The 56,707-nt window shown below is 59.3% G+C and carries 52 protein-coding genes and 1 pseudogene (2 of these 53 running past the window's edge); 27 read left to right on the forward strand and 26 right to left on the reverse strand.

Annotated features, from left to right (window positions below):
• Together argS and H4317_RS06410 are read left to right on the forward strand one after the other, a co-directional pair.
• Positions 1-692: the final stretch of an arginine--tRNA ligase gene (gene argS / locus H4317_RS06405; RefSeq protein WP_185889305.1), read on the forward strand. The gene continues 1,102 nt to the left of window position 1, outside the view; 692 of the gene's 1,794 nt are visible here — the last part of the coding sequence; its start codon lies off the left edge, out of view; the stop codon is at positions 690-692.
• 134 nt (positions 693-826) lie between these two features.
• Positions 827-1,408, forward strand: coding sequence for an LOG family protein (locus H4317_RS06410; protein ID WP_185889306.1), 582 nt, complete (start codon positions 827-829; stop codon positions 1,406-1,408).
• A gap of 106 nt (positions 1,409-1,514) precedes the next feature.
• Here H4317_RS06410 and H4317_RS06415 read toward each other — a convergent pair whose 3' ends face one another.
• Positions 1,515-2,603, reverse strand: a complete 1,089-nt coding sequence (locus tag H4317_RS06415; RefSeq protein WP_185889307.1) for a 3-oxoacyl-ACP synthase III family protein — start codon at positions 2,601-2,603, stop codon at positions 1,515-1,517.
• A 220-nt stretch (positions 2,604-2,823) separates the two neighbouring features.
• Here H4317_RS06415 and H4317_RS06420 point away from each other — a divergent pair, with 220 nt between their 5' ends.
• The 4 genes from H4317_RS06420 to H4317_RS06435 all read left to right on the forward strand — a co-directional run bounded on the left by H4317_RS06420 (position 2,824) and on the right by H4317_RS06435 (position 5,455).
• On the forward strand, positions 2,824-3,399 hold the full coding sequence (locus H4317_RS06420) for a glutathione peroxidase (protein WP_185889308.1): 576 nt from the start codon (positions 2,824-2,826) through the stop codon (positions 3,397-3,399).
• 107 nt (positions 3,400-3,506) lie between these two features.
• Complete coding sequence (locus H4317_RS06425; protein WP_260625841.1) at positions 3,507-4,190, forward strand: HAD family hydrolase; 684 nt, start codon at positions 3,507-3,509, stop codon at positions 4,188-4,190.
• Positions 4,191-4,263: 73 nt separating this feature from the next.
• Positions 4,264-5,199, forward strand: a complete 936-nt coding sequence (locus tag H4317_RS06430) for a 1,4-dihydroxy-2-naphthoate polyprenyltransferase (RefSeq protein ID WP_185889309.1) — start codon at positions 4,264-4,266, stop codon at positions 5,197-5,199.
• Between the two features lie 13 nt (positions 5,200-5,212).
• Entirely contained in the window at positions 5,213-5,455 is a 243-nt protein-coding gene (locus tag H4317_RS06435; RefSeq protein WP_185889310.1) for a hypothetical protein, read from the forward strand.
• A 73-nt stretch (positions 5,456-5,528) separates the two neighbouring features.
• On the opposite strand, the gene H4317_RS06440 is transcribed toward H4317_RS06435, so the two are convergent.
• Complete coding sequence (locus tag H4317_RS06440) at positions 5,529-7,214, reverse strand: DEAD/DEAH box helicase (protein ID WP_432805908.1); 1,686 nt, start codon at positions 7,212-7,214, stop codon at positions 5,529-5,531.
• 326 nt (positions 7,215-7,540) lie between these two features.
• Here H4317_RS06440 and H4317_RS06445 point away from each other — a divergent pair, with 326 nt between their 5' ends.
• Positions 7,541-7,792, forward strand: coding sequence for a hypothetical protein (locus H4317_RS06445; protein ID WP_185889311.1), 252 nt, complete (start codon positions 7,541-7,543; stop codon positions 7,790-7,792).
• A 28-nt stretch (positions 7,793-7,820) separates the two neighbouring features.
• Here H4317_RS06445 and H4317_RS06450 read toward each other — a convergent pair whose 3' ends face one another.
• Positions 7,821-8,837, reverse strand: a complete 1,017-nt coding sequence (locus H4317_RS06450) for a Gfo/Idh/MocA family protein (protein ID WP_185889312.1) — start codon at positions 8,835-8,837, stop codon at positions 7,821-7,823.
• 123 nt (positions 8,838-8,960) lie between these two features.
• On the opposite strand from H4317_RS06450, the gene H4317_RS06455 reads away from it, so the two are divergent.
• The 3 genes from H4317_RS06455 (at position 8,961) to H4317_RS06465 (ending at position 11,938) form a co-directional block, all read left to right on the forward strand.
• Positions 8,961-9,701, forward strand: a complete 741-nt coding sequence (locus H4317_RS06455; protein ID WP_185889313.1) for a class I SAM-dependent methyltransferase — start codon at positions 8,961-8,963, stop codon at positions 9,699-9,701.
• 81 nt (positions 9,702-9,782) lie between these two features.
• Positions 9,783-10,913 carry a CaiB/BaiF CoA transferase family protein gene (locus H4317_RS06460; RefSeq protein ID WP_185889314.1) on the forward strand — a complete coding sequence of 377 codons (1,131 nt, stop codon included), beginning with the start codon at positions 9,783-9,785 and terminating at the stop codon, positions 10,911-10,913.
• Between the two features lie 167 nt (positions 10,914-11,080).
• Positions 11,081-11,938 (forward strand): hypothetical protein, encoded by an 858-nt coding sequence (locus tag H4317_RS06465; RefSeq protein ID WP_260625843.1) that lies wholly within the window; start codon positions 11,081-11,083, stop codon positions 11,936-11,938.
• Between the two features lie 127 nt (positions 11,939-12,065).
• Here the strand turns inward: H4317_RS06465 and trpS are convergent, their stop codons facing one another.
• The 6 genes from trpS to H4317_RS06495 form a co-directional block, all read right to left on the reverse strand.
• The gene (gene trpS / locus H4317_RS06470; RefSeq protein WP_185889315.1) at positions 12,066-13,043 is read right to left on the reverse strand and encodes a tryptophan--tRNA ligase; all 978 of its coding nucleotides are present in this window, start codon (positions 13,041-13,043) and stop codon (positions 12,066-12,068) included.
• A gap of 6 nt (positions 13,044-13,049) precedes the next feature.
• Positions 13,050-13,796, reverse strand: coding sequence for a hypothetical protein (locus H4317_RS06475; protein ID WP_185889316.1), 747 nt, complete (start codon positions 13,794-13,796; stop codon positions 13,050-13,052).
• 30 nt (positions 13,797-13,826) lie between these two features.
• On the reverse strand, positions 13,827-14,564 hold the full coding sequence (locus H4317_RS06480; RefSeq protein WP_185889317.1) for a queuosine precursor transporter: 738 nt from the start codon (positions 14,562-14,564) through the stop codon (positions 13,827-13,829).
• A 9-nt stretch (positions 14,565-14,573) separates the two neighbouring features.
• Positions 14,574-15,566 carry a ribonuclease Z gene (locus tag H4317_RS06485; protein WP_349772190.1) on the reverse strand — a complete coding sequence of 331 codons (993 nt, stop codon included), beginning with the start codon at positions 15,564-15,566 and terminating at the stop codon, positions 14,574-14,576.
• A gap of 53 nt (positions 15,567-15,619) precedes the next feature.
• Positions 15,620-15,994: an STAS domain-containing protein gene (locus H4317_RS06490; RefSeq protein WP_044002696.1), complete on the reverse strand. Its 375-nt coding sequence runs from the start codon at positions 15,992-15,994 to the stop codon at positions 15,620-15,622.
• A 101-nt stretch (positions 15,995-16,095) separates the two neighbouring features.
• Positions 16,096-16,929 (reverse strand): DUF4198 domain-containing protein, encoded by an 834-nt coding sequence (locus H4317_RS06495; protein ID WP_185889318.1) that lies wholly within the window; start codon positions 16,927-16,929, stop codon positions 16,096-16,098.
• Positions 16,930-17,061: 132 nt separating this feature from the next.
• On the opposite strand from H4317_RS06495, the gene H4317_RS06500 reads away from it, so the two are divergent.
• Positions 17,062-18,093: a fasciclin domain-containing protein gene (locus H4317_RS06500; protein ID WP_185889319.1), complete on the forward strand. Its 1,032-nt coding sequence runs from the start codon at positions 17,062-17,064 to the stop codon at positions 18,091-18,093.
• 255 nt (positions 18,094-18,348) lie between these two features.
• Here the strand turns inward: H4317_RS06500 and H4317_RS06505 are convergent, their stop codons facing one another.
• A complete protein-coding gene (locus H4317_RS06505) occupies positions 18,349-20,187 on the reverse strand; it encodes a glycosyltransferase (RefSeq protein ID WP_185889320.1) in 1,839 nt (612 codons plus the stop codon).
• Positions 20,188-20,328: 141 nt separating this feature from the next.
• Entirely contained in the window at positions 20,329-22,149 is a 1,821-nt protein-coding gene (locus tag H4317_RS06510) for an alpha-amylase family glycosyl hydrolase (RefSeq protein ID WP_260625844.1), read from the reverse strand.
• 167 nt (positions 22,150-22,316) lie between these two features.
• Between H4317_RS06510 and H4317_RS06515 the strand changes: the two genes are divergently transcribed.
• The 3 genes from H4317_RS06515 (at position 22,317) to H4317_RS06525 (ending at position 24,780) form a co-directional block, all read left to right on the forward strand.
• On the forward strand, positions 22,317-22,997 hold the full coding sequence (locus H4317_RS06515; protein ID WP_185889321.1) for a hypothetical protein: 681 nt from the start codon (positions 22,317-22,319) through the stop codon (positions 22,995-22,997).
• 129 nt (positions 22,998-23,126) lie between these two features.
• Complete coding sequence (locus H4317_RS06520) at positions 23,127-24,242, forward strand: class I SAM-dependent methyltransferase (protein ID WP_185889322.1); 1,116 nt, start codon at positions 23,127-23,129, stop codon at positions 24,240-24,242.
• 136 nt (positions 24,243-24,378) lie between these two features.
• Complete coding sequence (locus tag H4317_RS06525) at positions 24,379-24,780, forward strand: DUF6960 family protein (RefSeq protein WP_185889323.1); 402 nt, start codon at positions 24,379-24,381, stop codon at positions 24,778-24,780.
• A 115-nt stretch (positions 24,781-24,895) separates the two neighbouring features.
• On the opposite strand, the gene H4317_RS06530 is transcribed toward H4317_RS06525, so the two are convergent.
• Positions 24,896-26,242 carry a YfcC family protein gene (locus H4317_RS06530; RefSeq protein WP_185889324.1) on the reverse strand — a complete coding sequence of 449 codons (1,347 nt, stop codon included), beginning with the start codon at positions 26,240-26,242 and terminating at the stop codon, positions 24,896-24,898.
• Between the two features lie 97 nt (positions 26,243-26,339).
• Here H4317_RS06530 and H4317_RS06535 point away from each other — a divergent pair, with 97 nt between their 5' ends.
• Positions 26,340-26,585 carry a hypothetical protein gene (locus H4317_RS06535; protein WP_185889325.1) on the forward strand — a complete coding sequence of 82 codons (246 nt, stop codon included), beginning with the start codon at positions 26,340-26,342 and terminating at the stop codon, positions 26,583-26,585.
• 73 nt (positions 26,586-26,658) lie between these two features.
• Positions 26,659-28,203: a glycosyltransferase family 39 protein gene (locus H4317_RS06540; protein ID WP_185889326.1), complete on the forward strand. Its 1,545-nt coding sequence runs from the start codon at positions 26,659-26,661 to the stop codon at positions 28,201-28,203.
• Positions 28,204-28,216: 13 nt separating this feature from the next.
• Here the strand turns inward: H4317_RS06540 and H4317_RS06545 are convergent, their stop codons facing one another.
• The 3 genes from H4317_RS06545 to H4317_RS06555 form a co-directional block, all read right to left on the reverse strand.
• Complete coding sequence (locus H4317_RS06545; protein WP_185889327.1) at positions 28,217-28,606, reverse strand: hypothetical protein; 390 nt, start codon at positions 28,604-28,606, stop codon at positions 28,217-28,219.
• A gap of 236 nt (positions 28,607-28,842) precedes the next feature.
• The gene (locus tag H4317_RS06550; RefSeq protein WP_185889328.1) at positions 28,843-29,199 is read right to left on the reverse strand and encodes a hypothetical protein; all 357 of its coding nucleotides are present in this window, start codon (positions 29,197-29,199) and stop codon (positions 28,843-28,845) included.
• A 45-nt stretch (positions 29,200-29,244) separates the two neighbouring features.
• The gene (locus tag H4317_RS06555) at positions 29,245-30,546 is read right to left on the reverse strand and encodes a PAS domain-containing protein (protein WP_185889329.1); all 1,302 of its coding nucleotides are present in this window, start codon (positions 30,544-30,546) and stop codon (positions 29,245-29,247) included.
• Between the two features lie 282 nt (positions 30,547-30,828).
• Here H4317_RS06555 and H4317_RS06560 point away from each other — a divergent pair, with 282 nt between their 5' ends.
• Entirely contained in the window at positions 30,829-32,301 is a 1,473-nt protein-coding gene (locus tag H4317_RS06560) for a M48 family metalloprotease (RefSeq protein ID WP_185889330.1), read from the forward strand.
• Positions 32,302-32,331: 30 nt separating this feature from the next.
• Complete coding sequence (locus tag H4317_RS06565; RefSeq protein ID WP_185889331.1) at positions 32,332-33,906, forward strand: DUF6770 family protein; 1,575 nt, start codon at positions 32,332-32,334, stop codon at positions 33,904-33,906.
• Positions 33,907-33,957: 51 nt separating this feature from the next.
• Here H4317_RS06565 and H4317_RS06570 read toward each other — a convergent pair whose 3' ends face one another.
• Positions 33,958-34,416 (reverse strand): GNAT family N-acetyltransferase, encoded by a 459-nt coding sequence (locus H4317_RS06570; RefSeq protein ID WP_185889332.1) that lies wholly within the window; start codon positions 34,414-34,416, stop codon positions 33,958-33,960.
• A gap of 73 nt (positions 34,417-34,489) precedes the next feature.
• Entirely contained in the window at positions 34,490-35,359 is an 870-nt protein-coding gene (locus H4317_RS06575) for an EamA family transporter (RefSeq protein ID WP_185889333.1), read from the reverse strand.
• 295 nt (positions 35,360-35,654) lie between these two features.
• Here H4317_RS06575 and H4317_RS06580 point away from each other — a divergent pair, with 295 nt between their 5' ends.
• The 3 genes from H4317_RS06580 to H4317_RS06590 all read left to right on the forward strand — a co-directional run bounded on the left by H4317_RS06580 (position 35,655) and on the right by H4317_RS06590 (position 38,001).
• On the forward strand, positions 35,655-36,197 hold the full coding sequence (locus H4317_RS06580) for a DUF4136 domain-containing protein (protein ID WP_185889334.1): 543 nt from the start codon (positions 35,655-35,657) through the stop codon (positions 36,195-36,197).
• Positions 36,198-36,306: 109 nt separating this feature from the next.
• Positions 36,307-36,567, forward strand: coding sequence for a hypothetical protein (locus H4317_RS06585; protein WP_185889335.1), 261 nt, complete (start codon positions 36,307-36,309; stop codon positions 36,565-36,567).
• Positions 36,568-36,912: 345 nt separating this feature from the next.
• Positions 36,913-38,001, forward strand: a complete 1,089-nt coding sequence (locus tag H4317_RS06590; RefSeq protein ID WP_260625845.1) for a glycoside hydrolase family 43 protein — start codon at positions 36,913-36,915, stop codon at positions 37,999-38,001.
• A gap of 95 nt (positions 38,002-38,096) precedes the next feature.
• Here the strand turns inward: H4317_RS06590 and H4317_RS06595 are convergent, their stop codons facing one another.
• Positions 38,097-39,293, reverse strand: coding sequence for a Gfo/Idh/MocA family protein (locus tag H4317_RS06595; RefSeq protein ID WP_185889336.1), 1,197 nt, complete (start codon positions 39,291-39,293; stop codon positions 38,097-38,099).
• Positions 39,294-39,387: 94 nt separating this feature from the next.
• A complete protein-coding gene (locus H4317_RS06600) occupies positions 39,388-39,891 on the reverse strand; it encodes a hypothetical protein (protein ID WP_185889337.1) in 504 nt (167 codons plus the stop codon).
• Between the two features lie 220 nt (positions 39,892-40,111).
• Between H4317_RS06600 and H4317_RS06605 the strand changes: the two genes are divergently transcribed.
• Both H4317_RS06605 and H4317_RS06610 read left to right on the forward strand, forming a co-directional pair.
• Entirely contained in the window at positions 40,112-40,465 is a 354-nt protein-coding gene (locus H4317_RS06605; protein ID WP_185889338.1) for a nuclear transport factor 2 family protein, read from the forward strand.
• A gap of 171 nt (positions 40,466-40,636) precedes the next feature.
• Entirely contained in the window at positions 40,637-42,826 is a 2,190-nt protein-coding gene (locus H4317_RS06610) for a TonB-dependent receptor (RefSeq protein ID WP_185889339.1), read from the forward strand.
• Positions 42,827-42,872: 46 nt separating this feature from the next.
• Here H4317_RS06610 and H4317_RS06615 read toward each other — a convergent pair whose 3' ends face one another.
• The 4 genes and pseudogenes from H4317_RS06615 to H4317_RS06630 form a co-directional block, all read right to left on the reverse strand.
• The gene (locus tag H4317_RS06615) at positions 42,873-43,763 is read right to left on the reverse strand and encodes a glycerophosphodiester phosphodiesterase family protein (RefSeq protein WP_185889340.1); all 891 of its coding nucleotides are present in this window, start codon (positions 43,761-43,763) and stop codon (positions 42,873-42,875) included.
• Positions 43,764-43,773: 10 nt separating this feature from the next.
• Positions 43,774-45,279: a calcineurin-like phosphoesterase C-terminal domain-containing protein gene (locus H4317_RS06620; protein WP_185889341.1), complete on the reverse strand. Its 1,506-nt coding sequence runs from the start codon at positions 45,277-45,279 to the stop codon at positions 43,774-43,776.
• Between the two features lie 143 nt (positions 45,280-45,422).
• Positions 45,423-46,916: pseudogene (locus H4317_RS06625) on the reverse strand (SusD/RagB family nutrient-binding outer membrane lipoprotein).
• A gap of 108 nt (positions 46,917-47,024) precedes the next feature.
• Positions 47,025-50,213 carry a SusC/RagA family TonB-linked outer membrane protein gene (locus tag H4317_RS06630; RefSeq protein ID WP_185889342.1) on the reverse strand — a complete coding sequence of 1,063 codons (3,189 nt, stop codon included), beginning with the start codon at positions 50,211-50,213 and terminating at the stop codon, positions 47,025-47,027.
• A gap of 235 nt (positions 50,214-50,448) precedes the next feature.
• On the opposite strand from H4317_RS06630, the gene H4317_RS06635 reads away from it, so the two are divergent.
• From H4317_RS06635 to H4317_RS06650, 4 genes are all read left to right on the forward strand, one after another.
• The gene (locus H4317_RS06635) at positions 50,449-51,153 is read left to right on the forward strand and encodes a hypothetical protein (RefSeq protein WP_185889343.1); all 705 of its coding nucleotides are present in this window, start codon (positions 50,449-50,451) and stop codon (positions 51,151-51,153) included.
• Positions 51,154-51,238: 85 nt separating this feature from the next.
• Positions 51,239-52,312: a sensor histidine kinase gene (locus H4317_RS06640; protein ID WP_185889344.1), complete on the forward strand. Its 1,074-nt coding sequence runs from the start codon at positions 51,239-51,241 to the stop codon at positions 52,310-52,312.
• Between the two features lie 133 nt (positions 52,313-52,445).
• Positions 52,446-53,243 (forward strand): LytR/AlgR family response regulator transcription factor, encoded by a 798-nt coding sequence (locus H4317_RS06645; RefSeq protein ID WP_185889345.1) that lies wholly within the window; start codon positions 52,446-52,448, stop codon positions 53,241-53,243.
• 3 nt (positions 53,244-53,246) lie between these two features.
• Entirely contained in the window at positions 53,247-53,843 is a 597-nt protein-coding gene (locus tag H4317_RS06650; protein ID WP_185889346.1) for a phosphatase PAP2 family protein, read from the forward strand.
• Positions 53,844-53,857: 14 nt separating this feature from the next.
• Here the strand turns inward: H4317_RS06650 and H4317_RS06655 are convergent, their stop codons facing one another.
• The 3 genes from H4317_RS06655 to H4317_RS06665 all read right to left on the reverse strand — a co-directional run.
• The gene (locus tag H4317_RS06655) at positions 53,858-54,643 is read right to left on the reverse strand and encodes a LytR/AlgR family response regulator transcription factor (protein ID WP_185889347.1); all 786 of its coding nucleotides are present in this window, start codon (positions 54,641-54,643) and stop codon (positions 53,858-53,860) included.
• 79 nt (positions 54,644-54,722) lie between these two features.
• A complete protein-coding gene (locus H4317_RS06660; protein ID WP_185889348.1) occupies positions 54,723-55,769 on the reverse strand; it encodes a sensor histidine kinase in 1,047 nt (348 codons plus the stop codon).
• Positions 55,770-55,780: 11 nt separating this feature from the next.
• Positions 55,781-56,707, reverse strand: the 3' portion of a protein-coding gene (locus tag H4317_RS06665) for an alpha/beta fold hydrolase (RefSeq protein ID WP_185889349.1). Its footprint extends 18 nt past the window's final position; 927 of the gene's 945 nt are visible here — the last part of the coding sequence; the start codon falls outside the window, past its right edge — the gene reads right to left on this strand; it ends in the stop codon at positions 55,781-55,783.

Here is a 56,707-nt window from a genome sequence, read left to right on the forward strand (position 1 = left end):
CAGTACTGAAAAAGCTGGGCAAGCCCTACGCCGACGCCATCTACCACCTCAGCTACGGCATGGTAGACCTGCCCTCGGGCAAGATGAAAAGCCGCGAAGGCACCGTAGTAGACGCCGACGAGCTGGTGCGCGAAGTAGTGGAAGCTGCCAAAGCCGCCACCCTCGAAAAAGGCAAAACCGAAGGCCTCTCCGACGACGAGCTCAACCAGCTTTACCACATGCTGGGCCTGGGCGCACTCAAGTACTACCTGCTGAAGGTAGACCCCAAGAAGCGCATGCTCTTCAACCCCGAAGAGTCGGTGAAGTTGGAAGGCGACACGGGGCCGTTCATTCAGTACTCGCACGCCCGGATTGCCGCCATCATGCGCAAAGCCGCCGAAATGGGTATTCCGGCTGACGCAGATACCAGCGCCCTGACGGAGTTGCCAGCTTCGGCCCGGGAGATGGTGCAGGAACTGGGCCGCTACCAGAGCGTGGTACAGGAGGCCGCCCGCACGTTCTCGCCGGCCGTGGTAGCACAGTACGCCTATGACGTGGCCCGGGCCTACAACCGCTTCTACGCGGAAGTGAGAATTTTTCTGGAACCCAACGAAGCTACCCGCGCATTCTACGTGGCCCTTTCGGCCCAGACCGGCCAGACAATCAAAGCCAGCATGGGTTTGCTTGGCATCCAGGTGCCCGAACGGATGTAAGCCAGCCCCGCACCCTGCGCGGGCGGAAATACTTTTGTGTGTAGTGCAGCAGCAGCGCCAGCAGTTGGCGTTGCTGCTGTTTTTTCTTTTGTTACTAATGACGGACAAGGCCTCTAGCCAAGTCCGGTTTGCTTATGAAAAGCGTAGCCGTGTATTGCGGTGCCAGCAGCGGCACCAACGAATTGTTTACCCAGCAGGCAGTAGCCCTGGGACAGGCGCTGGCCGAGCGGGAGTTTACGCTGGTGTATGGCGGCGGCCGTGTGGGCCTGATGGGCACTATTGCCGATGCCGTGATGCAGCAGGGAGGCAAGGTTATCGGGGTAATTCCCGATTTTCTGGCCGATAAGGAGCTGGCCCATACCGGACTTACGGAGCTGCATATCGTGAAAAGCATGCACGAGCGGAAGCTGCTAATGGCCGATCTGGCCGAAGGCTTCGTGGCTATGCCCGGCGGCTACGGCACGCTGGAAGAGCTATTTGAGGTGCTGACCTGGGGCCAGCTGGGGCTGCACAAAAAGCCCATCGGCGTGCTCAACGTGGCCGGCTACTACGACCACCTGCTCCGCGCCCTCGACCACATGGCCGACGAAGGCCTGTTGCGCCAGGAAAACCGCAACCAACTCCTGAGCCACCCCGCGCCGCACGCCCTGCTCGACGAAATGCTGGCTTACCAACCAGTGAGCCTGGAAAAATGGCTGACGCCTCGCACTACATAATAGCTAGCATAGGGACAGAAAAGCCGTCATCCTGAGCGTGCGAAGAACCTTATCACGTTTGGATAGGTCCTTCGCACGCTCAGGATGACAGTGGTTTGAGTCTACTCTACTCAGCCGGAATGCGGTACACTACAGCATTACAGTTCATGCCGGCCCCCACGGAGGCAAACACAAGGTTGTCGCCGGGCACAATGCCGTTGTCAGGAAGCTGGTGCTTCAGAATCAGGTCCAGCAGGGTAGGGAGCGTTGCTACCGACGAGTTGCCGAGCCAGGAAATAGTCATGGGCATCACGCCGGCCGGTATGGTGGCCTGGTCGTAGAGGCCGTACAGGCGCTTAAGAATGGCCTCGTCCATTTTGCCGTTGGCCTGGTGAATGAGCAGCTTACGCATGTTTTCGATGGGTAGCTCTGCTTTCTCCAGCGTGTCTTTTATGGCCTGCGGTACGGTTTTGAGCGCATACTCGTAGAGCTTGCGGCCTTCCATTTTCAGGAATAGCTCGTCGCCTACATACGCCGGGTTGTACGATTTGTCCATGCGCAGCAGGTGAGCTGCCTGCACCGTATCGGAGCGGGAGCCGTGGGCCAGAATACCAATGGGCGTGTCGCTTTCCCGGGCTTCCAGTAGCACGGCGCCGGCGCCATCGGCATAGATCATGCTGTCCCGGTCGTGTGGGTCGCAGACGCGGGAAAGGGTTTCGGCCCCAATCACCAGCACCCGCTTGGCGTCGCCGGAGCGTAGATAATAATCGGCCTGAATGATGCCTTGCAGCCAGCCGGGGCAGCCAAAGGGCAGGTCGTAGGCAATGGTTTTGGGGTTTTCGATGCCCAGCTTGTGCTTGACGCGGGCCGCCAGCGACGGTACAAAATCGGAACGGCGGTTGCTGATGGAAACGTCACCGAAATTGTGCGCCACCAAAATGTAGTCCAGTTGCTCGGGGTCGGCGTCGCACGACTGAAACAAGTTCTGCGCGGCCAGAAACGCCAGATCAGAGGCTACTTGGTCGTCTTCGGCATAGCGCCTTTCCTGGATGTCGGTGATTTGGGCGAAACGCTCTACAATCTCGGCGCCGGGCTTGGTGAGCGGCTGCCCATCGGCATCGAAGAAAGAGGTGTCAATGAAATCTGCGTTGCGAACAACGCGGGAAGGAATATAACTGCCTGTTCCGGTAATGACCGAATAGAGAGTCCTACGCATGAGCAGTGTGGTATGTAGTGAAGGTCGCCAATTGCCGAAAGTAGGTCCTTTTCGGGTATTGTCGTGTCAGGTTGTATAAAATTCCGGCAATTTTTAGAGCAGCCGCAGGAGTAGCCACCCAACATTCTGCTGCTACTATGGTTTGACGCAACACCGGGCTTCGGTGCTACATTGCCCCACCCGAAGTCTGTGCGTTTCGGTTTTGTTTACTTCTCTTCCTATGAAAGCCTTTGTGATTTTGGGCACGCTGCTGGCCAGCGGTCTGTCTTTCTCCCACCTTTCCAGCATTCCCACCATGACCGAAACATCAACCCCCGCGACGGGCACCGTCTACGATTTTACCGTCAACGACATTAATGGCAAGCCGGTGAAGTTGAGCCAGTACAAAGGTAAGAAGCTCCTCATTGTAAACACGGCCTCGGAGTGTGGCTACACACCACAGTACAAAGAACTGGAGGAGCTGTACAGGAAGTACGGCAGCAAAGTGACAGTGCTGGGCTTCCCAGCCAACAACTTTGGAGGGCAGGAGCCGGGTACCAACGAGCAGATTTCCACTTTCTGCGAAAAGAACTACGGCGTGACGTTTCCGCTGTTCAGCAAAGTATCGGTGAAGGGCGAAGACACGGCGCCACTGTATAAATTCCTCGCCGATAAGTCGCGGAACGGTGCGGTAGGAGAGGCACCGAGCTGGAATTTCTGCAAGTACCTGGTAGATGAGCAGGGCCACGTGGTGGCGTTTTATCCCTCCAAAGTGAAGCCCATGAGCGAAGAGCTGGTAGCGGCTGTCCAGAAATAGAGTTAACTGATTTTGCTCCGGCCTGCTACGAATGTGCTGACAGCACTACATCCATAGCAGGCCGTGGCTTTTGCTGCCGTAAGCAGTGGGTTTCTCTACCTTCGCCTGTGAAAACCACACTGCACCGCATGATACGCACCGTTATTTTCGACATGGACGGCGTCATTGTCGATACCGAACCTGTACACCGGTACGCGTACTACCGTCATTTCGACGAACTGGGCATCCGCGTGTCCGACGATGAGTATGCCGAATTCACGGGCCGTTCTACCAAAAACGTCTACCAGCATCTCAAAGACAAGCACGGGCTGGAGCATCCAGTGCCTGATCTGGTGATGGGAAAACGTGAGTTTTTCAACCGCGCCTTCGACGAGAAACCCGACCTGGAACTGCTGGGCGGTGTGCGCCATCTGATTGAGGATCTGCATCAGCACGGCATGCAACTGGTGCTGGCCTCCTCCGCGTCGCGCTCTACCATTGATAGAGTGATGCGGCGCTTTGCGCTGGGCCCTTACTTCTCCCACCTCGTCAGTGGCGAAGATTTCCCGCGTTCCAAGCCCGATCCAGCCATTTTCGAGCACGCTGCCGTACTGTCTGGCGCGCCCCGGCAGCAGTGCGTCGTGATTGAGGACTCTACCAACGGCGTGGCGGCGGCAAAAGCAGCCGGTATCTACTGCATCGGCTACCGCAGTGAGCATTCGTTGCTGCAGGACTTGCACTTGGCTGACCTCGTGGTGGGCCATTTTTCGGAGCTGACGGCCGTGCGTATTGCCGCTATTGAGCCGGCTTAGTCCGTAACTTTACCGCCCGGACGAGCTTGCCTGCGAAGGTCAGAACGCCGCTGACGGCTTATTCTCTGTTTTTATGGCATCTTCTCCTGCCACCCCAACTGCTCCTGTATTTTCTGCCAAAGCTTGGCTTTCTGCGTTTCGGCCGCGTACTCTGCCGCTGGCGCTGGCCAGCATCATGGCCGGCGGATTTCTGGCCGCCAGCCACGGCCAATTTCGGGGTGATGTAGTAGCGCTGGCCGCACTTACCACTATTCTGCTTCAAATTCTGAGCAACCTCGCCAACGACTACGGCGACTCGCAGAACGGCGCCGACAGTGTGCACCGCGAAGGGCCGCAGCGTGCCGTGCAGAGTGGGGCCATCACGCCGCAACAGATGAAAAAAGGTATGGGCGTGTTCGGTCTTCTGTCGCTGCTCAGCGGGCTGACTTTGCTGTGGGTGGCGCTAGGCACGGGCGGCGTCTGGATTTTTGCCACCTTCTTCGTGCTGGGCTTATCGGCCATCTGGGCGGCTGTGAACTATACGGCGGGCTCTAAGCCCTATGGCTATGCTGGCCTCGGCGACGTGTCGGTGTTCCTCTTCTTCGGGATAGTAGGCGTGTGCGGCACGTATTTTCTGCAAACCCGCGCCCTACCGCTGACAGTGCTGCTACCTGCTGCCGCGTTGGGCTTCTTCGCTACGGCCGTGCTCAACGTCAACAACATCCGCGACATCCGCTCCGATGAACTGGCCGGCAAAATCACGATTCCAGTGCGGCTGGGGCCGGTGCGGGCGCGCCGCTACCACTGGCTGTTGCTGCTGCTGGGCTTCGGGTGCGCGGTGGTGTATGTGGCCCTCACGTATCATTCGCCGTGGCAGTGGCTGTTTCTGCTAGCCGCGCCGCTGCTGCTGCGCAACGCCCGCGCCGTATGGCAGCGCCAAGACTCGATGCAACTAGACCCGCTGCTAAAGCAAATGGCCCTGACGACGTTGGTGTTTACGCTGCTGTTTGGGCTGGGACAGGTACTATGAATTCACTAATCCTATGTCCGAATTAGCTGCCGCAGGTAATGTTCTTGCGCCGGCTTACCATGTGCTGCAGGAAAAGGGCTATCAGGTTTCCTTTGACAAAGAACACGACTGGTGGGTCGCCCGGAAAGCTGGTATACAGTTGATAGGGTATTCTACTCTAGAATTGTGCGGACTCGCTTATATGCACGAAGCGAAAGGCCAGGAGTGGAGAGTGACAGATGAGCAGATAGAGGCGTACATGCAACTAGCACCGTGAGCCTCGCACTACAGACAATAAGCAGAAAGTCCCTGTTACTGGTATAACAGGGACTTTCTGCTTATTGTCTTACTTACTCGGCGCTGGGTGCCGCTGGAACCGGGCTTTCGGTGGCTGCTGCATCTCCTTCGGGCCGTGGGCCACGGCCGGAGCGGTTGCGGCCGCCCCGCTTGCGCCGGCGCTGACCTTCGGTTTTTTCGCCTTCGGCCCGCGGCTCAGTTCCTTCCGGCTGCTCTCCTACGGGGCGTGGAGCACGTGGCTCCCGTGGCGGGCGGGCTTCGCCTTCCGGGCGCGGGGCGCGAGGCTCCCGGCGGGGGCGGCTTTCGCTGCCTTCGGGGCGGTCTTCGCGGGGTGGGCGCTGGTAGGGCTGCGCGGGGGCCTGGCCGGAATCCAAAGCAGCTAGAGCGGCCTGGGCTTTGGCAATACGCGCCTGCTGGTCGGCGTCGGGCTTGCCGTCGCCGCGGCTGGGGCGGTTTCCCTCGCGGCCACCGCTGCGGCCGCCACCTTCGGAGCGCGGGCCCCGGTCATGGCTGCCACTATTGCCGCCGGAACGGCCGCCGCGCTCTGGCCGGCCGCCAATCTTGCCGCGCAGCCCGCTAAAGCGTTTCGGGTCAAACTCGGGTGCTTCGCCTAAGCCCATAGCTTCCGTGATGCTCTGCTTTTCTACTTCGCGCTCAATCAGCTTTTCAATCTTCAGTACCCGGTCCTGGTCTTGGTCGGAAATGAAGGTGATGGCCGTGCCTTTGGTGGCCGCCCGGGCCGTGCGCCCAATGCGGTGCACGTAGTCCTCGGCGGCGCGCGGGATGTCGTAGTTCACCACGTGGCTCAGCGAGTCGATGTCGATGCCGCGGCTGAGTACGTCGGTGGCTACCAGAATCGGAAACTGCTTGTTCTTGAAGGCCCGCATGATTTCCTCGCGTTCCTCCTGCGTCCGGTCGGAGCTGATGCCCCGGGCCTCGATGCCGAGCTTGTTGATGGCGCGCACGATACCGCCCACGGCCGCTTTCTGACTCGTAAAGAGCACCATGCTCTGCACGTCCTGGGTTTTGATGATGTGCTCGAGCAGGTAGATCTTCTGGCGGTCGAAAGCCATGTAGAACTGCTGGTCGATGCCGGCGGCGGGCTTGGATACGGCCAGCCGGATTTCCTCCGGGTTCTTGAGCAGCTGCTGCGAAAAGTCGCGGATTTTACTGGGCATGGTGGCCGAGAACAGCAGCGTCTGACGCTCTTTCGGCAGCTGGCGCACGATGTTGAGGATGTCATCGGAGAAGCCCATGTCCATCATCTTATCGGCCTCGTCAAGCACCAGATACTTCAGGTCCTCAAACTTCACGTAGCCCATCTGCATGTGCGCAATCAGGCGGCCGGGCGTGGCAATGATGATGTCGGCGCCGGAGGTGAGGGCACGTTTCTGCTGCTCCCAGCCTTCGCTCTTGCCGCCGCCATAGATGGCAATGGAACTGGCTTCCACGAAGTAGCCGAAGCCTGTCACCTGCTCGTCAATCTGGGTGGCTAGCTCGCGGGTGGGTACCAGCACCAGCGTGGAGGTGGTGCCGTGCTTGGCATGGGAAATCTTGTCGAGCAGCGGCAGCAGGTAGGCGGCGGTTTTGCCGGTGCCGGTCTGGGCGCAGGCAATCAGGTCTTTGCCTTCGAGAATTTTGGGAATGGCCTGCTCCTGAATGGGCGTGGCATTCTGGTAGTTCATGGCGTCCACGCCGGCCAGCAGGTCGTCGTGGAGGTTGAATTCGTGAAACGTCAAGGTTCAGCGAGTTAAATGGTGAATGGCTGACCTTGGTTTCCTGGTCAGCTTGCGGCAGTATATAGTCTTACAACAAAGATAGAAGGATTTCGCGCGGCTATGCCTCGGCAGATCAGGGCAGTTGCGCGGGCAACTTGTGCGCTGTGCGAGTGTAAGATAGGCAGCTCGTGGACCGAGGCCGGTTTGGCAAATGAACGTTGCTGCCAGCCAGGCTACCGGAGAAGAAGTAAACGAAGCTGCCAAAAAACACAGCAGGTAAAAGCGGACTGCTACGTCACATACTTCACCAGCTACGTACGTACTGTTATACCATCCGCCCCATCGTCATGTCTACTGATTTCGCCGCCAACAGCTCCCAACTCGTACGCTACCACCTGCAATTGCCCGAGTCGATAGAAGAGCAAGGCCTGATTTCTATTCGCAGCCTGCTTACCGAGCACCACTTCCTGGTAGACCAACTTGGGCCCGGCGAAGCAGTAGTGGCCTCTACGCAAGGCGCTGACCCGGACTGGGGCCCGATCAAAGCGGCTATGAAGGCACTCGGACACCCGATTCTGGCTGTTACCACGGCAGAATAGCTTCTTCCGCTTGCGCCAACCAACCTTACTACTGCTCCAGCGCCTGTAGTTGCCAGCGTAGTTCCTCAGCCCGGACAGGATACGGCCTGTCGTGGCGTAGTGCCTGATACACTGCCTCGAATAAAGCTGGGTAGTTGCCTTGTGGTGTGGAGAGGTAGGTCACGGTTTTTTCGCCGTTTTCTGCCACTACTGTTATTGCCCCTGCCGAGCCGGCCGGATCATGCCCGTAGGCGGCATCGGTGGGCAGCAGTCCCTGGTCGAGCTGGGTTTCCTGCACGTCCGTGCGCTGCAGTTGAAAGCTGCCGTGGGTGCCGTGCAGCACATAGGCGGGCACGGGGGCAGCTGTGAGTAGGCTGCCAGTTACAAACACGTTCAGGCCGCCGGGGTAGGAAAGGTGCAGATGAAAATAGTCGTCGACGCGGGAACCGGGGCGGTGGCTGGCCAGCGTTTTGTGTACTTGCGCCGGTTCCCCGAACAGGCTCAGGGCTTGGTCCAGCACGTGCGGGCCCAGGTCGAAGCTGAGGCCGCTGCCGGGCGTGGCGGGGTCTTCCTTGAACGCCTTGGCGTTGAGTGCCGCCTTGTACCGGTCGAAGCGGAAATGCACCTCCGTAAGCTGCCCCAGCTGTCCGCTTTCTACCACCTGCCGTACCAGTTGAAAGTCGGAGTCCCAACGCCGGTTCTGGTAGCCGAACACATGCAGCTGCCGCTCGTGAGCCAGTTGCAGAAGCTCATCCAGCTCCGCAACGGTGGTGGCCACAGGCTTTTCGATGAGCACGTGCTTCCCGGCCTGCAATGCCTGCCTGGCCAGCTCGAAGTGCGTGCCGTTAGGCGTATTCACTACCACCAACTCAATTTCCGGGTCGGCCAGTAGCTCCGCCACGCTACCCAAGCTCAGGATATCAGGATACAACTCGGTAGCCTGCTTGCGGCTGCGTTCAACCACTGCCCGCAGCTGAAAGTGAGGGCTCGTGGCCAAGAAGGGCGCATGAAAAATACGTCCCGACATGCCGTAGGCGAGCAGGCCGGTCTGGATTGGATGAGACATGGGCATATATTGGTAAGGGGCTAGATTGTTAGGGGCAGCCGGCCGTATATGCAGGCAAAGGTACGGGTAGTTATGCCGTGCCGGCAGCTGCCCAGTACCAACGCCCAACAATGACACCCCACTATGCTTGACCGATTCTCCGCCCAGGCCGACCTCTATGCCCGCTACCGCATCGACTACCCACCGGAACTGTATGCCTGGCTACTGCCCCATGTGCCGGGCCGGGAGCGGGCCTGGGACTGCGCCACCGGCAACGGGCAGGTGGCCGCTGAACTGGCCAGACACTTCGCCCAGGTAGAAGCCACGGACATCAGTGCGGCGCAACTGGCGCAGGCCCCGCCGCTGCCCAACGTCACGTACCAGAAGTCGGCAGCGGAGCATACGCCGTTCGCGCCAGCCTCCTTCGACCTGATTACTGTGGGGCAGGCCGTGCATTGGTTTGATATAGATGGTTTTAACCGGGAAGTGCGCCGCGTAGTGCGGCCCGGCGGCGTGGTAGCCGAGTGGGGCTACGGCCTCGTGCAGCTGCACAATGATCCGCAGGATGCACTTATCCGCACATTCTACGCCGATACTATGCGCCCTTACTGGGACGAGAACCGCTGGCACATCGACGACGAATATGCCCGGCTACCGTTTCCGTTTGCGGATGCAGCGCAGGCCCGTTTTCCGGTAGCCCGGCAATGGTCGGCGGCGTGGTTCCTCAACTACCTGCGCACCTGGTCTAGCGTGGTGAAGTACCAAAAGCAGCACGGCCACGACCCAGTTCTAAGCATCGCCGAAGAGCTAACCAGCCTGTGGGGACCGGGCGAGCGGCAGGTGGTGTTCCCGGTATTTGCCCGGCTGGGAACAGTCGCTGGGTGAAATGCATCTGCCACCGGGTTAGGAGTAGCGTGTAAGGATGCAGGAGCAGCAGTTCGGCGGGTTTGCCTTTCTTGCAGGCCTATGTCTGCTACTTCCTCTTCCGATTTGCCGTTTCACGGCCTCCGTGTGCTGGAACTGGCTTCCGTGCTGGCCGGCCCGCAGGTGGGGCAGTTTTTTGCCGAGTTGGGGGCCGAAGTCCTCAAAATTGAAGGCCCAACCGGCGATGTGACCCGCACCTGGCGCACGGCCGCCGAAGCTCCTGATACCACCGTCACGGCGTATTTTTCCTGTGCTAATTGGGGCAAGCAAAGCCGGGTGCTAGACCTGACAACGCCCTCTGGCCGCGCCGAACTGCACCGCCTGGCCCTCGAAACCGACATCGTGCTAGCCAGCTACAAGCCCGGCGACGCCGAGAAGCTGGGCGCAGACTACGGAACGTTATCGGCCCACAATCCGCGGCTGCTCTACGGGCACATCACGGGCTATGGCCCACACACGGCCCGCGCCGGCTATGATGCCGTGCTACAGGCCGAAACCGGGTTCATGCACCTTAATGCCGCTGGCCCGGCTGCCGAGCCCCAAAAGATGCCGGTGGCTCTTATGGACTTGCTCACCGCGCATCAACTTAAGGAGGGCTTACTAACCGCGCTGTACCGGCGTGAGCGAACCAGCCAAGGTGCGCTAGTGGAAGTAAGTTTGCTGGATAGTGCGCTGGCCTCTTTGGCCAACCAAGCCGCTACCTTCCTCGTCACGGGCCACGACCCGCAGCCGCTGGGCTCCGGCCACCCCAGCATTGTGCCCTATGGTACGGTGTATAAAGCTGCTGATGGCGTGCGCCTGTTGCTGGCTGTGGGTGCCGACCGGCAGTTTCAGCAGCTGTGCGACGTGCTGGAGCGCCCCACTTGGGCCGTCGATGCCCGCTTTCGGACCAACCCCGCCCGCGTGACACACCGCACCACGCTGGAGCAGCTCTTGCGCGAACGAATTGCCGAAATAAGCAGTACCGACCTGCTGGCTGAACTGGAGCGGCGGGCCGTGCCAGCAGGTGCCGTGCGCACCGTTGGGGATGCTCTGCGGCAAGAGTCGGCGCAAGCTATGTTGCTGCCAGCGCAGCCGGAATTTCCGCATCCAGGGTTGCGTACCGTGGCCTTTCGTAGCCCGGGGTGGCCAGTGGCAGCGGCGGTGACTGCGCCTCCTCTGCTGCCCCGGTAGGGCCTTCTGGCTTTGGTCTTCGACAGCGGTAAAGTTTTGGCCAATCCCAGACTACCGAAACTCGACGGCCGTTACCTTGCGTAGATACCAGCACTATACTGGCCGCTTCCGGGCGGCTATTCACCCGGCGCGCAGCCCGCCTGCCCGCTCCCGTACCTGTTCTTCCAATGGCCGACACCCAGCCTACCTCTGCCGCTTCCGCCGCCACCTCCCCGGCGCATACTGCCCACTCGTCCCCCACACCATCGGCTGCCGCGGCCAGTTCGGGGAGCGGGGCACCCAACACGAAGAACACGGCAACCAACGCTCCCGGTACGCCCGGCGCCAACCCCACCGACCGCCTCGATCTGATTTTTGAAGGCCTCAAGCAGAAGTCCTCGGCCAAACAGGCCATTTACCGGAATACCTTGGCTACGTTTGATACGCTCCGTACTGTATCGCAGGAGTTGGTGGTGGAGCTGAGCCGGCGCATTACCCCCGTCGATTCGACCGTAATTATCGAGTACCGGCCCGTAAATGAAATGGAGTTTCATATCCGTTTCTCCGGCGACCTTCTCGTGTTTGTGATGCACTCCAACATCGTCACCTTTCCCGACGACTACGGGCCCATGGACACGAAGTATGTGGAAGAGGACTTCCGTCGCCGCTTTTTCGGCCACATCATGGCCTACAACTTTATGGCCGACAGCATTAAGTATCAGCGTCTCAATGACCCCGGCTACTTGGTAGGTCGTTTGCTCATCAACATCGACAACCACTACTTTCTGGAAGGTGTGCAGCAGTTGGAACTACCCGACAACGATATGTCGGACAATGCCGTGACGCCCGATGGGCTCAAGCTGTTCGTGGAAAGTGCCATGGTAGCCGCCGTCAACAACGACCTGATAGCACCGCCGCTCAATGACATCCAGAAAATATCGGTGAAGCAGAAGCTGGAAAACCAGCAGGTCAGCCGCGGCAGTAAAGTCGGCTTCAGCTTCTCCAACGAGCAGCGCCACCCCAGCATCGACGGGCTGATTTATTGAGTTGCCCGCACATAAAACGGCTGTCATCCTAAGCGCAGCGAAAGACCTTATCTTATTGAACAGAATCGTTCAGGCGTGATAAGGTCCTTCGCTGCGCTTAGGATGACAGACGTTTGTGCTTTGCCGCTTAGCGTCGCAGGTAGCCTACTTTTTCGCGCACCTTGTTCAGCACTTCGGTGCCGTAGGCCTGGGCTTTGCGGGCACCTTCGGCCAGCTTGCGGTCTACTTCGGGCAGGTTTTGGCTATAGAAGTTGAACTGTTCCCGCTCCGTGGCGAAACGCTCCCGGATCAGCTCGAAGAGGGCCGTTTTGGCGTGGCCGTAGCCGTAGTTGCCGTTCAGGTAATTCTGGCGCATTTCGGCGGTTTGCGCGGGCGTAGCCAGCAGCGAGAACAGCTTGAAGGTGGTATCGGTATCGGGGTTTTTGGGTGCCTCCAGCGGCGTGCTGTCCGACACGATGCTGCGGATGGTTTTGAGCAGGGCTTTGTCATCCTGGAAAATGTCGATGATGTTGCCGTAGCTCTTGCTCATCTTCTGCCCGTCGAGGCCGGGAATGGTCATGAGCTGCTCGTCTACGCGGGCCTGGGGCAGCACAAAGGTGTCGCCGTAGCGGTTGTTGAACGCCGAGGCAATGTCGCGCGTGATTTCCAGGTGCTGAATCTGGTCTTTGCCCACGGGCACTATGTCCGCGTCGTAGAGCAGAATGTCGGCCGCCATCAGCACCGGATACGTGAACAGGCCGGCATTCACGTCGGAAAGCCTATCCGACTTGTCCTTGAACGAGTGGGCGTTGGCCAGCATCGGGTAGGGCGCAAAGCAGCTCAGGTACCAAGTCAGCTCCGTCACCTGCGGCACGTCCGACTGGCGATAGAACAGGTTTTTGTCGGTATCGAAGCCGCAGGCCAGCCACGCGGCCGCTACAGCGTACGTGTTCTGGCGCAGCGTTTCGGCGTCGCGCACGGTGGTGAGGGAGTGCAGGTCGGCAATGAAATACAACGATTCGTTGGCCGTGTTCTTCGACAGCTCGACGGCCGGGAGGATGGCGCCAAGCAGGTTGCCCAAATGAGGGCGGCCCGTGCTTTGGATGCCGGTCAGGATGCGGGACATGAAGGACTAATTCTTGGGTTTGAGTTTGATGCCTGTGTTGTAGGCTTGTACCACTTCTGGCAATCGGACTTGCGTTATCCTGCCAGTTTCGATGCGCCGCTGCAGCTCTGGGTCGTCGGTAAAAAAAGCAGTAGTAGCGCCTACAGATGGCATTATCAGTTTTTCCTGCTCTGAGGTAAACAGCCCGGGCTGCGGACCGGGCGTGTAAGGAACAAGCGGCTGTCCGTTTCCTGCCCGGAGCAGCAGGATATAGGTCGGCTGGTACTGCTTCCCACCGCCACCTAGGAATACCATCGGGCCTCCTACCGCCAGGCTTGTTGCCGCCAGTGCAACCGGCAGAATATAGTCGCCGGGGTTGCTGCTCACATAGCCTTCGTAGGTATAGCGAAACGTCTGCACGCGGCCGAGGGTGTCAAGCACTTCCACAAAGTCCTTGTCAACAGGAATACCGCCTTTATTGTCGGGAGCCACAAAATTGCCCCCAACGATATAGGAGCGGCGGCCTACTGTGCAGCGCTTTATTTGCGCTGGTTCAAACTCTTGGTCAGGCTGTTTTCCATCACTATCATGGTAGACGAGAATGGCCGGCGACTGTGCGGTAGCTAGCCGCAACTGAAACCCTCCCTGTAGCTGACGCCCGTCTGCCAGTACACAACTGCCTTTGGTGTAAGTGCCCATTTGCGCCCACGCCGAACCGCTCCAGCACAAACTTGCCACGACGAAGGAAATACTAACTGTAGGAAACAGGCGCATAAGATAAAACAGAGTAAAACGGATGACTATTTATACGCTCACATCGGCCGTCGCTTCCCGCTGCAGTTCTTGGGTTACTTCTTCACCCAGGTACCGGTCGATGAGGAAGTGGGCGAGGTAGAGCACGGGTGTAAGCAGAATGGCGGCCGCGAATTTATACCAGTAGTTGGTGTTAGCCACGCTCAGCACCTGGTCCAACGTCCAGTTACCGAACAGGTAGAAGGCCACGAACAGCACCACAAACGAATCGACGAGCTGCGAAATAAGTGTGGAGCCCGTAGCGCGCAGCCACACGTAGCGGCCCCCAGTAGCGCGCCGCAGCGCCTGAAACACGGTTGCATCGAGTACCTGCCCAATACCAAACGCCGTGATGGAACCCACAATAATGCCCAGTCCTTGCCGGAAAATACTTTGGTAGGCAAAGTCAATGTTGAAAGGCCGCCCTTCGGCATCGGTCTTGTTGACATCAAGCCAGAAAGCGGCCGGTGGCAGCTTGGTGGTGGCGTATATCACCACAAAGGCAAACAGAATGAGCGCCACCGTGAGGTAGCTGATGCGCAGTACGCCCTGCTTGCCAAAATACTCGTTGATGATGTCTGTGGTGACGAACACCACCGGCCAGATGAGCACGCCCGCCGTCAGGTTGCCGGGCAGCCCCATCAGCGCATCTACGGAGAATATCTTGACGCCAATAATTTCAGCTAGCAGCGCATTCACGATGAAAATGCCGCTAAGCAAGAGGTAAAGCTGCTGTTTCTTATGAGACATAGCGTCTGTTTAAACCGATACCGATAGGCCTTCCACGGCCAACTCTGTCCACTCGAACACCTCTTTGGCTTCGGCCAACAGTGGCTGCAGGTCGGGGTAGCGGCTGGAGAAGTGCCCAATGAGCAGACGCTGCACCTGCGCCCGGCGAGCCAGCAGGCCAGCCTGGCGGGCGGTGGAATGGTGGGTGGTAGCGGCCCGTTCGCGCATGTCGTTCAGGAACGTGGCCTCATGATAGAGCAGATCCACGCCGCGCACGAGGTCGGCTAGGCTTTCGGTGTAGAGCGTGTCGGAGCAGAACGCGTAGCTGCGGCTATGGCGCGGCGCCGTGGTAACGGCCGCGTTGGCGAGCAACAGCTGGCCGTCGTCAGTGAGCAGGTCTTCGCCCAGCGTAAGGGCATTGAGCTGCGCGGGCGTGAGGCCAGCTGGCAGCTTCTCTTTCACCAGATGGCGGCGCTTGGGCTTCTCGCGGAACAGATAGCCGCAGCACGGAATGCGGTGGCGCATAGGCAGCGTGTGCACCGTTAGGTACTTGTCCTCGAAAATCTGGGCGTGCTGCGTGGTATCAACAGCCGTGAACTCCAACTCGAAACTCAGCTGCGTGTAGGAGTGGCGAAACTGCGTGGTCAGTACCTCATCGAGGCCGGGCGGGCCGAACAGCTGCAGCGGCTCGGTGCGGCCGTTGAGGTGCATGGTGCCCAGCAGCCCAAAGAGCCCGAAAAAATGGTCGCCGTGGAGGTGGGAGATGAACACCGTGCGGATGCGCTGGTGCCGGATCTTGTGCTCCATCAGGCGGCGCTGGGTGCCCTCGCCACAATCAATCAGGTATTGCGCGCCGCTCACCGTCAGGACCTGCGCCGTGTGGTGGCGGTCTAGGAAGGGTGTAGCGGAAGCACTACCCAGAATTTTCAGCTCAAACTCCAAGTTGGTGAGTGGTTGGCAGTGGTGGGTTGGCGGGAAAGGACCGGCTGCATGGGCACCGCATAAATGCAAATTGGTTGTCAATTGTCAGCAATTCGCATCTGACAACTGACAACCAACAACAGGCAACTGACAAGCTACTCTTTGCTTGTCAGGTCGCGCTCAATGGCGTGCAGAAAAATCCGGTCGATGCCTTCTTCCACCGTGGGCAGAATATGCAATACCGACTCCAGCTTGCTGATGGTGATAAGCTTCATCACGTGGTCTTGCAGGCCGGTGAGCACCAGCAAACCACCCGTAGAATTGCAGAGACGGTTGGCAATGAGAATAGAGCTCAGCCCCGACGAGTCGGTGTACTTTACGTTGCTGAGATCGAGGATCAGGTTGTTGATTCCTTCAGCGTTCAGCTTCACGAATTCCGATTTCAGGTCGGGAGCTACGGTGGTGTCCAGCTTCTTCTCGTCAATCGTAATTATCGTGTACGTTTCCTTTTTATCAATCGAGTACTTCATACCGTCGGTGGTTCGGGTTGTAAGGGAGTTGCGAAGGTAACAAAAAAAATGTTCGTTGGAAGTGTCCACTGCCAAGGACACGAATCCCAAAAAAAGTTGCTTTAACGGCCTGAAACAGGGCGAAATCCAAAAGTGAGACTACTCCATGTGGTCTGCCAATCGGCCTCAGAAAGCGTGGCAGGCACCATGCGTACGGTGCTGAGCATATACTCGCCCGGCTCCGTTAATCGAAACAGCACCCGCCCGTTTTGGTTACTGTATAGCTTAAAAACTCTTCCGGCCTGGCGGGGGCTGCGTTGCCATACCTGCACCAACTGGCCGGGCCTGGGCTGCCCCTCGGCCAGCACACGCACCGTGAAAGAAGCACCGGCTTTGAGTGTGTAGGGATTCTGCTCGGGCACCAGTTCCAGCGGCATACCAGTGGGCCGGCTCCAGGCCCGGGCAGTATCGGAAGCCAGTGGGTTGCCTACGAATACCAGCGTTTTCGCGCAGCGGCGGTATGCCTCGCGGCCCGGCAACTGTAAACTGTTGCGCTTTTGCCGTTCAAGCAAAATATGGTCGAGGCCTACTGCTTTCAGATAGGAGTTAAACTTGTCGGCATCCAGGGCCAGGAATGCGTTGTTCGTCGTCAGGGTCACGACGTGGGTGCCAGCCTGCTGCAACGTTACAACCGGATGGAGCGTGTCGGTGGCAGTAGTGGCTGCTGTCAGATCAGTGAAGCCGGTGGGGGCGAAATGAGCTAGCTGCGTCACGCGGCTGCTTTTGCCGGTCCAGTGCGTGCCCGCAAAATTTGCTCCCACCAATACCCGCAGCGTAAGTGTGGCGCCGGGGGCTACAAAAAACTGCAAGGGCTGAAGCCAGAACTCGTTGGCCAGCGCGCTTCCTGCCAGCAAACAGGCCGAGGTAAGCAGGCAGACGCGGAAGGAGCTGGGCATGTTGCAAAGATGGAGGCCTTCAGGGAGGAATAAGTAGAGCCTACTTATAAAATTTTGGCTCTCCCCAACATCTGGCGGGGCGGATGGTAGTCATAGTGTTGTTTAAGTTTTCACCACAAAAACCTCAACAAAATGAATGCACCTTCCTTGCCTAATGCGTGGTTCCTGCTGCGCACGTTCCTGCTGGGGCTGTTTGCTGCCTCTAGCTTCAGCCTAGCCTCCTGCGACGATGACGACGATGATGCAACTCCTCCCACTCCTTCCCAGAACATTGTACAGGTAGCTCAGGGCAATGCTTCTTTCAGCACCCTGGTAGCAGCCGTAACAAAAGCCGATTTGGCTACTACTCTCAGCGGCACCGGCCCTTTCACGGTATTTGCGCCCACCAACGACGCCTTTGCCAAGCTGGCGGCGCCATTCAACAACGCGGCCAACATTTCTGCCATCACCGACCCTGCCCAGATCAGCCAGCTGCGGGGAATTTTGCTGTACCACGTTCTCACCACCAACGTGAAGGCGGCTGATATTGCCAACGGCAGCAGTAGTGTGGCTACGGCCCGGCCCGCTACTTCAGTAGGCGGAGCCACCATCAATGACAACACCCTGTACCTGACCAAAAACGGAACGGGCGTCTTTCTTAATGGCAGCACCCGAGTCGTGACGGCTGATGTAGCGGCCAGCAACGGCACAATCCACGCCATTGATAATGTGCTGATGCCACCAAGCCAAACTATTGCGGCCATTGTGGCGGCTAGCGCCAGCCGGACCACTGCCCCAGAATTTACGCTGTTGCTCCAGGCGTTGCAGCGCCCAGCCGCCGCCGCCATCCTGACGGCCGCCGGCACGCAGAGTGCTAATGTTACGGTATTCGCACCTACCGATGCGGCTTTCCGGGCACTGTTGGGGCCTGCTCCGCTAAGTTCCGTATCGGATGCCAACCTGACGGCTATTCTGTCGCGCCACGTAATCGGCACGGGCCGGGTGTTTTCGTCTGACCTAACGGCCGGAACTGTGGCTACGCTCGGGGGCAACATTACGGTAGCTGCTGCCGGCAACGGTTTTACAGTGCGTGGCGGCACTGGCACGGCTGCTAACATTGCCTCGGCCAATATTCTGGCTACTAATGGCGTCATTCACGTCATCGACCAAGTGCTGGTTCCCTGAACAACTACCCATTACATACCCAACCAGTTTCAACCCGGCCGCAAAGTATGCGGCCGGGCTTTTTTTGCCCCCAGCAGCAGTACAGCAGCGCGAAAGACTCTCGGCCTGCAGAACCAAGTGCCGAATAACAGCACGTGCTTATGCTTTGTGTGCCATACCAGCCGGAGTACAGGAAACGGCCACAGCAGGCAGCAAAAACCCTGGTCTTTACTACGAAAGCCAGTGTTTAGGTAAGAATGCGGAGTGGTGTCGTGGTTACTGCCGTTCGAGGGCTAGTGTGTAGGCACGGTCGTAGTAAACGCGCAGGTTTTTCCAGTCGAATATCTCGGCGTTGCTTTCTACGTTGTTGCGCTGCATGATTCGCTCCCGGCGGTTGAGCAGCACAAACTGCCATAGCATCTCAGTCAGTTCCTCAGCCGACTCGTCGAAGCTTTTCTCCTGGCGCTGCACCACATAGATGCCTTTGTCTTCGTGCTGGGGCACGTTCTGCATCACATAATCTCCGAAGCCAGACAGGTCGGAGGTGATGGCCGGTACGCCGCGCGCCACGCATTCCAGCGGCGTGTAGCCCCAAGGCTCGTAATAGCTCGGGAAAATGCCCAAGTGGCAGCCGCGCACAAACTGGCCATACTCCATACCAAACAGTGGCGAGGTCGGCGACACAAAGTCAGGATGGTAGACGATTTTTACCCGGTCGTGCTGGTTGTTGACGAGGTTAGCGCGCCGCACGAAGCCCAGAATATCATCGGTAGCATCGTCTACGAGGTTGTGGGTGATGACAGGAGGCAGGTTGGTGGTTTTCCAGCTTTGCAGCGTGCGGCGGTAGCGCAGCTTCCAATAGTCGTCTACCATGCTGCTCAGGTCGGGCAGGCGGTGGTCGGTGCTGGCGGCAGCGGCGTAGAAGAGCCGTTCACCTACCTGCTGCTCAATAGCTTCGCAGGTTGCGTGCACCTCATCGAGCACGGCACGGCTCTGCAGTACCTGTGGGTTGATGCTGTGGAAAGGCCGCTTCGTGATGAAAAACATGACGATGTTGCCTTCCAATCCGCTTTGCTGCAGGCGGTAGTTGAGGCGGGCCAAGGCTTCCAGCGTCAGGTCGAACCCCTTGTTGTGGTACTCATAGCGGCCACTCGTGAACAAGTACAGCGTTTTGTCCAGATCAAACGAGTAGCTCTGGAAGAAGTGCGCCATCACAAATTCGTGGATCTTGCCCTTGTACTGCTGGTGCAGGTTCTGGAACTCGTGCAGCGCCACGAACCGCTCGATGTTGAGGCCATTGGGCAGCACCGCATCCGGAATCCGCTCAAGCAGATAAATGCATTCGCGTACCGTTAGCTCGCTCACGGTGGTAAATACGTGGGCACCGTGGGCGGCGGCGCGCTCAATCCGCACGGCCGTTTCGATGTTGAAATGCCGGGCTTCGGCCTCCCAGTCTACCAGCATCAGATGCTCGTAGAAGTTGGGGTCGTTCATGGCTAGGTATCGGCCCAGCAGTGTGGCGTGCGTAGTGAAAACGAGGTGCAGCGGCACCTGCTCGCGGCGCAGGGCCGGAATGGCCACGCCCGTCATCCACTCGTGGAAGTGGGCCACTACTCGCTGCGGTGGCACTACTTCCGCCGCTAGAATCTTCAGAAATTCCTTCACCAAGTGCCCGAAGGCCTCTACTTGGTGCAGCAAATCATCAGCTTCTGGGGTCGGGATACCGTGGTGGTGCCACAGGTCGGACTTGATCTGGCCCAGTTGAGGATAGGCTTGGTAGGGGCTGATGAGTACGGCCCGCGGACGGCCCGTTACGAGCCAGACGCCCAGATGCACTTCGTAGCCAAGCTTGCGCATTTCGCGCACAGCCCCAGCAAATGGGTCGGAAAGCGTGGAAAGCTGATAGTCGTCGAAGGGTTCAAACTCGCTCTGCGCCTGTTGCGGAAAGTAGGGGCCTATCAGGCAGTATCGGTCGTCCCAGGCCTGCACCGTGGCTGGCACCTTGGAGCGGATAACGGTGTAGATGCCGCCCACCTGGTTGCAGACCTCCCAGGCTACTTCCACCAGAAGCGCATCAGGAGCAATGGGGGCGGGAGTAGAAGCGGGAACTTGCATTGAAAAGGAAAAAATGGGTGGGAGCGGCAAGATATGGGAAGCCGGGGAGTTTCTGCTGCCGCTACCGAATGAAAAATAAAGAGGTTCGGAACGAACAACTGCCCGCCCCGAACCTCCTCGTAATCCAGCCAGGAACCACTGCTACGACGGCTCCTGCGAAATAATCAATACCGAGTACGGGCCCAGCCCGAACGAGGCGTGGAACGGCTGGTCGTCGTAGATGCCGGGCTCGGCCAGCGTGTCCAGGCTCTCAAAATTGCCAAACTCCTGGTCGTAACCGGCCCAGTCGGAGTTGAACCGCACGCGCCAGTGGCCGCCGCGAGGCAGCCCAATGGTATAATTCTCGTGCGAGCGGTCGGCGAAGTTGCAGAGCACCACGGTGGTGTCGCCAGGGCCGGACTGGTCGCGCCGGATGAAGGCCAGGGTTTTGTCGTCGTCATTGAGGTGATGCACTTCAGTGTGCTGCCCCAGCAGGCCGCGGGTGTGGCCATCCAGGTTGCGCCGCAGCCGGATCAGGTCGCGGTAGAGGTGCACGAGGCCGGCGTGCTGCTCGGCGTGCTCCCACTGCAGCGGCTGGTCATCGGAGAAGTAGCCATCGGCCAGCATCTCCTGGCCCTGAAACATCATCGGAATGCCGGGCGCCGTAAATACCAGCGCCGCGCCCAGCGTGGCGCGCTTCTTCGGAAACCAAGTGTGCGCATCGCCGGGCATAATTTCCTCAACAACGCGGCTTTTGCCGTTGGCCACTTCGTCGTGGCTTTCGGTGTAGATAATGCGCTGAAAGGCGTCACCGTTGTACACCCCGGTGATGGTTTCTGCTATGTGGTGCATGTTGCGGTCAGAATCCTCCGGTGTCACCAGCGCATCACGCACTATATTGACGAAGGCCGCATCCCACTGGCTGGAGAAGCCCTGGCCGCCGTCTTCGGGACGGCGCGTGATGTACTCGTTGCCCTGCAGATCCTCGGCAATCATGATTTTCCAGGGCATGTGCCGCTGCACTTCCTCATTGATCCACTTCATCAAACTCCAGCCGTCGGGCAGGTCGCGCGAGGGGTCGGAGGCGCCGTCTACGTTACGGATGTGCGAGATGGAGTCGCAGCGCAGGCCGTCCACGCGGTAGTCTTCCAGCCACATTAGGGCGTTGTCGCGGATGTAGGCCCGCACGGCGTCACGGCCGTAGTCGGGGCGGTTGTGGCCCCAGGGCGTTTCGGCGCGCCAGTCGTTGTAGAAGTAGATACCGCCCCCATCGTTTTCGTGCCAGCCGTCAAACTGCCACAAGTCCAGGTCGCCGGGGCCAAAGTGGTTGTACACCACATCCAGAATCACGGCAATGCCGTGGCGGTGCGCCTGTTTCACTAGCTCCTTAAACGCTTGCGGCCCACCGTAGTCAGTCTCGAGGGCAAAAGGATGAGAGGGGTTGTAGCCCCAGCTCCGGCCGCCCGGAAACTCGGTGGGCGGCATAATTTCGATGGCGTTGATGCCCAGTTCGCGCAGGTAGTCCAGCTTCTCTATCACGTCGAGAAAGGTGCCGGGCTGCTCAGGATTTTTGACGTTGAAGGTACCCACGTGCAACTCGTAGATGACCAGCGAGTTCCAGGCGGGCATCTCAAACTGGTCGTCTTCCCAGTCGAAGCTGTGGTCGGGCACAATGGAGTTGCCGGCCGAATGCGTGACTTGTCGGGCGTATGGGTCGTTGCGGGTTAGCTCGCCAGCGGGCGTGGTCAGGTGAAACTTGTATTCGGTGCCGGCGGGCAGGTCCGAAAAATCGGCGGCCCAATAACCGTCGGCTTCGTGCTGCAGCGGGTGCGTAGTGGCATTCCAGTCGTTGAAAGGCCCCACCACCGAAACGGCAGTAGCGGCCGGAGCCCAGACGCGGAACGTGGTGCCGTGGTCGTGCGGAAGTGCGCCCATGCCGGCTTGCAGCGTGGGAGTAGGGATAGAAGAAGCAGTTTTGGGCATTAGCGTGTGAAGAGAAGCAGCACAGGAGGTCAACAGTACAGGCCTCTTACTATAGATGTCGGCACAAGGTTATTGGCGTAGAGCCACCTACGGCCTGCCTTCGAAGGCTGCTTGTCAGTACCCAAGAAGAGGTTGTGCAGCCCGGGAAATTTTCGGTGCTTGCTTACATGAACACTCTTTCCAGCACTGGCCATACCACCCTTTACCATAAGCGGCGTGCCCGCATGGAACGCGCTAAAGGGCTAAGCCACTTGTTTCCGGCTATTGTGCTGCTGGGAGGCGCCGTGAGTATACTGACTGGCCGCGAGTCTTTTACGGTTTTGGCTGGTGTGGAGCTGGCAGTAGGAGCGGCTTATCTGCTGTTGCTGGCGCGCGAGTGGCGCCACCTCGGCCAGCACCCGGCTCATCACGAAAGAGTGGCATGGCTGGAGTTGGCGGCGGCCGGTATTCTGGCTTTAGAAGGCTACCATATCTGGCACCGGCATCACGAAAAAGAGCTGCAAACCGGTGAGCACCGCTTCCACGTGCTGCCGTGGGTATATTGGGTAGTTGCGGGTTGGTATGTACTGCTGGCCTTCGGCTTAGCGCACATCTACAAGCGTCGCCACCTGCACCTGCATGCGCACGGCTTTAGTGGCCGGCTGCACCCGTTTCGCAGGAAATTTGCCTACAACTGGGCCGACATAGCCAAGCTGGAAACCGTGGGAGAGGAAGACGTGGTGGTGTACGGAGCGGGTGGTGAGCGGCATGTCATTTCCTTCGCCCACATACAGGATGGCGCGGTACATCGGAACCGGCTGTCCGAGCATGCTGCGGCAGGAATGTCGGATGCCAAAAAGGATGTCTAGTGTAGAATATACGGTGATGCACAAGGGCTTGTGCGTTTTTTGCGGCTCGGGAAAGCGGTAGAAAATGCGTAACTTATTGAGGTGCTGCCGGGCCGAAATAGCTTGCTCCGGTTATGCGCGCAACACGCTATGAGCAGCCAGTCTACAGCAGCAGAGCCCCTGACAGCCGCGCAGGAAAACGAGCGAGACGAGTTTGCCGACCACGTGGTGCAGGCCACCAGTCATGCTCTGGAAGTATTCAGCATCTATCTGGGGCTACGGCTGGGCTACTATACCGCGCTACGAGATGGTCCGCTGACAGTAAGCGCGCTGGCAGAACGTAGCGGGACAGCCCGGCGCTACGCCCGCGAATGGCTGGAACAGCAGGCCAGCGCGGGTATTCTGCACGTTGATAACCCGTTGGCAACGCCCGAGATGCGGCGCTTTGCGTTGCCGGCGGCGCAGGCCGAAGTGCTGGCTGATACCGAGAGCCTGAATTATCTGGCGCCGCTGGCCCAACTGGTAGCGGGAGTCGTGCACCCGTTGCCCACTATCCTGGCCGCATACCGCAGCGGCGGCGGAGTGCCTTTCGCCGCCTATGGGGCTGATTTGCGCGAAGGCCAGGCCAGCATCAACCGGACCATGTTTTTGCGCCAACTGGGCCCCGAGTGGCTGCCGCAGCTACCCGATGTGCATGCCCGACTGTTGGCCCAGCCGCCAGCCCACGTCGCCGATATAGGCAGTGGGGCCGGCTGGTCGAGCATTGGTATGGCCCGCAGCTACCCAAGCATTAGGGTCGATGGGTTTGACTTGGATGAAGAGTCCGTGCAGCTGGCCCGCCTGAATGCGGCCGGAGCCGGCGTAAGCCACCGCGCCCGATTCTCCACCCGCGACGCCGGCGAAATAACCCTGGCCGGGCAATACGACCTAGTGACGGCGTTTGAGTGCCTGCACGATATGGCGCAGCCGGTAGCGGTGCTGCAGGTGATGCGCCAACTGGCCGGCCCCACGGGTGCCGTGCTGGTGATGGACGAAAAGGTAGGCGACACATTTCTGGGCCCCGACTCCAGCCTCGACTCATTGATGTACGGCTGGAGTATTCTGCACTGCCTGCCCGTGGGCAAAGCCGAAGAGCCCTCTGCCGAAACCGGCACCGTCATGCGGACTGCTACCTTCATGCGCTACGCCCAGGACGCCGGTTTCAGCCGGGTTGAAGTCACGCCGATTCAGCACCCATTTTTCAGGTTTTACCGACTGTATTCGTAGCGCCAGTAGGCTGATTATATCAGGAAAACCGCGCACCTTCGCCGTGCCACTGGTGCTAGTGGAGGAACCACTTTTGCGGAACCTCAACCTATGCTAGGCTGTTGTAGCGGCATATTTCAGCTTATTTCTTTTTCGAGTGCCACGTCCCAAACCTGTTATCTACGGCTTATATGCCTGGACGCCAGACTATGGCTTCCGCTACATTCATCCCGCCAACCGCCGCAGCTTCGAGTGGCTGGAGCCGGTAGGCAAGGTGTTCGAAAAAATAGACGAAACCGACGACTGGATTTTGCTGCGCTACGATGAACAGCAGTTTAAAGTCAGTGGCGAGCTGTTCAAGGAGCTATACCAGAAACCCCCGTTCAGCTTCGGCGACACGGTGACTGAAAGAAGCCCCGCGCCCGGTGAGTCCGGCCACCAGGGCCTGATTTCAGACGTGTACCTCGATGAAGCCAACGAGACATTCCGATTCCAGTTGGTAGAGCGTAAGCGCAAAATCAAGCGCATTTTCGAGGCCGATGAGCTACGGGAGGCGTAACCTTATTCAGCCAGCAGAATTGCAAAAAGCCCCTGATGTCGTGCATCAGGGGCTTTTTAGTGAAAGGATGGGGTTTTAGGCCTCTGAACCGGCCTTGCTCTGCCTCCCAGTAAACTTATAGCCCCACCGCAATGCCCACTACTACCGCCACCGCACCTACGGCCAGTAGCAGCAGATAGAGCGGCAGCACAAATTTCCACCACTCATCAAGTCGCACACCGCAGGCTGCCACTATAGCCATAAGCGCGCCGTTGGTGGGCGTGATAAGCTCGCAGAGGCCCGCCCCATATTGAAAGGCCAGCACCGTTACCTGCCGCGAAAGGCCAATAAGGTCGGAGAGGGGCACGAGCAGGGGCATAGTCAGCACGGCTTGGCCACTCACGCTGGGCACCGGCAGGTGCAAGGCAGTGTGCACCCCAATCATACCCAAGGCTGAAAGGGCAACCGGCAGCCCCGCCAGCGGCGCCGACAGCGCATTTACGATAGTATCCACAATCTGGCCCTGCTCCAGCACCACGAAAATGGCCCGCGCAAACCCGATGAGCAGCGCCGAAAAGGCAATGTCGCGGAAGCCGGCAATGAAGCCTTCGGCCGTGCCCGTGAGGCCTAGCCCACCCAGCAAGCCGGCCACTACGCCCAGCCCGAAGAACAGCGCCGCCATTTGCTCGAAGTCCCAGCCCAGCTTCAGCACGCCATAAGCGAAGAAAGCAAAGGCCGCGAACAGCAGCAGCAGCACCAGCCCGTGGTTGCGGCCGGTTGCCAGCGCGGCGGGGTCGGCGGCAGCGGCGGTTTCCGGCGCTACGCGGTGGCGCAGGGCGTAGCGCACGGTGCCCGCAATCCAGATAGCAAGGGCCAGCAGCAGAAAGGCCAATCGGAAGCCACCACCCGAAAGCAGCGGCAGTTGGGCCAGCTTCTGAGCAATGCCCACCTGAAACGGGTTGAGCGGGCTGAAGGCCGCACCTACCGCTGCCGCCCCAATACTGACCGCCGCCGCCGTGAGGGCTGGATAGCCGATGCGCCGCATCAGAATGAGTAGCACCGGTATGAGCGGTACTATCTCCTCCTGCATATTCTCCAGGGCTCCCATGGTGGCGAAAAGCACCGAAATAATAGGAATGACTACTGCCTCGCGCCCCTGAAACCGCCGCAGCAGCCAATCGACGCCGCTACGTAGGGCGCCGGTCTGGTCCACGACCGTGAAAGCGCCGCCCGCCAGAAACACGAGAAAGATAACCGCCGCGGCCTCCGCCATGCCTTTGGGAATGTCAACCAGGGCCTGCAGTGGGCTGACCGGCGTGGCAGGCACCCGGTGGTAGGAGCCGGCCACTACTACGTCGCGGCCGGTGGCGGCGTCGGGGTGTCGGTCGAACACGCCAGCGGGCAGCACGTAGCTCAGCAGGCAGGCCAGCAGAATAAACCCCACCAGCAACACCAGCGGATGCGGAAATCGAATAGTCTTCATGCCGCGAAGGTAGGAGGTGATTGGTGGAGTAATATGCCACCCCGCCACTGCTATTTCGGAACCAGACCGGTGTATCTTCGGGTTTGCCTGGCTACCAATGAATCTGCGTGTCTTCAAAAAGCTCCCGATGGGCCAGCAGGCCGACTGCCTGCGGCGCTATGGCCACTTCCTAGCGGAGCGGCGCGAAGACAGCTTCACGCTGCGCCTCTATGCGCTCAGCGACTTTTATGCGGAAGAGTGGCGCGTGCAGGACGAAGAACACATTCTGTTCATTCATCTGTTTCAGCACCCCGGCGGCCTGAACGAATACCTGCACAAAATCCGGTTGCCGGAGGAGCTGTGAACTGAAGGCGGCCCGCAAGAGCTCTGAAAACCAGTGCATGGTCCTGCATATCCGCAAGCGGCTATATTAGGGCATGAAACCCTCTCGCCTCCTGCCGCCGTTGTTTGCGCTGCTCAAGTTTGTGTCCGGCTACGTGCTGGCCAGCCGCGCCTACGAGCTGCACCGTGACGAATATCTGTACCTCAACTACGGCCAACACTTGGCTTGGGGCTATTTAGAAGTACCACCTCTCACGGCGTTACAAAGCTGGCTGACCATGGCACTGGGCGGTAGCTGGTTTTGGGTGAAGTTCTGGCCAATTCTCTGGGGTAGCCTCACGATATGGCTGGTGGGCTGGCTGGTGCTGAAGCTGGGCGGGCGTGGCTGGGCTGTGGCGCTGGCGAGCATCAGCTATTTGGTTGCGGCCTATGCCCGGCTCAATTTCCTGTTTCAGCCCAACTCGTTTGAGGTGCTGGCCTTCACCGCTAGTAGCTATGCACTGGTCCGCCACATCGAAACTGGCCGCCCCCGCTACCTCTACGGGCTGGGTGCCATGCTGGGCCTGAGCATGCTGAACAAGTACACCACTATTTTCTATGTCGCGGCTTTGCTGGCCGCACTCCTGCTTACGCCTCAGCGTCGCCTGCTGGCCAACCGCCACCTGTGGGGCGCGGCTGGGCTGGCGCTGCTGCTCTGGCTTCCAAACCTAGTATGGCAGTTGGCGCACGGTATTCCGTTTTGGCACCACATGGCCCTGCTCCACGACTCCCAACTGGTAAACGTGTCGGTGGCGGACTTCTGGAAAGACCAGCTGCTGATGTGCTTTCCGGCGGTGTGGGTATGGGTGGCCGGGCTGCTGGCGCTACTGTGGTACAGGCCGCTACGGCCCTACCGCGCTGTGGGCTGGCTATACATAGCCGGCCTGCTGATTCTGACGGTGCTACACGGCAAAAGCTACTATGCGCTGGGCTACTACCCGATACTATTTTCATTTGGGGCACTTTGGCTGGAACAGCAGTTGGTGCGCGTGCGGCTACGGAAAGTGCTGCGGCCGGCGCTACTGGTACTGCCGGTGCTCATCATGCTGCCGTTTCTGCCGTTTTTGTTTACGCTCTATCCGCCTGCTTACATGCGCGTGGTAGGCGAGCAGTATCGGGGCTTGGGTATTTTGCGCTGGGAAGACGGCGTAGACCATGTGCTGCCCCAGGATTTTGCTGATATGCTGGGCTGGCAGGAACTGGCCGACCAAGTGTGGCAGACCTATCAGGCGCTGCCCGCCGCTACTCGTGCCCACACCCTCATCAAGTGCGACAACTACGGCCAGGCGGGCGCCATCAATTATTTCAATCGTAGCCGTCCGTTGCCCCCGGCCAATAGCTTTAATGGGTCGTATCTGTACTGGTTTCCGGTCCGGCCCACCGAACCGTTTCAGCAGCTGATACTAATCGAAGACGATATGCCCAGCGGCGTGGCCGGGCACTGCCGCAGCCTCCAGCAGGTGGGCGAAATCATCAACCCATTTGCGCGGGAGCGGGGCACCGCCATCTTCCTGGTCACCGGCCCCGACTCCACACTGCTTAACCGGGTATATCAGGAGCATAGTGCGGCGCTGGCCCAGTGGGAAGATAGGACCAAGTAGCATGCAGCGTTGGTTAGGGCCGCTCTACGTCTATTATTTCATCTTTCTCGAGCATAATCTGCAAATCGAGAAGCGTGAGTTCCATCGGTTCCTTGGCAAAGCTTTCGGGTTTGTCTAACTCCTCTACTTTCGTCGATTTGTTGGTCTCGTAGTTGTTGGCCAGCAGGCGGACTGTATTTCCACCTACCTCCTGCACTTTCAGTAGCGAGTAGTTTCCGTTTTCTGTCCGGATATGATAAACGTCGCCTTTGTGCGGCTGATTTACGAAAGCGAGGTTTTCAGTGTGCTGGTTACTGTTGCTTATCAGGCCCAGCCCAACGGCTATAGCGGCTAGGACCAGGCCGGTAAAATGCCACCACGGAGCCCTCACCTGGCGCTTCAGCTCCTGTAATTCCTGCTTCAATTCCGGCGAAAGCTGCTTGGCTGGTACTACCTGCTGGCAGTTGCTGCACGCAGACTGGCCGACTTTGCCCAGCGGAACCAGAGGTATCCAGTATATGTGCGCATACCGCCCAAATACACTCAAACTCAGTGTGTCAGAAGCGGCACATGCCGGGCAAGCACCGGGTGCAGATTTGGTGCCCAGATAGGAAGTCTTATAGCCGTAAATAACCATCAGATAGCCAGATAGAAGTTTGCTTAGGTTGTGCTGCTCTGCTCCATCTTCTGCAGGAGTGCCGCAATCTGGTCGGCGTAGCTGTCAATCTGCTCCAAGCCGGTGCGCGACTCTTCCAACTGCCCCCGCTGGTATTGGCGCACCAATGCCTGCCCAGAATTAAGCATACGCTGTAGCACCCGCTCAATCTCCCGCACCTCGGGGTAGGCGCCGTACTTCGGTTTTACGATGGTGTTCAGCCACTCGCCCAGCGGGTTCTGCTGCATTGAAAACAGGGCGTCGTCGGCCTCCCGCACCCCGTAGAGCACGGAGCGCAGGCGAGACTTGAACAGCACCTGCTTGATGCGGGCCTGCTGGAAATCCAGGTTGGTTATGTCCATAGCACTAGCCCGGATGGTCGCCTGTTAGAAGAAAAGGATGCCATCTTATTGAGCAGAAGGGCCAGCGTTTTGAATCTGCTGGCGAGCCAGCACTAGGTCGGTTACATCGAAGGCAAACACCGTAATGCCGGCTTTCTGACCGCCTTCCAGGAATAGTTGGTAGGTGAAGTTGAGGTAGCGGCGCTGTAGCTGGCCGTTGCCGTCCTGGTCAAGCATGATGTCAACCTCGTTGCCGATAAAGGTTTCGCCTGTGTTATACACGTTGTCGAGGAGCGGTATAAAGCCCTGTTCCACGACTTCCGGCATGGCTTCAGCCACCGTTTTGCCTACCAGCGTACGGTTTGGGAACAGCTTCTGGTACTCCGGATTCACAAACTCAAAGCGGTGCTCCGGGCCCCGCAGAATGCAGATCATGGCCGGCGTCTGCATGAACAGGTTGAAGAAGGTTTCGCGCTGCTGCACGGCCAGCTGGTAGGCCTCATAGGCCTGGTCTGAGAGCTGAGCCTGCTGCTCGTTGGTTTCCAGCAGCTCCTGCACCATCTGTTTCTGGTCATGGATGTCGGTGCCGCCACCAACCCACATCGTAATGTGGCCTTCGTCGTCGCGGCGGGGCAGGCCGCGCATCAGCATCCAGCGGTACTGTCCATCGGCACGGCGCAGGCGGTACTCTACCTGGTAGGGCTGGCCGGTCGCTACCGATTCGCCCCAGGTTTTCAGAACCCGTTCCCGGTCGTCTTCATGCAGGTTGTCTATCCAGCCGTTCTGTAGCTCATTGGCCAACTCGCGGCCCGTAAACTGCAGCCAGCGTTGGTTAAAATAGTCGCGTGTGCCATCTGGCTGCGCCGTCCAGACCAAAATCGGCACCGACTCCAACACGAACCGCATGCGGTTCTGGGTTTCGTTGAGGGCACGCTGGGTTTCGGCGGCCTGCAAAGCAGCCCGGTGCTTCTCCGTGACGTCCTGCGTGCGCTGCAGAATAAACTGCAGCTGGCCCTGAGCGTCCAGAATCGGGTAGTGCGTTGCTTCCCAATACAGCTCTTCCAGGCCACCACCTTGTGCTTCGGGGCGCTCCAGGTCGTAGCGGATCAGCGGCATGGTATGGGGCGTCAGATGCTGACGCACATGCGCGTGCGACTCCCGGATAACGCCCGCCGATTCTTCATCAGTAGATGGAAATGCATCAAAAAACGGCTTTCCTACCACCGATTGGCGGCTTTTCAGGGACACGGCCTCATGGCTGTCCGTATTGTCGACGATAGTGGCGTCGGCGTCGGGAGCTATGAGCAGAAAGTTTTCGGGCAGCGCCCGAAACAGTTGTTGGTAGTCGACCGGAAAAGCAGAAACCATATGGAAAGCGCAAACGATGAAGAATCAGGCGGAATAAGCAATAGCAAAGGTAGGGCAATCAGGCCACCAAATAAGCAGGTTGCGCGGAGCAGCGCCGTTTTCGTCGGTGTCCGATGATGGACTGCCAAATCCATGCTCAAATCTTTACTGGATTTTGGCTTGGCCTGCCGCTTACAAATAAAAATAGTAGAAGATAGGCATTGCATTATATCCGAACTGTAGCATAGCTTTAAGGCACTAATTCACATTATGCTGCCCGGAAACCGCCAGGGTTCCCGCTTTATGTTCCGATACTTTTTTGCGCTGCTCCTGCTGAGCCACGTCACGTTCGGTGCTCAGGCGCAGGACGCCGCTTATCTACCCTATTTTTCTTCTGATACGACGCAGGTATATCAGCTGGCCGTAGCGCACCGCAATGCTATCCGGGCGCATTTTGGCCCCCCGAAAACCGGCAACAGCGAATACCGGGAACATTACCGGCGCATTGTGCAGCAGGCATCCACGGAAGTCTACAATTCCATTCGCTATTCGGCCTTGCTCGACCCGGTGCTGGATGCCAGCGTGCAGCGCGTATTCCGGCAGATTCTGCAGGCCAACCCGCAGCTAGCTACCACGAAGCTGGTGCTCACCCGCAACCCCGAAGCCAATGCCTATGCCGTTGGCAACGGCACTATCATTCTGAATATCGGGCTGCTGCCGTCGTTGGAGAATGAAAGTCAGCTGGCCTTCATTCTGTGCCACGAGCTGGCGCATGTGCAGTGCCGCCACATGGAAACCGGCATTCAGGAGCGGCTCAGCACCATTCATAGCCGCGAGATGCGCCGGCAAGTGCGCCGCATTGTGCAGGCCGAGTACAACATCAACTCTAAAATGAAGGCGCTGGTGATGGGCCTCTCGCTGGATGGCACTTACCACCAGCGTCGCCACGAGCGGCAGGCCGATTCGCTGGGCTATGTGCTACTCAAACGCACCGCCTACGAGGCGCCGCAGGCCTACCGGGCTCTGCAGCTACTCGACCAGATGGACGAACCCGCTTCTAAGGACCCGCTGGAAATGTCCCGCTACTTCAGCTGTGCCGATTTCGCGAAGGTATTTGAAACGGTGCCTCCGAAACCCCAGTCTATTTTCGCGGTGAAGGCGGCCGAAAAGACCGTGCTAGAAACCACTGACACGCTCAAGTCGCACCCCGACTGTGCCAAGCGCATGCGCTACATCCGGGAGTTGGCACAAGGACAGGTGGCAGAAGGCGTGCAGCCAATGGCGCCGGAGTTTGCGCGGCTGCGGGCTCTGAGCCGCCTAGAAGTAGTGCAGAGCTGGTTTGATACCGACTGCTACGACCACGCCCTGTTTGATGCCCTGCTTTTGCTGCGCGACGACCCGCAGAACGCCTACCTGCGCTCCGTGGTGCAGCTTAGTCTGTTTGAGCTACGCAAGCACCTAATTGACCACCGCTTCACGGAAGTCGTTTCGAATCTGTCGGCGCACAACCCGGCCAATTTCAACCAGCTGCTAAACACACTTTACGGCCTGCGCAACGCCGACTACAAAGGGCTGAGCACCTGCTTCGCGCAGCAGCAGCCGGCCCCCTCAACTGCCGATGAATACGCGCTGGCCGCCCGCTACGCCGCTGCCGCCCTCGCCGACGACCAGGCCCAAACCACTGTGCTGCAGCAGCAATACCTCGCGCAGTACAAGAGCGGGCGGTTTGCAGCACTGCTTTTTCCGACTCCGGTTTCCTCCGTCAAACGCAAATAATTTCTCTATTACCCACACTTCTACCTTTTTATGTTTCAGTTCAAACGCACGCTCCTGACGGCCGTGCTGGCTCTCGCGGCTTCGGCGGCAGCCTTCGCCCAAACCCAAACCCTGGACGGCATCGAGCGGATGGCGCGCTCCGGTATTTCGCCGATTTATGCCGGCAACGAGGTCAAAGGCTACATCCTGTATGCCAAGGCCGACAAAGCCGACCGCAAAAACGACAACTACCGCCTTGATTTCTACGACCAGGACCTGAGCAAAGTATCGACGGTGACGATACAGAAGCCGTCGGGCAAGTATTTCCTGCTCCAGAACTCGTTCAACGGCACGGCGTTCGGGCTGTATTTCTACAACCGCAAGGATAAGACGCTCGAAATCGAAACCTACGACACCAGCCTCAAAAAGCTGGGTACCAAGGTTATTGAGGACCTGTCGAAGGCCGACAACATGATGATTCAGCAGCGCCTGCAGAGCACTGACAACAACGAAACCATGTACGGCGGCCTGAACCTGGAGCCGGTAGCCGACAAGGGCTTCGTGCGCAACAGCTTCGATGGCATGATGAAGAGCTATGCGCTGCAGATGTACGACAACAACCTGAACCCCAAATGGCGCCTGGCCTCCGACCCCAAGTCGAAGTACTACGAGTCCATCGTCATCAATGAAGTGAACGACAAGTACCTGGTGGGGACCATCATGCGCCGGGACGGCATGATGTCGCGCAAGATTGAGTCGTACATGGTGGCCATTGACGTGAACACCGGCAAAAAGGTGCTCGACCAGCCCGTGGAGTCCAGCAAAACCGAGCAGCTTTCGCTTAGCTCCTTCACCTTCGACAAAGACAAGCGCGAGTTTGTGGCCGTGGGCGAGTACTACAAGCCCGACGATAAACCCTTCGTGCAGAAAAGCCAGGGTTTCTACATCAAGCGGTTCTCGGAGGCTGGCAAGCCGCTGGGTGTGAAGCCCTATAGCTGGCAGAAAGAGGTGAAAGCCGCACTGCCCGCCGAGGCCAAAGCCAGCATGGACGACGGCTACGTGAACTTCACGCACTCCATTGTGAAAGGCGCCGACGGCAAAATGTACATCGTAGCCGAGCAGTTTAAAATCGTGGCCGACGGGCTGGGCATTGCGGCCACAGCGCTGGGTGGCCGGGGCATGTCCATGTCGAAGGGTTTTATCGGCAACATGCTGATCTTCGAGCTGAATCCGGAATTTGGTCTGAACGCCATCAAGTTCTACCCGAAAGACCGTTCCCGCTCGGTGCTGCCCTCCGGGACCGGCTTTATGGGCGCGGGCCTGCTGGGCCAGATCATGAAGTCGCAGGGTGACTTTGACTACCAGTTCCTGCAGCGCAACAATGCTGGTTCGCTTTTCAACGTGGTGTATATCAACTACGACAAGGAGAAGGGCGAGGCCACCAAAAAGGTGATTGGCAACATTTCTTTCGGCGAAAACGGCCAGTTCACTATCGATAAGATTGATGGCAGCAGCAGCGCCACCAGCTCGTTTGTGTACCCAGCCAAACCCGGCTATGTGATGATGGTGGACTACCTCAAAAAGCAGAGCCAGCTGGGCATGAAGCTCGTGAAGCTGAACATCTGATTTGGCCTCTGGCGGATCAAGCAAAAGGCCCGGCAATTGCCGGGCCTTTTTTTATGCGCTAGAGGGCCGCACCATATGAATATGCGGAATACCGTCTTCGAGGTAGCCTTCGCCGAGCTGCTGAAATCCAAAGCTTTCGTAAAACTCCTTAAGGTAGAGCTGCGCCCCAATTTGAATGGGTTGCGGCCCGAATAGCTGCTCTACTGCCGCAATAGACTGCCGCAGCAGCTCCCGCCCCAGCCCGTAGCGCCGGAACTGCGGGCTTACCACCACCCGCCCGATGCTGGCCTCGGGGTAGCTGATGCCGGCCGCGAACAGCCGCGTATAAGCCGCCAGTTCGCCGGTTTCGGTGTGCCCAAGCAGGTGGTATGCGGCCTGGTCATGCCCATCGATGTCTTGAAACGCGCAGGTTTGCTCCACCACAAATACCTCAGAGCGCAGCTGAAGCAGAGCATATAGCTCCGGGAGCGTCAGTGCCGAAAAAGGCTTGGTAGTCCAGATGAGAGTCATAGGGAAAGCATATGAAAGGTAAAGATGGCCGAACTGAAAGATGCAAAGGACTAGCAATGGAGCCAGCCATGGTCTAGTTGTCGCCGGCAATAGGCTGGGCGGCGGTAGTGGTAAGCGTGGCTCCGAAGCTGGCAACCACAATGAAAGCTACCGCCAGCCATTGGTTCACGGTAAGCTCCTCACCGAGCAGGAGCCAGCCGGAGAAGGCCGCTGCAACTGGTTCGAGGCTCATTAGAATGCTGAACGTGCGGGTAGGCATAGTGCGAAGGGCCTGCATTTCGAGGGAAAAGGGCAGCACACTGGAAAATACGGCCAGCAACGTACCCAGCAGTAGCAGGTGCGGCGTGAGAGCCGAGAAGCTGCCACTGGCTGCCCCGAAAGGCACTACCGCCAGTGCCGCAAACAACATCCCGACAGTCACGGCCGTTTGGCCCGGAAGTACAGCTGCCGTACGACGGCCCAATACGATATACAACGCCCAGCAGGCTCCGGCCGCCAGTGCAAATCCTGCCCCTAGTAGGTCGAGGCCCTGGCCGCGCCACGGCGTGATAAGGGCAATGCCGGCCCCAGCCAACACTACCCATACAATATCGAGGGCGCGGCGTGAGCCTGCCAGCGCCAAGCCTAGTGGCCCCACAAATTCCAGCGTTACTGCTAGGCCGAGTGGAATGCGGGCTAGCGCGCAGTAAAACAGAAAATTCATGAGGCCCAGTACCAGCCCATACGGCACCACACTCCGCCACTGCGCCGGCTGTAGCTGCTGTAGCCGGGGGCGCACCACCAGCAACAGCACGAGTGCCGAGAAACCGATGCGCAAACTGGCCGTGCCAGCTGGCCCAAGCACCGGAAATAAGCCTTTGGCAATGGCCGCACCGCCTTGCACACTCACAATGGAAAGGAGCACGGCAGGCAGCGGCGGTAGCGTAAATCGGGAAGAAGACATCAAGGATAGAGCCGGATACAGCTTGGTAGTAAAACGACGCCCTGCCTTTCGCATCTGGCCGGCTGCGAAACTACTCCGAAGTTCTTTGACCTAGGTTGAGGTGAGTGGCCGAGCCCTGTAAGTTGCCGTATCGTGGCACCGCAGCAGTAGTGGGGTTAGGCCAGAGTGTCGCACGAATCTGCCGGGCCGTTCGCCCTGCGTAGTGCTATCTGCGTACTAAAAACAAGGCTGTAGTATGGGCTGGCGCATTATTGCCCAAGCCAAGTCAGCTCCTGTCATCTTCTAATCTAATGCTATGAAACCCTTCCTGATAATGATGGTACTGCTGGCCGGTGCGGCCTGTTCGCCGGTCCGGGTAGAATCTACGACCCAGACGCCGGGCGTTGATTTCTCGGCTTACAAAACCTACAACTTCCTGGACGTGACGGCCCGCAATGAAGATGCTTTTCGAGGAAGCAGCGCCAGCATAGAAGACCTGAAGCGGGCCGTGTCGCGCGAAATGGAACTGCGCGGCTACCAACGCGCCGACTCGCCTGACTTATGGGTGAATATTGGCGTGGTAACGGAATCGAAGGTGCAGACGCGCGAAACCAATATTCAGTGGGACGGCCCCCGCTATATCGGGCAGCGCAACTACCACTGGCAGGTGCAACAAGTGCCGGCCGGAACCTATCGGGAGGGCACTGCCACCGTGGATATTGTGGATGCAGCCCGCAACGAGCAGATATGGCAGGGCGTGGCGGCCAGCCCGCTGTCAAAAGACTCCGAAAAGCTTGCCGCCCGAATAGATGAGGGCATTGCCACGATGTTCAAGGAGTATCCGGTGGCGCCTCGGTAAGGTAGAAAGTACCACGAAACAGTCACTCAATCACCTGTCAAACCGTACTGCTGAACTACCAGATGCACGCATCGGAAGTCGAAAAATCTAACCTCGCATCTTCACACCTATGAAAAAGAAAGCAACTGCCCGCGTACTTATTGGCGCCTCTCTGGCCGCCGTTGCCGGAGCCTACTTCAGCTACACCCGGGGCCAGTGGCCGTTCAAGAGCGTGCCCGCCGGTTCAGCCGCCGACATTGAGAAAAAGCGCAAAGCCGCTACGGCTCCCGTCGATGTAGAACTCACCAATGAAGTAGCCAGCTACACTCAGCACAACCCCAACAACGCCGCCGACTTCACCGACGACGGCGCTACCGGCAACGCTGACTAGGCAAATTCTCTGCGCCACAAAGGCCCCGTTCTGCGAAGAACGGGGCCTTTGTGCGAGGTGTGAGTACGGAATAAAGCCTGACTGCTGGTACGCGGGTACTATTAGGCTGAGAAAATGCAGGCAATGTTGCTATCGGAATCGATTGGATAGTTTATCTGCAGTAGTAAGGCTTTTCGAGTGAATTAGTGGATAGCGGGGAAGTCTATATTTGGCGCCTACAGCAGTGGTTTGCGGCTGGTCGGAACTGTCTTACAGACCCAGCCGGGCCGCCGAAAAATAAGCCTCCTCTCACCCTAAAACTCCCCGACCTTGCCGTTTCAGTACACACCTCGCACTCGGTCTTCGTTGGCTCTCCTGCTGCCACTGGCGCTGGGCAGTGCCTGCCAGAGCAACACCACCAACACCGAAAATAACGCTACAGAGGCCACTACCCAGGATGCCGCCGCGTCAGATTCGGCTAGCCGGAAGTATCTGGCCAAACCACTTATTAAGGAAATCTATACCGCCGACCCCTCGGCCCACGTCATAAACGGCAAAATCTACATCTACCCTTCGCACGACATCGAAACGGGTATGCCGGAAAACGACAATGGCGACCATTTCGCCATGCGCGACTACCATGTCCTGTCCATGGACAGCATTGGTGGCAAGGTTACGGACCACGGCGTAGCCCTGGATACCAAGGACATTCCGTGGGCTGGCCGCCAGCTGTGGGCGCCGGATGCGGCCTTCAAAGACGGTACCTACTATCTATACTTTCCGGTGAAGGACAAGCAGGACGTATTCCGGATTGGGGTGGCCACCAGTACGTCGCCCACTGGCCCGTTCAAGGCCCAGCCCAAGCCGATAGAAGGCAGCCTGAGCATCGACCCGGCCGTGTTTACCGACACCGATGGCAAGACCTACCTATACATGGGCGGCATCTGGGGCGGGCAGCTGCAGCGCTGGCGCACCGGTAAGTACGATGCCAGCAAGCCCAAAGAGCAGGAGCCGGGGCCTAAAGAAGTGGCACTCGGCCCCAAAATGGCGCGTCTCAGCTCCGATATGCTGCGCTTCGATGAGCCGGTGAAGGAAGTACAGATTCTGGGGCAGGATGGCAAGCCTTTCTTATCCGGCGACAACTCGCACCGCTTTTTCGAGGGCGGCTGGATGCACAAGTACAACGGCAAGTACTACTTCTCTTATTCCACCGGCGACACGCACCTGCTGGTATACGCCACCGGCGACTCGCCCTATGGCCCCTTCACGTATCAAGGCGTGCTCATGAACCCGGTAGAAGGCTGGACCACCCACCACTCCATTGTGGAGGTAAAAGGCAAATGGTATATCTTCTACCACGACACCGAGCTGTCGGGCAAAACGTGGCTGCGCAACGTGAAAGTGACGGAACTGACGCGCAAGCCCGACGGCGGTCTGGAAACTATCAATCCGTAAGGGAGGGGCATTGGTCCCGAAAAAGCCGCCTGAACAGGAGTTCGGGCGGCTTTTCCATTGGCCTAAAGAGTAGAGGCGGCGGTAAGAAACCTCTACTATCGGCTGCCTACCTTATCCAGGACAGACACTATATCTTTGGTAGAAACCTGCTGGCCGGTTTCGGCGGCGCGGTAAATGGCTTGCAGTAGCTGCACGTCGCGGAGGCCCATTTCGCCGGGTACGCGGGTAGGCTTATCATTGAGGATGCAGTCGGCGAAATCGTCCATCTGGCGGGCCTGCTGGGGCACGTTCTGCAGGTTCATCGGGCCCTGGCTGGTGCGGCCTGCAATGCCGCCGTACCCAAAAGCCGGCTGTAGCTCCATCCAGCCTTTGGCGGTTTCGGCGCGCAGACGGCTATTGAGGTTTTCGGCGTAGCTGGTGCGGCAGTCGGCCACGGAGCCGTCGGCGAACTGCATCTGCCAGTTCATACCTGCTTCGACCTCCCGGAACAATCCTTTCGGGTCGGGGTTGGGCGCGAGCTTGGCCGTGACGGATACTGGCAATTCGCCTTTGGTATACACCACACCCTGCAGGCAATAAATGCCCATGTCCATAAGCGGACCGCCGCCGGACAGTTCCTTGTCCACGCGCCAGGGCGTGTCGTTGTTGAAGCGGAAGCCGTTATCCGCCACCAGGCTTTTGATAGGCCCCAGTATCTTCTGCTGGCCCAGGCGCATCATTTCCTGGTGGTGCGGCTCGAAGTGCAGCCGGTAGCCAATGCTGAACTTCTTGCCCGATTTCTGCATGGCCGAAATCATGCGGCGGCAGTCGGCAGTGGTAGGGGCCATGGGCTTCTCGCAGATGACGTGCTTGCCCATGCGTGCGGCCCGCTCCACATATTCGGCGTGCAACCCCACCGGCAGCACAATATAGATGATGTCAATGGCCGGGTTGTCGGCTATCCTGTCGAAGGTCGTGTAGTCGTAAATATTCTGGTTGGGCAGGCGGTATTGCTGCTTCCACTTTGCGGCTTTTTCCGGCGTCCCCGTCACGATGCCGGCCAGCTTGCAAAGTTTGGTTTGCTGCAAAGCCGGCGCCAATTGTCCGGTGCTGTACTTGCCCAGCCCCACCAACGCCACGCCCAGCTGCCGGCCGCTTTGCAGCGCATCAAGCGTAGCTGGCCCGTAGCTGCTCTCCGGCAGCCACGCCAGCGGCCCACCCAGCGCCGAGGTGCCTACGAGCGTGGCGCTCAGCCCCAGGGAAAGTTGGCGCATAAACTCCCGGCGCGAAGTAGAGGAATCGAAACGGTTCATGTCCAAATGGTGTGGTGCAGCTCTGATGTACCGTATTGCGCGGGTCTGGGTTGCTGCCGAGCTGGCAAGTCAGCGGGTTGTAATGCCCACCGAACTAGGCCCGCAGCCAGCGTTCCATGCGCGGAAAACCGCCAGTGGTAGTTAGTCCCATCCACACCAGCAGTGGCAGCCCGATGTACTGGCCGCCTGTAAAGCTGCTGATCAGCCACTCGCTCTGGCCCTTGTAGCCATCCGGATGAAACACCACGGCAGCCGGTAAATCCAGGGCCAGCGCGGCGGCATAGCTCCAAGCCAGCACCGCCATTTCCTCGCCTTCTTTCTCCGGGTGATGCTCCGTGACGTTGCCGCCCACGGCGGGCCGTTCGGCAGCAGTTGTCACGGCGAGGTGACCGGCCTCGTGCAGAATGTCGCCGGGGTAGAGCAGGCGGCGGCGGTCCACTACCAGCGCGCCGCGTTCCAGCAGCAGCCCCGGCAGAAACGTAGGCTGCTTCAGCGTTGCCTCGCGCACTTCCAGCCCGATTTCACGCACGAAAGCCAGCAACGGGTCAATTTGGGCGGCCGGCGCGGCTTTGGGTTTCGAGGAGAACAGGCGGAACATAGACACGCAATCAAGAAATGAGGACACAACCAAAGCTCCAAAGTAATGATGTACCGTCTGAAAGAGAAGGCCGTACCACCAGCTCCATCTTTAGACACCATTGCTTGACGAAGTTCAATAATAGGCTTAGAATGGATATGCGCTACTTTTAGCCCGACCAGCGTCTGCCCGGATGTTGTACGTCTGGCAGGCTAACACAGCAACACAATAACTCATGATTATGGAAAAGCCCAACCAACGCTTAATTGAAAAGGCATATGCTGCCTTCAACGCAAGAGATATTGATGCAGCGCTATCAACAATGCATCCGGATATTCAATGGCCAAAGGCATTTGAAGGCGGGTATGTGAGTGGGTACAACGGGATAAGAGACTATTGGACAAGGCAGTGGACAGAAATTAATCCCAGGGTTGAGCCAACTGGGTTTGAAGAACGGCAGGATGGGACAGTAGCAATTACTGTTCATCAGGTGGTGAAGGATTTACAGGGCGCGACACTGTTTGATGGAACGGTAAAGCACCTATACACTTTGCAGGATGGTCTCCTGCGAAGAATGGACATTGAACTCGTATAAGCTGCACCCTCACTAGGCATGTGAGAAGCTTTGCATAGCGGGCCTTTGGCTAATTAGCCAATATGTCTGGCCCGTCTACACTTCATCCGCCTAATCTGACGCTTCGGTAACAGCAAGTTTCTATGGCCCCGGCAGCCGCCCACTTTTGGGTATCACCTAGCTGCTACCCCCATGAAACGTCTGCTACTCGTGCTACTGCTACTGGCTCCCATGCTGGGGCTGCGCGCCCAAACTCCCACGCTGCTTCACGGTACCATCCATGACGGACAGGGCCAGCCGCTGCCGGGGGCCAACGTGTTCCTGCGCGGCACCTTTGATGGTACGGCTACCGATTCGCTGGGCGCGTTCCGGCTGGAAACTACGCAGGCTGGGGCGCAGGTGCTGGTGCTGAGTTTGCTGGGCTACGAACCCCAGAACTTGCCCATCCAGTGCAGCGGTCAGCCCCTGAAGCTGCAGCTGAAGATGAAGGCCGACCGACATCAACTGGGCGGCGTCACGATTATGGCCGGCGCTTTTGAGGCCAGCGACGAGAAGCGTGGGGCCGTACTCAAGCCCCTCGACATTGTGACAACGGCTGGCGCGCTGGGAGATGTAGCCGGAGCCCTGAACGCCCTGCCCGGCACAACGCGGGTAGGGGAGGAAGGTAAGCTGTTTGTGCGCGGCGGGGCCGCCCACGAAACCAAAACCTACCTCGACGGCCTAGCCGTGCAGACGCCTTACAACGGCTCGGTGCCCAGCGTGCCGGCGCGGGGACGGTTTTCGCCTTTCCTGTTTAAAGGCACTGTGTTCAGCACCGGCGGCTACTCTGCCGAGTACGGACAGGCCCTGAGCGCCGTGGTGCTGCTCAATACCACCGACCTGGCTCCCGAAACCCAGACTGGCGTGAGCGTCATGTCGGTGGGTGGCAGCCTGAGCCAGGTGCAGCGCTGGGAGCGGACGTCGGTGGCCGTTACGGCCGATTACGTGAACCTGCAGCCGTATTTCGGGCTGGTACCGCAGTCATTTGGCTGGGTGAAAGCCCCGCAGACGCTGGGCAGCTCCGTGAGCCTGCGCCACCGTACCGGCGAGGCCGGCATGCTGAAAGTGTACGGCGTGTGGCAGCAGCAGCGCCTGAGTCTGCGCCAGCCTAACGAGCAGCTCAGCGCCGACCGCACCGTGGGGCTGCACAATGGCAACGGTTACCTTAATGCCACGTTCCGGAGTCCGCTACGCGGCGGCTGGAGCCTGCAGACCGGCGCTGCCTTCACCCGCGACGACAATACCGTGCGTCCGGATGCCGCCCGCTTGCAGGAACTGGAGCAAAGCATCATCGGGCGGGTAGTACTCACCAACGATTCGGCGGGCACTAACTGGACCCTTAAAGTGGGGGCCGAAGGCATGGGCCAACAGTATCGCCGCACCTATCAGGAAACCAGCGGCGCCCCCACCTGGAATGCGGGCCGCTTCACGGAGCGCCGTACCGCGGCTTTCGCTGAAGCTGATATCAGCCTCTCAGACCGCCTGATGGCGCGCGCCGGGGCCCGCGCCGAGTACTCAGGGCTGCTGAACCGGTGGAACGCGGCACCACGCCTGGCGCTGGCCTGGCAGACAGGAGCCAACAGCTCGGTGTCGGGGGCATATGGCCTGTTTTATCAGACGCCTACCAACGACCTGCTGCGCGTGAGCAGTGCCCTGCGCTTCGAGCAGGCCCAGCACAGCATGTTCACCTACCAACGTACCCACGACGAGAAAACCCTTCGCGCGGAAGCCTACTACAAAACCTACGACCACCTCACCGTTTTCGATCCGCAACGCACCACCGAAGCCAGCGCCTACCGCAGCACCTGCACCGGCTATGCCCGCGGCCTCGACCTATACTGGCGCGACCGGAAAAGCCTCAAAAACACCGATTACTGGATCAGCTACGGCTTTCTGGACACGCGCCGCCAGTCTCGGCAAGACCCGGTTTCGGCAGTTCCCACCTTTGCAGCGCGGCACAATCTGAGCCTTGTTGGTAAATACTGGGTAGCGAAACTGCACACGCAGATCGGCTTTACGGCCAGCTACGGTAGCCCGCGCACCTACCACAATCCCAACCAGGAAGGCTACAACCAGGGCCGCCTGCCCAGCTACCAGGACCTTAGCCTGAATGCCAGCTACCTCACCACCATTGGCAAGCAATTCACTATTATCTATGTGAGCGTGAGCAACGTACTGGGCCGCGACAATGTGTTCGGCTACCGCTTCGCCGATACGGCCGCGCCGGATGGCTCTTTTGGCCGCGCCGCTGTCACGCCTTCTGCCCCGCGGATGCTGTTTGTGGGCGTGTTCGTCTCCATCAATAAGAACAAGAAAGCAGATCTGAATACCGCGCCCGACTAACACCCGGCTGAGGCGTGTAAGCTGCCAAACTTTCTGTCAGCGAGTATTACGGCTGCTTTCTGGCCGTGGTGCCGAACAGGTCGGGATAGTCGGTGATGATTCCGTCTACCTGCAGCTTGGTCAACCGCTCTATGGCGTCAGCAGAATTAACGGTCCAGGGAATAACCTGAATACGCTGCCGATGGCACTCGGCCACCAAATCTGGCGTAACCAGCAGATACGCGGGGCTGTAGATGGTAGGGCGGAAGCTAAGCCGCGCCAGATTTTTCGCCAGACCCTGTTGGTTTTCGACGAGCAACGCCGTGCGCAGGGCAGGGTAGAGGCGGTGGACTGCTTCGAGTGTGCGTGGGTCGAAGGACTGAATCGTGACCCGGTCCAGCACGCCTTTTGCCACCAGAACCGGCAGCAGCAGCCGCACAAATTCCTCCGGGGCCGGGTGCAGCACTTCGTCGCCGGCCGGCGAGAGTTTGGTTTCGAGGTTGTAGCGCGGCGCGGGAAGCTTTTTTAGCGTGGCATATGCCTCCGCCGAATCGATGACTTCGGCAAGCAGCGGCTTGTAAGTACGCAGCTTCTGCTGACGCGGAAACTTAGGGTGGCCGAGGCTGCCCACGTCGTAGCGCCGGATTTCGGCATAAGGCAGCGCATACAGACGCAGCTGTTTTTCCTCGGCCTGCGTGATGCGCCGGCCATCAGGGCGCAGCACAAAATCGGCGTTCATGAATGGGTCGTGGGAAAGCAGCACCTGCTTGTCCTGGCTGATGCCAAGGTCCATTTCCAGGGTCGTTACGCCCAGGTCCTGCGCTTTGCGCATGGCCGGAATGGTGTTTTCGGGCATCAGGCCGCGGCAGCCCCGGTGGCCCTGCCGGTCAAACGTACCAGGCTGGGCAGCTGTGCTGAGTGCAGGCAGGAGCAGCAGGAACAGAGGCAGTAACTTCATGAGCAGGTTGCTAGGCCGTCAGGGTGTCCGTATATACCTGCCCAAACCGGTCCGTAACTTCTACGCGGATGGACTTCGCCTGCGCCGATACGGTGGCTACAAACAGATGCTCGGTAAGCGTTGGGTCAACCCACTTGTGCTTGGTGGGCAACGCCGGCCCCGCGTGTAACCGCACCGACAGCGGATCGAGGCCGGTGTACTGCTGCATCTCGCCTTTGCGCACGCCATCTTCAAACCACACGACTTTCCAGGCGGGGTCCCAGTTCCAGACGTTTACGGCTAGTGCTTCGGGGCGCTCTGGCAGGCTGCCTTTCGGGTAGATGCGGAACTGGTGGCTGCGCTCCTGCCCAATGGCTTTGTAGTACCATTTCAATTCCGGGCCGTGCACCTCATACACACCATAGCCACCGGGTGTGCCATCGGTGCAGATAGGGCCGGTCCACCACGCGCCGCACACCGTGCCGTGCACATGTTCGGTCACGTTGTCGGCAGTTTGCAGCACCTCATTAAAGTGCGTGTGGCCCGACATAATGTGCGCCTTGTAGGGTTGCAGCAGGCGGTACAGTTCTTTGCGGTTGGCTACCACGCCGCCCATCGGCTCTTCTTTGTCTTTGTTGCGGATGTGCTGCCGGGTGTAGGGCGGAATGTGCAGGCTCACGACCACCGTCGTGCCGGATTTCACGTGCGCTAGGTCCTGCTCCAGCCACGCCAGCTGCCGCTCCGTGAGGTAGCCGATGTACTTCTTGGCGGCCCCAATAAAAAACACATCATCGAGCACCACGTAGTGGATTTCGCCGCGGTTGAAGGAGTAGTAGGTGGGGCCGAATAGCTTCTTGAACGTATCCGTTGAGCCTTCATCGGTGCGGGCGGTCAGGTCCATGTCGTGGTTGCCGATAACCTGGAAGAACGGGATGCCAGTGCTGGCTGCGCCCTGCTGGTAGTCCTCGAACAGCTCGAAATGGTCCCACACCAAGTCGCCGCACCCGATGCCGTGAAACAGGGCCCCAGCGCCGTAGCTGGCTACCAGCTTCTGGGTGTCGGGCACGGCGGTGGCCTTGAATTCGGCGGCGTCAGCCTTGGAAATCATCTGTGGGTCAGCCCACACCAGGAAGTTGTGCCGGGTGTCGTCCTGCGCGAGCTTGCGCAACTCAAAATCAGCCTTAAACCGGCCGCGCACAGGTTCTTTGCGGCGGTAGAAGCGGGCCACTCCTTGCTCGTGCGGAAACCCATAGCCGCGCGGTACCGAGACGTAGACGAATTCAGCGGCGCCGCTGCTTTCCAGCTCGTACTGGCCCTTCGCATCGGTGAGCACCACGCTGATGCCGTCCGTCACGGCCACGCCCGCTATGCCCTGCCCACCCGCATGCACTTTGCCGGTGAGCGTAGCTACGGCAGTTTCCTTACCAGTAGCCGCCGGGGACGTTTTGGGCCGGGCCAGACCTAGGTTCACGTCCAATGTAATGCCCAGTCCGGCTAAGCCAATGGATTTGAGGAAGGTTCTGCGTTGTTGCGACATGGTAATCGGTAAGATTGTTGAATGAGCGTCATGCTGAGCCTACCGAAGCCTCTCTACCGCTGCGCCCTCATAAGAGGAGTCGACTTAGTGGTAAAGAGACTTTGGCAGGCTCAGCATGACGGGTTAGCCAGCGTGGGAGTACCCTATTTTTCCCACCAGACTTTAGTGTTTACATCATCGGCGCCCATGGCCTGCACGGTGGTGCGGTAGTTGGCGGCGTTGTTGGTCTGCACTACCAGCGGGTAGCGGAAGCGCACCGGCATCCGGCCACCATTCTGCAGGTCCTGGCCGCGGGGCAGCACCGGCAGGCCCGTGCGGCGGTATTCAAACCATTGTTGGTAGTCGTTGAAATACAAAGCATAATACTTCTGCAGCATGATGCGCTGCAGGGTGCCGTCGTAGGAGGCGGTTGTGTTCTGGAAGTAGGTGGCTGGCAGCACGGCGCCCCACTGCTCCACGGCCGCCTTCACGCCTCGCTCGTAGTGCGTGCGGGCATCGGCAGTGGTCCAGCCTTTCAGGGCGGCCTCCGCCCTGATGAATTCTACTTCCGCGTAGCTCATTAGTACCGCCGACATGGGGGCGGCCACCGTGGCCGTTACCAGCGCAATGTTCTGGTTAGACGGCTGAAACTGAAATTGCCCGTCGCTGCCGGCGTAGGCGCTCGGAATGCCCCGGTAACCGATGGTGGCGCTGCCACTCTGGTTGCGGGCCTGGGTATTGAACTTCGGCAGGCGCGGGTCGCTCCAGGCGTTCAGGTTGTCGATGAAGAACTCGGCAGCGGCGCGGCCCGTCGTGAAGTCGATGGCACGGCCCCACGGTGATACGCTGGGCGCTACGCCCGTTATTTTCAGGATGGCCGCTTCGCTGTTCTGCGTGAACACCGGGTAGCGGGTCGGTTCGTTGAGCATAGCCGCCAGGCGGGTGGGCGTGTTCATCTCTGTGCGCTTGCTCACGCGCAGCAGCAGGCGCATCCGCAGCGAGTTGCAGAACCGGCGCCAGTTGGCCACGCTGTTGTTGTAGAGCAGGTCGCTGCCGTAGCTCATGGCCTTGTTGGTATCGAACAGGCTATTGGCGCGGTCCAGGTCGTCGAGCAGCTGGGTGTAAATCTGCTGTTGCGAGTCGAAGGCCGGGTACAGGATACCTTCCTCGGCGCGGCTGGCCTCAGTCATCGGCACGTCGCCGAAACAGTCGGTCAGGTTGGCGTACACCCAGGCATTCAGGGTCATGGCCACGGCCTCGTAGTTGGGGTCCTAGGCGGCTACGGCCGCGGCGCGCATCTCCCGGATATTGGCCAGCCAGCGGTAGTACGTGGTCCAGGTAGAGTTGCCGGCACTTTCGCTCACCACGTAGCGGTGCACCCCGCCCGAGACGCTCGGAAACGGCAGCGCCACCTGCATAATGTCGAACGTGAAGGCATCGGCGCGCTGCGCGTTGAAGGCCGCCACTTCGTACACAATCGGGTTCAGCAGCGTGCCCGGGCTGATTTTCTCGATGCGGTTGGGGTCGGTATTCAGTTCCTCAAACCCATCGGTGCAGCCGGCTAGGCCACAACTCAGGGCCAGGAGCAGCAGAAGTGTATATTTTTTCATCGGAAATAGGAGGTCAGGAGAAGGGAAGAAGCGTACTCGGAGTGTCATGCTGCGCGTTTCGAAGCATCTCTACCGCTTCGTTGAGAATCGTTAGACGAAGCAGTAGAGATGCTTCGATAAGCTCAGCATGACTACTGTTCTGGTGATATGCACATGCTAGAACTGCAGCGTGAGGTTCACGCCCATCGTGCGGGTGGAAGGAAGCTGGCCGATTTCGACGCCGGGCAGGATGGTGCCGCCGTTCAGGGCCGCCGTTTCGGGGTCGAACATGGGGAACTTGGTCCACATGGCCAGGTCGCGGCCGTAGAGGCCGATGGTGGCGCCGGTCAGGGCTTTGGTTCTGGCCAGCAGCGCGGCAGGCAGGTTGAATTCGAGGCGGGCTTCGCGCAGCTTGAGGTAGGAAGCGTCAAACGAGTTACTCTCAATGTTGGCGCGGCGGTAGTACTCGGCGTAGTAGGCGGCTGGAATTACTTTGGTCGTGTTCGGTGAAAACGAGCCGTCGGCATTCTTCACTACGCCGTCCCCGATGATGAACCCTTCCTCCCGGCCCGGTAGTGTCGATTTCAGCTTGCCCTGCTCGCTCATCTTGTGGTGCGTCTGCGAGTACACAATGCCACCGTATTGCCCATCAAACAACACGCTCACCCGGAAATTCTTGTAGGAAAACTCGTTCAGCAGGCCCCCTTTCCAGTCGGCGTAGGCCCGCCCGATGTACTTGATGGCGGCCGGCTGCACCGGCAACCCGTCTTTGTTGTAAATGATTTTGCCATCGGGCGAATAGTCGAAGCCGAAGCCGTAGATGTCGCCGGTGGTGCCGCCTACGGTGGCCAGCAGCGTAGCCGTGCCGCCCGTGCCAATCACCTGCTGGTCGGTGAGGCCCTCGGCCAGGCTAAGCACCTTATTGCGGTTGCGCGACCAGGTGCCGGTAGTTTTCCACTTGAAGGCGTTGTTGTCGATGGGGCGGGCATTCAGCACCACTTCTACGCCCCGGTTGCGCACCTCGCCGGCATTCAGCAGGGCGCGGCTGTAGCCGGTGGTCGGGTCGATGGGCACTTCCAGAATCTGGTTGCGCGTGGTGTTCTGGTACACCGTCACGTCGGCCCCAATGCGGCCCTGAAACATCAGGTACTCCACGCCGGCCTCGTAGCTGGTCGTAATTTCGGGCTTGAAATTGGTGTTGAACAGCGTGGTGGGCACTGAGCCGGCGCCGGGAAAGTCACTGCGGCCGTAGTATTTGCGGGTGTAGTACGGGTCGGTGTCGTTGCCGACCTGCGCCGCCGACAGCCGCACCTTGGCCAGCGAAATGGAGGTGGGCATTGGCAACAGCTCGTTCAGGATAAAGCTGGAGCTGATGGACGGGTAGAAAAACGAGTTGTTCTGCACTGGCAGCGTGCTCGACCAGTCGTTGCGGCCGGTCAGATCCACGAAGATCTTGTCGTCGAACGACAGCGAGGTGAGGGCGTAGAGACTGTGGATGCGGCGGGCCGTGGTAGTGCTGGTCAGCAGCGGGTTGCTGAGGCCGTTGGTGAGCTTGTACACGCCCGGAATCACGAGGCCGTCCACCACGCCGTCGGTGCCCCGGTAGCGGCGGTACATGGCGTTGCCGCCCATTGAAGCGCGCAGGTCGAAGTGCTGGCCCAACTGCTCATGGTAGGTCAGCAGGAAGTCGGTATTGGCCTCGTAGTTGCTGATATCCTGCTGCTTGAAGTAGCCCTTCTGGAAGTTGGCGGTGCTGTAGGGGCGACGCATTTCGCGGTTTTCCTGGCTCATGGCAATGCCCGAGCGCGCCAACAAGCTCAGTTTCGGCGTGAGGTCGTAGGTGGCCGAGAGGTTGCCCACGGTGGTCCGCGTCGTCACGGCGTTGGTCATCTCATAGGCAATCAGATACGGATTGTCGATGAACGTGCTGAACGGGTGCACCTGGTCTACCTGCTCAAGGCCGTTTTTCCAGATGGTGCGGTACGCGTCGAGCGGCACGTTGGGGTTCTGGAAAATCATGAAGTACGACAACGACTGGTTGTTGTAGCCGGTGGCGGGCAGGTTGTCGCTGGTGCGGTTCGTGAAGTTGACTTTGCCCGCCAGTTTCAGTTTGCTGGCAATGGTCTGGTTCACGCTCAGAGCTGCTGTGAGGCGTTCATAACCCGTGTTGGGCATAATCCACTCGTTTTTGGAGTGCGTCACAGAAGCGCGGGCCGAACTGGTTTCGTTGCCGCCTTCCAGCGCCACGCTGTTGGTGAGCGTGGAGCCCGTCCGGAAAAAGCCCTTGATGTTGTCCTTGTAGGGCACCCACGGCAGCCGCTCCGCCGACTGAGCCTGCGTTACGGGGTCGTACTGGTAGTACATCTGCCCATTGAACTTGGGGCCGAAGGCGCTGCTGGTGCCGCCCGTATTGGCGCCATCGGCGGAGGCACCGTAGGAGTAGTACATGTCGCCGGCCGCGTTGAACGAGCGGCCGGTGCCCTGGCCGTACTCATACTGGTACTCGGGCCACTGCAGCACGGTGTTCACGCTGTAGTTGCTGTTCACCGTCACGCCCAGGCCCTTCTTTTTGCGCGAGCCGGTTTTGGTGGTGATGATGAGGGCACCGTTGGCGGCACGACTACCATACAAAGCTGTAGCGCTGGCGCCCTTCAGTACCGTAATGCTGGCAATATCGTCGGGGTTGATGTCGGCAATGCCATTGCCGAAGTCCACGGGCACGTCGTTGCCGGAGCCGGCCCCGTAGGCACTTCCCACGCCGGAGCTGGTCAGGCCGCTGTTCATGGGCACGCCGTCCAGCACAATCAGAGCGTTGTTGCCGTTGGGGTTCAGGGAGTTGTCGCCACGCAGCGAAATACGGGTGGAGTTCACCGGACCCGAGCCTGACGAAATCAAATTTAGGCCCGCCACCTTGCCCGATAGGGCCTGCGAAAAGTTGTTCGGGCGGGCTTCCAGCAGGGCGTCGCCGCCAATTGTCTGAGTAGCGTAGCCCAGCGCCTTCTGCTCGCGCTTGATGCCCAGGGCCGTTACGACCACCTCATTCAACTGCTTGGCGTCGGGCGTGAGCCGCAGGTTGAGCTGGGTTTTGCCTTCCACCGGCACTTCCCGCGTCAGGAAGCCGATATAGGTCACGAGCAGCACTGCATCGGAAGGCGCGCTGATGGTGTAGGCCCCCTGTGCATCGGTGGAGGTGCCATTGGTGGTGCCTTTCACTACCACAGTGGCACCGGGCAGGGCCTGGCCCTGGTCGTCGGTTACGCTGCCCGAAATAGTTTGGGATTGTGCAAAGGCGCTGCTGCTCAGCAAAAGCACAGGGAGGCCCGTCGCACAGAGCCGGGAGGCTCGGGCTAAGTAGTTGTGAGGCATGGGCTTGGGTGGTTATTTCGACCACAAAACTATCTGCCTCCCATTATCAGAATATTACCGGAAGAATAAGCTATTGTATAGTTCACGGCATTGATGAGTGGCTGGAGAGAAAGCCCGAATCCGGTATGACGACGCTTCATCCGGCATATCCGACACTTCGGCAACTGCAAGTTTGCTGGCGGCTTAGCGGCGCGCACCTTTGAATCACTCAACCGCCACTAACCTCCTCCACATCATGAAAAAGACGCTCCTTCTGCTCGCTCTCGCCGCCTCCTTCGCCGCGCAAGCCCAGGCGCCAACTACCGCCGCTGCTCCCGCTGCCACCGCCGCTGCTCCCGCTGATGCCTACACCACCATGATGGCTGCCACCATCACGGAATTGATGAAATCCGGGGAAGTACCGCAACTCATGCAGGCCGATGCCAAGCTGGAGCGCGCCGCGGCCGTGGCCCCGCAGGACTGGCTGCCCCGCTACTACCAAGCGTATGCCCGCGTTATTGCCTGCTTCGTGACCAAGGAAGGGGATGAGGCCAAGGACAACTACCTCGACCAGGCCGATGCCGCGCTGGCCCAAGCCCGTAAGCTGCGCGGCGACGAGTCGGAGGTGAGTGTGCTACAGGCCTACATCTACCAGGCCCGCATCATGGTGTCGCCGATGACGCGCTTCATGGCCTACGGCGGCAAAGTAGAAGACGCCCTGACCCAGGCCCAGACCGCCAACCCCCAGAACCCCCGCGTGCTGCTATTGCGCGGCAACAACTTCTACTTTCGGCCCAAGATGGTAGGCGGCGGCCCCGATGTGGCCAAGCCTTTCTACGACCAGGCCAAAGTGAGCTTTGCGGCCTTCAAGCCCGCTTCGGCACTGGCACCTAACTGGGGCGAACGGCAGCTGCTGGGCCGTCTGAAACAGTACGAAACCGCTACTACCAGTGCGCAGTAACCGGCCCGCTCTGGCAATGGCCGCGCTGGTTCCGGCCGCCGCGGATGCTGCCGGTTTCTGCTTAGATTCGGGCCCTTCTTCCGCTATGAACGAACAGCATCCCGCGCTTCTGCCCCTGCACCGCCGTCCGAAAGAGCTGCTCCGGCTGCTAGGCATTCTGCTGCTGATAGCGGCGGTGATAAGTGTGACCATGGATCTGGCGGCCTGGGGCAATCTGCCGGATATGCTGCTCAATTTCATCATCACCTTTGCCTACACGGCCGGGCTGTGGCTGGTGAACGGCTACGCGGTAGAATGGCTCAACTCCCGCGCCGACTGGACGCGGCAGCCTGCGCGCCGCTTTCTGTTCACGCTGGCTGCCTCGCTGGTGGCCTCCATGGTGGTGATTCTGGTGGTGAACGGTACGTTTCATGTGCTGTATCTGCGCCAGCCGGTTCGGATGATATTTGCCGCCCGCATGTGGCCGCAGTATGCGTTTCCGCTGATTATAACGGGGGTTGTGTCGTTGTTTCTGCACAGCCGCTCATTCCTGCAGCACTGGCGCGAGGCGGCCATCCGGGCCGAACGGGTGGAAAAGGAAAACGCCGTGGCCCGCCTCGATTCGTTGCGCCGCCAGGTAGATCCGCACTTCCTGTTCAATTCCCTGAATGCCCTGACTTCGCTGGTAGAAGAAGACCCCAGCCGCGCCGTGCGCTTCATCCGGCAGCTCAGCCAGGTCTACCGCTACGTGCTCGATAGCCAGGAGCAGGAAGTGGTATCGGTGGCGGAGGAAATGCGCTTCGTGGAGTCGTATCTGTTTCTGCAAAGAACCCGGCTGGGCGAGGGGTTGAGCGTGGAGCTGAAGCTGCCTCCTGCGGCTGCGTTGGAAACACTGCTGGTGCCCCCGCTAGCCGTGCAACTACTGCTCGAAAACGCCCTCAAGCACAACGCCACATCCCAGCGCGACCCACTGCGCATCACGGTGGAACTGGATGCTGCCGCGCGCCGCCTCACAGTACGCAACACCTTGCGCTACCGCCGCGTGCCCGAAGGCGAATCGACGGGCCTTGGCCTGCAGAACCTGCAGGCACGCTATGCTTTTCTGACGAGTGAGTTGGTGGTAGTAGTCAAAACCGAAACCGAGTTCATCGTAACATTACCGCTGCTGGAGCTGGAATAGGTGCAAAGGCCTGCAGCGCCATGCTAAGCTGGCCGAAGCGGGAGTGCTGCTGCGGCCAGTTTACCCGTTGATTTCATTCTCTGGTTAGCAGTAACCAGTTGCCGATTACTATCCAACAAGCCTCTGCCTTTTTATGGCTCTCATTACCACGCAACCACTCCGTGCCCTCATCATCGAAGACGAACCACTGGCTGCCAACCGCTTGGCCGGACTCCTGAAAAAGCAGCCGCAGCCAGTAGAAGTAGTTGGTATGGCCGAATCGGTGGTGGAGGCGGAGGCACTGTTGCGGGCGTTGCAGCCCGCGCCCGACGTGTTGTTTCTGGACATTCATCTGGCCGATGGGCTGAGCTTCGAACTGTTCGAGCGACTCGAAATCCGCAGTCCGGTCATCTTCACTACGGCCTACGACAAGTATGCTCTGCGTGCGTTCAAAGTGAACAGTGTGGACTACCTGCTCAAGCCCATAGCCCCGGAAGAACTGACGGCGGCGCTAGCCAAGCTGCAGCGCCAGCGCGAAGCTGCCGCCCCGCAGTTTGATGCAGCCTTACTGGCGCGAGTACTGCAGCAGGCCCAACCGGCTAAAGAGTATAAGTCGCGGTTTGTAGTGCGGGTGGGCGAGCATCTGAAGGCCATTCCGGTGGAGCAGATAGCCTACTTCGCCAGCCTGGAAAAAGTGACGTTGCTGCATACCCGTGAGGGCCGCCGCTTTGTGGTGGACTACACGCTGGAGCAGCTGGAGCAGATGCTCGACCCTACGGAGTTCTTCCGCCTCAACCGCGCCTATCTGGCCCATGCAGAGGCCATCCACGACATCATCCACTACACTAATTCGCGCCTGCAAACTGTCCTCAAGCCCACCGCCCCCGACAACGACACCGTACTAGTCAGCCGCGAGAAAGTAGCCGCCTTCAAGGCCTGGCTGGACCGCTAAATTATGCTCGACTCGTTGATGGTGCGCCGGGTGGCGGCGGTAGTATCCGGGCTGGGGCACCCGTTGATACTGGTGCCGACGATGGTGGCTTTTGTGGCCGTGCGGCAGTGGCAGGGCGCGGCTTCCGGGTGGGCTATTGGCAGCGTGCTGCTGGTGGTAGTGCCCATCGGCTTGTGGAACCTGCGGCAGACGCGGCGCGGTACCTACACCAACTTCGACGTATCGGAGCGGAAGCAGCGCAACTCCTTTTATCCGGTGCTGCTGGCGTTGCTGGGGCTGGCCACGCTCGTGCTGTTCTGGCAGCAGCAAGCCGACGGCGGGTTCCGGTACGGCCTGCTGGCGGCGTGGGGACTTCTGCTGGCGTGCTACCTGCTAAATTTCTGGCTGAAAGTGTCGTTGCACGCGGCTATTTCCTTTTTCCTAGCCTGCGTGTTGCTACGCCTGGAACCCACCTGGGGCGCAACTGCTCTGGTGCTGGCTACCCTGATTGCCGCTTCGCGGCTTGTGCTGCGCCGACATACGCTGGCCGAGCTGGTAGTCGGCAGCGTGGTTGGCGGGGCAGCGGGTGGCGGGCTGATACGGTTTCTGTCCCAGAACTGAGAAATCCATAAGCCTTAGCCTTCCAGCCAGTTTTTTACCAGCGCTGCTTTCTCCCGGCTTACGACTACTTCTTCATTTGGGGTAGGGTGTAGTTCCAGCAGGAGCTTGCCGTTGAAGTGCGGGTGCAGGCGCTGCACGGCGGGTAGCTGCGCAATGAACTGGCGGTTGAGGCGGAAAAACTGACGCGGGTCGAGGAGGGTTTCCAGCTGTTCCAGCGTGTAGTCCACCACAAAGCGGCGGCCGTCGGTGGTGGCGAGGGTGGTAGTTTCGTGGCGGCTCTGAAACCAGGCAATTTGGGTTGCCTGCACAGGCAGCAGTTGCTCGCCACTGCGTACCAGAAAGCGGACCTTGTAGTGGTGGTCAGGGCGGGGTAGCGCATCCAACAGGCGTTCCAGACGATGCGTGGCGGTATCCGGCGGCGTTGTGGTTCCTGTGGGCGCTGGTACGCGCCATTCACGTAGTTTGGTGAGGGCTGCCTGCAATTCAGTCAGCTTCACGGGTTTCAACAGATAGTCGACGCTGTTGGCCTTAAAAGCCCGGATGGCATAAGCGTCGTAGGCAGTGGTGAAAATGACCGGACTGCGCACTACAGTCTGCTCGAACACCTCTAGGCTCAGGCCGTCAGCTAATTGAATGTCGCTGAGAATTAAGTCGGGGGCGGGGTTGGAATCCAGCCACTGCAGGGCCCCAGCCACGCTATCCAATACGGCCAGCATCTGCGCCTCGGGGGCAGCCTGGCGCAGCAGGCGCTGGAGCCGTTCGGCAGCTGGATATTCGTCTTCAAGCAGCAAAATAGTCATTCTGTCCAAAAGCAGGCAGGTGTAAAATAGTAGTTGTCAGAGGGGCGCAATCTATCTATTCTGCCACGATGCATTGATGCTACCGAGCTGGCAGTAGCGGCAACAGCACCCGGAACCAGCCGTCAGTAGTCGTCACGCTGACGGGCTGCGCCGCCTGCAACAGCTCGTACCGGTGGCGTACGTTGCGTAGGCCCGTGCCGGTACCCGGCGCGAGGCCAGCCAGACGGGGCCTCAGCGTATTCTCAACTACTAAGTAGCAGTCGGCTTCAGCTTGCAGGCGCAGTTCTAAGGGATGCTCCCGCGAGGCTACATTGTGCTTCAGAGCATTTTCCACGAGCAACTGCACGCTGAGTGGGGCCACATGGTGGGTCAGCAGGTAGTCCGGAATAGTGCGGGTCACGTGCAGATTGTCGCGGAAACGGGCTTTGTGCAAGGCCAGATAGGTATCGACAAATTGCAGTTCCTCACTAAGCGGCACAGTGGGTTTGTCGCGGGCCAGCAGTACGTAGCGGTACACATCGGCAAGCTGCTCCACGAATTGCTGGGCTGGCTCGTTTTCGGGCTCAATCAGGGCCGACAGCGTGTTGAGCGAGTTGAAGAGAAAGTGCGGGTCAAGCTGGCTTTGGAGGGCTTCGAGCTGGCTCTGTACGCCGGCACTTTGCAACTGTTCGGCACGGCGCACGTTCCGGGCCCATTGCTGAAACAGGTGCCAGCTTTCATAGATAAGCTGAATCACGACTGTAGGCACCATGTTCAGGCCAAACTCGAACAGATATGTGCCTGCCGTGAGGTGCCCGCCCTGCGACCAGGCCGCCAACAGCCCGATGCCGAGCGTAACAAGGGCCGTGATGGAGGTGTTGATGAGGGCCAGCCACCAAAGGCGCCGGGTGGTTTGCTCTACACTCGGAAAACGCCGGAGCAACGCCCGCCACAACGCCCGGCCCGCCAGCCAGAACGTAGCCGTAACCGCCGTTGAAGTCACCCAGGCGACCAAAAAATCCGTCACGGAGCGCACGTGTATCAGGCCCCGAGGCAGCAGTGCCAGCAGCGCCAGTACCGGGATGCCGATGAGCAGAAACCACCGGTCGTTCATGAAAGTGGTGGGGCGTAAGGCGGGTAGCGGCATGCAGCAGGATGTTAGCGCGGGAGTTTCTGCACGAAGCTAACTACCGCCTGCCGGAACGCCGCTGGCTGCTCCAGAAACGAATTGTGCTTGCCGGGCAGCGTCACGGTCTGCTGTTTCGGAAACCGGAATGTAGTGGGCGTAGCACCCGTCGTACGGTCATCTTGGCCTACAATGTTCAGTACCGGCATCATTAGCGTGGCTGTGGCCGGAACAAAATCCTGGCCGTAGTCGGGAAGCTTACCGCTGAATACCTGCGTGGCAAAATCCTGATTGGCAGCCACCGCGCGACTAACACGGCCGGCGCGGGCAGCCATAGAATCGGCGGAAAACTGCAGCTTCCAAGCCAATCTTTGCTGCTGTAAAGCCCCCATCACCATCCCTACGCGCTGCATCATGGGCACGCTGGGGCTAGGCTGTGCGGCGGCCGGCAGCAGGGAATTGCCGTAGTGCAGCATGCTTTCCAGCGAAGCCGGCGGATTCAGCACGGCATTCACCAGTACCAGCGCCTGTACCCGTTGCGGGTACTGAGTGGCATAGGCCGTGGCAATAGTGCCGCCGAACGAATGCGCCATTACCACCCACTTTTCCAGCCCAAGGTGCTGCCGCAACTCTTCCAGATCCTGCACCATGCGCGCCATGGAGTAGTGCTGGCGGGAAGAGCTGGCCGAGCGGCCACTGCCGCGCTGGTCGAAGTAGATCAGGCGGAGCTGGTCTTCGAGGCGGTTGCCGCCCAGCTTCTCAAACGAGTAGCTGCCCGCGCCCGGTCCGCCGTGCACAAACACGCAGGGGGTGCCTTGGCCCGCTACCCGCACATATAGTTGCACCGAGTCGGAGGTGAGCAGGGTAGTGGGGCCGTTGGTAAGCTTGCCGGTTGCTTGCTGGGCGTGGCTGAGAGAAACGGTAAGCAGGAACAGACCCAGTAGGATTGTGCGGAAGGA

This window comes from Hymenobacter sediminicola, from assembly GCF_014250515.1.
Classification (GTDB): Bacteria; Bacteroidota; Bacteroidia; order Cytophagales; family Hymenobacteraceae; genus Hymenobacter; species Hymenobacter sediminicola.

Excerpts from the sequence above, each read along its gene's own strand:
- H4317_RS06410 (WP_185889306.1), top strand. The coding sequence starts at position 827 with ATGAAAAGCGTAGCCGTGTATTGCGGTGCCAGCAGCGGCACCAACGAA.
- H4317_RS06415 (WP_185889307.1), bottom strand. The coding sequence starts at position 2,603 with ATGCGTAGGACTCTCTATTCGGTCATTACCGGAACAGGCAGTTATATT.
- H4317_RS06420 (WP_185889308.1), top strand. The coding sequence starts at position 2,824 with ATGAAAGCCTTTGTGATTTTGGGCACGCTGCTGGCCAGCGGTCTGTCT.
- H4317_RS06430 (WP_185889309.1), top strand. The coding sequence starts at position 4,264 with ATGGCATCTTCTCCTGCCACCCCAACTGCTCCTGTATTTTCTGCCAAA.
- H4317_RS06435 (WP_185889310.1), top strand. The coding sequence starts at position 5,213 with ATGTCCGAATTAGCTGCCGCAGGTAATGTTCTTGCGCCGGCTTACCAT.
- H4317_RS06445 (WP_185889311.1), top strand. The coding sequence starts at position 7,541 with ATGTCTACTGATTTCGCCGCCAACAGCTCCCAACTCGTACGCTACCAC.
- H4317_RS06450 (WP_185889312.1), bottom strand. The coding sequence starts at position 8,837 with ATGTCTCATCCAATCCAGACCGGCCTGCTCGCCTACGGCATGTCGGGA.
- H4317_RS06455 (WP_185889313.1), top strand. The coding sequence starts at position 8,961 with ATGCTTGACCGATTCTCCGCCCAGGCCGACCTCTATGCCCGCTACCGC.
- H4317_RS06460 (WP_185889314.1), top strand. The coding sequence starts at position 9,783 with ATGTCTGCTACTTCCTCTTCCGATTTGCCGTTTCACGGCCTCCGTGTG.
- H4317_RS06465 (WP_260625843.1), top strand. The coding sequence starts at position 11,081 with ATGGCCGACACCCAGCCTACCTCTGCCGCTTCCGCCGCCACCTCCCCG.
- trpS (WP_185889315.1), bottom strand. The coding sequence starts at position 13,043 with ATGTCCCGCATCCTGACCGGCATCCAAAGCACGGGCCGCCCTCATTTG.
- H4317_RS06475 (WP_185889316.1), bottom strand. The coding sequence starts at position 13,796 with ATGCGCCTGTTTCCTACAGTTAGTATTTCCTTCGTCGTGGCAAGTTTG.
- H4317_RS06480 (WP_185889317.1), bottom strand. The coding sequence starts at position 14,564 with ATGTCTCATAAGAAACAGCAGCTTTACCTCTTGCTTAGCGGCATTTTC.
- H4317_RS06490 (WP_044002696.1), bottom strand. The coding sequence starts at position 15,994 with ATGAAGTACTCGATTGATAAAAAGGAAACGTACACGATAATTACGATT.
- H4317_RS06495 (WP_185889318.1), bottom strand. The coding sequence starts at position 16,929 with ATGCCCAGCTCCTTCCGCGTCTGCCTGCTTACCTCGGCCTGTTTGCTG.
- H4317_RS06500 (WP_185889319.1), top strand. The coding sequence starts at position 17,062 with ATGAATGCACCTTCCTTGCCTAATGCGTGGTTCCTGCTGCGCACGTTC.
- H4317_RS06505 (WP_185889320.1), bottom strand. The coding sequence starts at position 20,187 with ATGCAAGTTCCCGCTTCTACTCCCGCCCCCATTGCTCCTGATGCGCTT.
- H4317_RS06510 (WP_260625844.1), bottom strand. The coding sequence starts at position 22,149 with ATGCCCAAAACTGCTTCTTCTATCCCTACTCCCACGCTGCAAGCCGGC.
- H4317_RS06515 (WP_185889321.1), top strand. The coding sequence starts at position 22,317 with ATGAACACTCTTTCCAGCACTGGCCATACCACCCTTTACCATAAGCGG.
- H4317_RS06520 (WP_185889322.1), top strand. The coding sequence starts at position 23,127 with ATGAGCAGCCAGTCTACAGCAGCAGAGCCCCTGACAGCCGCGCAGGAA.
- H4317_RS06530 (WP_185889324.1), bottom strand. The coding sequence starts at position 26,242 with ATGAAGACTATTCGATTTCCGCATCCGCTGGTGTTGCTGGTGGGGTTT.
- H4317_RS06535 (WP_185889325.1), top strand. The coding sequence starts at position 26,340 with ATGAATCTGCGTGTCTTCAAAAAGCTCCCGATGGGCCAGCAGGCCGAC.
- H4317_RS06540 (WP_185889326.1), top strand. The coding sequence starts at position 26,659 with ATGAAACCCTCTCGCCTCCTGCCGCCGTTGTTTGCGCTGCTCAAGTTT.
- H4317_RS06550 (WP_185889328.1), bottom strand. The coding sequence starts at position 29,199 with ATGGACATAACCAACCTGGATTTCCAGCAGGCCCGCATCAAGCAGGTG.
- H4317_RS06555 (WP_185889329.1), bottom strand. The coding sequence starts at position 30,546 with ATGGTTTCTGCTTTTCCGGTCGACTACCAACAACTGTTTCGGGCGCTG.
- H4317_RS06560 (WP_185889330.1), top strand. The coding sequence starts at position 30,829 with ATGTTCCGATACTTTTTTGCGCTGCTCCTGCTGAGCCACGTCACGTTC.
- H4317_RS06565 (WP_185889331.1), top strand. The coding sequence starts at position 32,332 with ATGTTTCAGTTCAAACGCACGCTCCTGACGGCCGTGCTGGCTCTCGCG.
- H4317_RS06570 (WP_185889332.1), bottom strand. The coding sequence starts at position 34,416 with ATGACTCTCATCTGGACTACCAAGCCTTTTTCGGCACTGACGCTCCCG.
- H4317_RS06575 (WP_185889333.1), bottom strand. The coding sequence starts at position 35,359 with ATGTCTTCTTCCCGATTTACGCTACCGCCGCTGCCTGCCGTGCTCCTT.
- H4317_RS06580 (WP_185889334.1), top strand. The coding sequence starts at position 35,655 with ATGAAACCCTTCCTGATAATGATGGTACTGCTGGCCGGTGCGGCCTGT.
- H4317_RS06585 (WP_185889335.1), top strand. The coding sequence starts at position 36,307 with ATGAAAAAGAAAGCAACTGCCCGCGTACTTATTGGCGCCTCTCTGGCC.
- H4317_RS06595 (WP_185889336.1), bottom strand. The coding sequence starts at position 39,293 with ATGAACCGTTTCGATTCCTCTACTTCGCGCCGGGAGTTTATGCGCCAA.
- H4317_RS06600 (WP_185889337.1), bottom strand. The coding sequence starts at position 39,891 with ATGTTCCGCCTGTTCTCCTCGAAACCCAAAGCCGCGCCGGCCGCCCAA.
- H4317_RS06605 (WP_185889338.1), top strand. The coding sequence starts at position 40,112 with ATGGAAAAGCCCAACCAACGCTTAATTGAAAAGGCATATGCTGCCTTC.
- H4317_RS06610 (WP_185889339.1), top strand. The coding sequence starts at position 40,637 with ATGAAACGTCTGCTACTCGTGCTACTGCTACTGGCTCCCATGCTGGGG.
- H4317_RS06615 (WP_185889340.1), bottom strand. The coding sequence starts at position 43,763 with ATGAAGTTACTGCCTCTGTTCCTGCTGCTCCTGCCTGCACTCAGCACA.
- H4317_RS06620 (WP_185889341.1), bottom strand. The coding sequence starts at position 45,279 with ATGTCGCAACAACGCAGAACCTTCCTCAAATCCATTGGCTTAGCCGGA.
- H4317_RS06630 (WP_185889342.1), bottom strand. The coding sequence starts at position 50,213 with ATGCCTCACAACTACTTAGCCCGAGCCTCCCGGCTCTGTGCGACGGGC.
- H4317_RS06635 (WP_185889343.1), top strand. The coding sequence starts at position 50,449 with ATGAAAAAGACGCTCCTTCTGCTCGCTCTCGCCGCCTCCTTCGCCGCG.
- H4317_RS06640 (WP_185889344.1), top strand. The coding sequence starts at position 51,239 with ATGAACGAACAGCATCCCGCGCTTCTGCCCCTGCACCGCCGTCCGAAA.
- H4317_RS06645 (WP_185889345.1), top strand. The coding sequence starts at position 52,446 with ATGGCTCTCATTACCACGCAACCACTCCGTGCCCTCATCATCGAAGAC.
- H4317_RS06650 (WP_185889346.1), top strand. The coding sequence starts at position 53,247 with ATGCTCGACTCGTTGATGGTGCGCCGGGTGGCGGCGGTAGTATCCGGG.
- H4317_RS06655 (WP_185889347.1), bottom strand. The coding sequence starts at position 54,643 with ATGACTATTTTGCTGCTTGAAGACGAATATCCAGCTGCCGAACGGCTC.
- H4317_RS06660 (WP_185889348.1), bottom strand. The coding sequence starts at position 55,769 with ATGCCGCTACCCGCCTTACGCCCCACCACTTTCATGAACGACCGGTGG.